General features: G+C 53.0%; 34 protein-coding genes (1 of these 34 only partly in view). 18 read left to right on the top strand and 16 right to left on the bottom strand.

Features of this window, described 5'->3' with window-relative positions; translation table 11 throughout:
* From BUB30_RS25715 to BUB30_RS25705, 3 genes are all read left to right on the top strand, one after another.
* Nucleotides 1-778: the end of an FG-GAP-like repeat-containing protein gene (locus tag BUB30_RS25715; protein ID WP_073140223.1), read on the top strand. 2,474 nt of this gene lie to the left of the window's left edge; only the last 778 of its 3,252 coding nucleotides appear in the window; the start codon falls outside the window, past its left edge; its stop codon occupies nucleotides 776-778.
* Between the two features lie 184 nt (nucleotides 779-962).
* Entirely contained in the window at nucleotides 963-7,460 is a 6,498-nt protein-coding gene (locus tag BUB30_RS25710; protein WP_073140220.1) for a T9SS type B sorting domain-containing protein, read from the top strand.
* 13 nt (nucleotides 7,461-7,473) lie between these two features.
* Complete coding sequence (locus tag BUB30_RS25705) at nucleotides 7,474-8,424, top strand: PorP/SprF family type IX secretion system membrane protein (protein WP_073140217.1); 951 nt, start codon at nucleotides 7,474-7,476, stop codon at nucleotides 8,422-8,424.
* 376 nt (nucleotides 8,425-8,800) lie between these two features.
* Here BUB30_RS25705 and ppk1 read toward each other — a convergent pair whose 3' ends face one another.
* The 3 genes from ppk1 to BUB30_RS25690 all read right to left on the bottom strand — a co-directional run bounded on the left by ppk1 (nucleotide 8,801) and on the right by BUB30_RS25690 (nucleotide 13,905).
* A complete protein-coding gene (gene ppk1 / locus BUB30_RS25700) occupies nucleotides 8,801-10,927 on the bottom strand; it encodes a polyphosphate kinase 1 (RefSeq protein ID WP_073140214.1) in 2,127 nt (708 codons plus the stop codon).
* A 27-nt stretch (nucleotides 10,928-10,954) separates the two neighbouring features.
* The gene (gene gyrB / locus BUB30_RS25695) at nucleotides 10,955-12,913 is read right to left on the bottom strand and encodes a DNA topoisomerase (ATP-hydrolyzing) subunit B (RefSeq protein ID WP_073140211.1); all 1,959 of its coding nucleotides are present in this window, start codon (nucleotides 12,911-12,913) and stop codon (nucleotides 10,955-10,957) included.
* A 113-nt stretch (nucleotides 12,914-13,026) separates the two neighbouring features.
* On the bottom strand, nucleotides 13,027-13,905 hold the full coding sequence (locus BUB30_RS25690; RefSeq protein ID WP_073140208.1) for a polyphosphate kinase 2 family protein: 879 nt from the start codon (nucleotides 13,903-13,905) through the stop codon (nucleotides 13,027-13,029).
* A gap of 126 nt (nucleotides 13,906-14,031) precedes the next feature.
* On the opposite strand from BUB30_RS25690, the gene BUB30_RS25685 reads away from it, so the two are divergent.
* On the top strand, nucleotides 14,032-18,123 hold the full coding sequence (locus tag BUB30_RS25685) for a hybrid sensor histidine kinase/response regulator transcription factor (protein WP_073140205.1): 4,092 nt from the start codon (nucleotides 14,032-14,034) through the stop codon (nucleotides 18,121-18,123).
* Between the two features lie 291 nt (nucleotides 18,124-18,414).
* On the opposite strand, the gene BUB30_RS25680 is transcribed toward BUB30_RS25685, so the two are convergent.
* The 3 genes from BUB30_RS25680 to BUB30_RS25670 all read right to left on the bottom strand — a co-directional run bounded on the left by BUB30_RS25680 (nucleotide 18,415) and on the right by BUB30_RS25670 (nucleotide 21,040).
* On the bottom strand, nucleotides 18,415-18,783 hold the full coding sequence (locus tag BUB30_RS25680) for a CoA-binding protein (protein WP_073140202.1): 369 nt from the start codon (nucleotides 18,781-18,783) through the stop codon (nucleotides 18,415-18,417).
* A 17-nt stretch (nucleotides 18,784-18,800) separates the two neighbouring features.
* The gene (locus BUB30_RS25675; protein ID WP_073140199.1) at nucleotides 18,801-20,375 is read right to left on the bottom strand and encodes an NAD(P)/FAD-dependent oxidoreductase; all 1,575 of its coding nucleotides are present in this window, start codon (nucleotides 20,373-20,375) and stop codon (nucleotides 18,801-18,803) included.
* 173 nt (nucleotides 20,376-20,548) lie between these two features.
* Nucleotides 20,549-21,040, bottom strand: coding sequence for an Lrp/AsnC family transcriptional regulator (locus BUB30_RS25670; RefSeq protein ID WP_073140196.1), 492 nt, complete (start codon nucleotides 21,038-21,040; stop codon nucleotides 20,549-20,551).
* 124 nt (nucleotides 21,041-21,164) lie between these two features.
* On the opposite strand from BUB30_RS25670, the gene BUB30_RS25665 reads away from it, so the two are divergent.
* On the top strand, nucleotides 21,165-22,532 hold the full coding sequence (locus BUB30_RS25665; protein ID WP_073140193.1) for an MFS transporter: 1,368 nt from the start codon (nucleotides 21,165-21,167) through the stop codon (nucleotides 22,530-22,532).
* Between the two features lie 139 nt (nucleotides 22,533-22,671).
* Here BUB30_RS25665 and BUB30_RS25660 read toward each other — a convergent pair whose 3' ends face one another.
* Both BUB30_RS25660 and BUB30_RS25655 read right to left on the bottom strand, forming a co-directional pair.
* Nucleotides 22,672-24,453, bottom strand: a complete 1,782-nt coding sequence (locus tag BUB30_RS25660) for a RagB/SusD family nutrient uptake outer membrane protein (RefSeq protein ID WP_073140190.1) — start codon at nucleotides 24,451-24,453, stop codon at nucleotides 22,672-22,674.
* Nucleotides 24,454-24,473: 20 nt separating this feature from the next.
* Nucleotides 24,474-27,572, bottom strand: coding sequence for a SusC/RagA family TonB-linked outer membrane protein (locus BUB30_RS25655; protein WP_073140187.1), 3,099 nt, complete (start codon nucleotides 27,570-27,572; stop codon nucleotides 24,474-24,476).
* A gap of 392 nt (nucleotides 27,573-27,964) precedes the next feature.
* On the opposite strand from BUB30_RS25655, the gene BUB30_RS25650 reads away from it, so the two are divergent.
* Nucleotides 27,965-28,990, top strand: coding sequence for a LacI family DNA-binding transcriptional regulator (locus BUB30_RS25650; protein ID WP_073140184.1), 1,026 nt, complete (start codon nucleotides 27,965-27,967; stop codon nucleotides 28,988-28,990).
* Between the two features lie 63 nt (nucleotides 28,991-29,053).
* The gene (locus BUB30_RS25645; protein ID WP_073140181.1) at nucleotides 29,054-31,195 is read left to right on the top strand and encodes an alpha-glucuronidase family glycosyl hydrolase; all 2,142 of its coding nucleotides are present in this window, start codon (nucleotides 29,054-29,056) and stop codon (nucleotides 31,193-31,195) included.
* Between the two features lie 206 nt (nucleotides 31,196-31,401).
* On the opposite strand, the gene BUB30_RS25640 is transcribed toward BUB30_RS25645, so the two are convergent.
* Both BUB30_RS25640 and BUB30_RS25635 read right to left on the bottom strand, forming a co-directional pair.
* Entirely contained in the window at nucleotides 31,402-33,222 is a 1,821-nt protein-coding gene (locus BUB30_RS25640; protein WP_143165086.1) for a toxin-antitoxin system YwqK family antitoxin, read from the bottom strand.
* A 14-nt stretch (nucleotides 33,223-33,236) separates the two neighbouring features.
* On the bottom strand, nucleotides 33,237-34,205 hold the full coding sequence (locus BUB30_RS25635) for a tryptophan 2,3-dioxygenase family protein (protein ID WP_073140176.1): 969 nt from the start codon (nucleotides 34,203-34,205) through the stop codon (nucleotides 33,237-33,239).
* Between the two features lie 372 nt (nucleotides 34,206-34,577).
* Between BUB30_RS25635 and BUB30_RS25630 the strand changes: the two genes are divergently transcribed.
* Nucleotides 34,578-35,798 (top strand): acyl-CoA dehydrogenase family protein, encoded by a 1,221-nt coding sequence (locus tag BUB30_RS25630; RefSeq protein ID WP_073140173.1) that lies wholly within the window; start codon nucleotides 34,578-34,580, stop codon nucleotides 35,796-35,798.
* Nucleotides 35,799-35,856: 58 nt separating this feature from the next.
* Here BUB30_RS25630 and BUB30_RS25625 read toward each other — a convergent pair whose 3' ends face one another.
* Nucleotides 35,857-36,936, bottom strand: coding sequence for a DUF1573 domain-containing protein (locus BUB30_RS25625; RefSeq protein ID WP_073140170.1), 1,080 nt, complete (start codon nucleotides 36,934-36,936; stop codon nucleotides 35,857-35,859).
* 72 nt (nucleotides 36,937-37,008) lie between these two features.
* Between BUB30_RS25625 and trpS the strand changes: the two genes are divergently transcribed.
* Entirely contained in the window at nucleotides 37,009-37,980 is a 972-nt protein-coding gene (trpS, locus tag BUB30_RS25620; protein ID WP_073140168.1) for a tryptophan--tRNA ligase, read from the top strand.
* A 55-nt stretch (nucleotides 37,981-38,035) separates the two neighbouring features.
* Here the strand turns inward: trpS and BUB30_RS25615 are convergent, their stop codons facing one another.
* A complete protein-coding gene (locus BUB30_RS25615; RefSeq protein ID WP_073140165.1) occupies nucleotides 38,036-38,401 on the bottom strand; it encodes a hypothetical protein in 366 nt (121 codons plus the stop codon).
* Between the two features lie 406 nt (nucleotides 38,402-38,807).
* Here BUB30_RS25615 and hppD point away from each other — a divergent pair, with 406 nt between their 5' ends.
* From hppD to mtaB, 4 genes are all read left to right on the top strand, one after another.
* Nucleotides 38,808-39,902: a 4-hydroxyphenylpyruvate dioxygenase gene (gene hppD / locus BUB30_RS25610; RefSeq protein ID WP_073140162.1), complete on the top strand. Its 1,095-nt coding sequence runs from the start codon at nucleotides 38,808-38,810 to the stop codon at nucleotides 39,900-39,902.
* A 101-nt stretch (nucleotides 39,903-40,003) separates the two neighbouring features.
* The gene (locus BUB30_RS25605) at nucleotides 40,004-41,734 is read left to right on the top strand and encodes a phospho-sugar mutase (RefSeq protein ID WP_073140159.1); all 1,731 of its coding nucleotides are present in this window, start codon (nucleotides 40,004-40,006) and stop codon (nucleotides 41,732-41,734) included.
* Nucleotides 41,735-41,813: 79 nt separating this feature from the next.
* On the top strand, nucleotides 41,814-42,272 hold the full coding sequence (locus BUB30_RS25600; RefSeq protein ID WP_073140156.1) for a DinB family protein: 459 nt from the start codon (nucleotides 41,814-41,816) through the stop codon (nucleotides 42,270-42,272).
* Between the two features lie 89 nt (nucleotides 42,273-42,361).
* Nucleotides 42,362-43,681, top strand: a complete 1,320-nt coding sequence (gene mtaB, locus BUB30_RS25595; RefSeq protein ID WP_073140153.1) for a tRNA (N(6)-L-threonylcarbamoyladenosine(37)-C(2))-methylthiotransferase MtaB — start codon at nucleotides 42,362-42,364, stop codon at nucleotides 43,679-43,681.
* Between the two features lie 467 nt (nucleotides 43,682-44,148).
* Here the strand turns inward: mtaB and BUB30_RS25590 are convergent, their stop codons facing one another.
* Nucleotides 44,149-44,802 carry an ABC transporter ATP-binding protein gene (locus BUB30_RS25590; protein WP_073140150.1) on the bottom strand — a complete coding sequence of 218 codons (654 nt, stop codon included), beginning with the start codon at nucleotides 44,800-44,802 and terminating at the stop codon, nucleotides 44,149-44,151.
* Between the two features lie 70 nt (nucleotides 44,803-44,872).
* On the opposite strand from BUB30_RS25590, the gene sucC reads away from it, so the two are divergent.
* The 3 genes from sucC (at nucleotide 44,873) to BUB30_RS25575 (ending at nucleotide 48,420) form a co-directional block, all read left to right on the top strand.
* Entirely contained in the window at nucleotides 44,873-46,084 is a 1,212-nt protein-coding gene (sucC, locus tag BUB30_RS25585; protein WP_073140148.1) for an ADP-forming succinate--CoA ligase subunit beta, read from the top strand.
* A 56-nt stretch (nucleotides 46,085-46,140) separates the two neighbouring features.
* Complete coding sequence (locus tag BUB30_RS25580) at nucleotides 46,141-47,016, top strand: DUF6089 family protein (protein WP_143165085.1); 876 nt, start codon at nucleotides 46,141-46,143, stop codon at nucleotides 47,014-47,016.
* Between the two features lie 132 nt (nucleotides 47,017-47,148).
* Entirely contained in the window at nucleotides 47,149-48,420 is a 1,272-nt protein-coding gene (locus tag BUB30_RS25575; RefSeq protein WP_073140142.1) for a chloride channel protein, read from the top strand.
* 106 nt (nucleotides 48,421-48,526) lie between these two features.
* On the opposite strand, the gene mreB is transcribed toward BUB30_RS25575, so the two are convergent.
* The gene (gene mreB / locus BUB30_RS25570) at nucleotides 48,527-49,552 is read right to left on the bottom strand and encodes a rod shape-determining protein (protein ID WP_073140139.1); all 1,026 of its coding nucleotides are present in this window, start codon (nucleotides 49,550-49,552) and stop codon (nucleotides 48,527-48,529) included.
* A 261-nt stretch (nucleotides 49,553-49,813) separates the two neighbouring features.
* Between mreB and BUB30_RS25565 the strand changes: the two genes are divergently transcribed.
* On the top strand, nucleotides 49,814-51,214 hold the full coding sequence (locus BUB30_RS25565; protein ID WP_073140136.1) for a Gfo/Idh/MocA family protein: 1,401 nt from the start codon (nucleotides 49,814-49,816) through the stop codon (nucleotides 51,212-51,214).
* A 34-nt stretch (nucleotides 51,215-51,248) separates the two neighbouring features.
* On the opposite strand, the gene BUB30_RS25560 is transcribed toward BUB30_RS25565, so the two are convergent.
* Both BUB30_RS25560 and BUB30_RS25555 read right to left on the bottom strand, forming a co-directional pair.
* A complete protein-coding gene (locus BUB30_RS25560; RefSeq protein WP_084138400.1) occupies nucleotides 51,249-53,951 on the bottom strand; it encodes a tetratricopeptide repeat protein in 2,703 nt (900 codons plus the stop codon).
* Nucleotides 53,952-54,005: 54 nt separating this feature from the next.
* Entirely contained in the window at nucleotides 54,006-56,603 is a 2,598-nt protein-coding gene (locus BUB30_RS25555) for a tetratricopeptide repeat protein (RefSeq protein WP_073140130.1), read from the bottom strand.
* A gap of 173 nt (nucleotides 56,604-56,776) precedes the next feature.
* Here BUB30_RS25555 and BUB30_RS25550 point away from each other — a divergent pair, with 173 nt between their 5' ends.
* Nucleotides 56,777-57,595, top strand: a complete 819-nt coding sequence (locus tag BUB30_RS25550) for a prohibitin family protein (RefSeq protein WP_073140127.1) — start codon at nucleotides 56,777-56,779, stop codon at nucleotides 57,593-57,595.
* Nucleotides 57,596-57,671 lie beyond the last annotated feature (76 nt).

The following is a 57,671-nucleotide window of genomic DNA, read 5'->3' as shown; positions in this document are numbered from 1 at the left end:
CAATGCGTGCCCCGTGTCAGCCTCCAAACCCATCACGATCACGGCTGCACCCGATGTCTTTATTACCAATGCCGAAAATACCTTCGATGTGTGTCCCGAGTCCAGCCTGGTGCTGGGGTTGAACGACACGTTCACCTCCTATCTATGGAGTACGGGGGAGACCAGCCCGACGATTACCGTCAAGGATCCAGGCGACTATAACGTGGCGGTCGTGGCCACCAACGGCTGTAAACTCAAGGCAGAGCAAACCATTGGTGGCTTGCCCTCCCCTACCGTTACGGCCACTGCCACGCCGGAAGAGATCGACGAAGGGGCAAGCGCCCAGTTGACCGCCGAAGGCCTGCTGGACTTTAGCTGGACGCCGACCGAGACACTTTCCGACCCTTCGATTTCCAACCCGATCGCTACGCCGCTTTCGTCTACTACCTACACCGTGACGGGCAAGGGTGGCAACGGGTGTGTTGGCTCCACCACCGTGCAGTTGAAGGTGAGAGGCGAGGCCATTGTGAACAAGCTCCTGCCGGGCAATTTCTTCTCCCCCAACGGTGATGCTGTCGGCGCCTTTTGGATGGTGGGAAAGATCGATGAGTACCCGCAGTGCGAGGTGACCATTTACGACGACAAGGGGGTGAAGGTGTATAATTCGAAACCGTATCAGAACAATTGGGATGGCACTTTTAACGGAAAGCGGCTGCCCGACGGTGTTTATTACTATATCATACGTTGCGAAGGGGAGGAAAGCATGCCCAGATCGGGAAGTATTACCCTGTTGAGATAGGCTGGGATGGGTTTAAATGCGGTTTTGAGGGATTGGTACTTTTTTTGTCAGGGGCTTGGGTTGCATGAACCGATTGTAAAATCTTACACGTAATGTTACGGTATCGATTGAATTGAAATTCACATAGTGTAAACCGCCACCTTAGCGGCAACAGTTATTTGGCTTGTTATAACTTTCTTAACCTATGAAAAGGTACGTCTATTTGTTTGCCTTGTGCTTAAGCTTATGCGCAACGGTTTCGCACGCCCAGGAGATCTGTGCCAACGGCCTGGATGATGACGGTGATGGTTTTATTGACTGCTTCGACAAAGATTGCGCCAACCAGGTGGTCTGCACCGGTGGTTATGTGGGCAATGACTTGCTTTGCGAAGCCAAACCGTCACAATTTCCCGCGTTTACATTGGCTCTCGAATCCGCCTCTCCTGACGGTACAGCCAACCACCTTGGACGCGCCGTTGTAGGCGATATCGACGGCGACGGTGTGCCGGAAATGATGACGGTGAACAAGTTTTCGAAAAAGATATTTATCCTCAATGGAAAGGCCACCGGTACGGTCAACACCATCAAGAAACAGTTAACGGTCAGTTTCACTCCGGCCTATGAAGACATCGCCATCGCCAACCTCAGTAACGGCAACGGCGGCTGCGGTGAGATCTTTATTCTCGGCACCGACTGGAGCCTTTACGCATTCGACTGTAACCTCAATCAACTTTGGGTGACTAAACTTCCGGGCGACCCCGGCACCATTGGAATAGCCGACTTTAACGCCGATGGCAAGGAAGAGATCTATGCCCGCAACGCCATCTTTAACGCCCAAACCGGTGCCACCATCGTCGCGCCCGGCGCAAGTTGGTCGAGCTTCAACGGTGGGCCTGTGGCCGTAGACGTGTTGAACGATGCCACCAAAGCCGCCCATAAGCCTACCGACGCCGTGAAAGACGATAACCTGGAGCTGGTGTGCGGTGGTGTGATCTACAGCGTCAACATCGCAGGGGGTACGATAAACCAGGAAATGAATATCGCCAACTATGGCAAAAAGGTTGACATCGACGCTACCAGTGTTGCCGACGTCAATGTCGACGGCTCGTTGGACGTGGTTGCTTCCGGAAAGGACACCAACAACGGAAACACCACCATCTTCTTTTGGGACCTGGTGACGAACAAGGTGAAGACCTACTCTGATCCCATGTCCGGCAACGTGACCATTCAGGCGTGTCCTCCGGCCACGTCCGACTATTACAAAAACGGTTGGCACCAGGGCACAGGCCGCGTGAACATTGCCGATCTTGACGGGGATGGAAAACCCAACCTCGCCTATGTTTCGGGAAAATACCTGTATGCGTTGAAAGATGATCCGGCCAATGCCACCAACCTGGTTCCGCTGTGGCCCAAGATCACCGTATTCGAAGAAACCTCGGGGAACACAGGGTGTACCCTCTTTGACTTTAATGGTGATGGAAAATCCGAAATCGTATACCGCGATGAAAAGTTTATCTATATCCTTGACGGTACCGACGGCTCTGTCTTTACGCAACAACCGTGCGTGTCACGTACCAATCGCGAATATCCTGTCGTGGCTGACGTCGATGCCGACGGTTCCACAGAATTGTGTGTAACCTGCCGCACGATCGACTTCGTTCAGAATGGTGCGATTATAGATCCTAACGATCCCAACTATTTGGTTGCAGACCGCGCCAACTTCTGCAATATCAACCAAGCCGAGTTCTCGCAAGTGCGCGTGTTCCGTTCCGGTGGCGAACCTTGGGTACCTGCACGTCGCGTATGGAATCAGCACGGCTATTTCAACGTGAACGTGAACGATAACCTCACGATCCCCAAGGTGCAGCAAAAACACCACCTCGCTTTTTCGGAGAATGTGTGTACCACCGGAAAGAACCGGCCGCTGAACAGCTTCCTCAACCAATCGCCTTTCCTCAACTCGCTGGGGTGTCCGAAATATGCTTCACCCGACTTGGCTTTTGTTGATAATTCCCTGACGGTGAATCAGCCCACTTGTCCTTCGCTGACGTTTACCGTATCGTTCAAGATCAAGAACAAAGGCGATAACGGTCTGAGCGGCGATGTGCCGATCTCTTTCTATGACAACGACCCGACCAAGGCCGGCGCCAACAAGTTAGGCACCACCAAGGTGACGTTGAACAACCTTAGCGTGGGCGCTGAACAAGCCCTGACGAACCTGAGCGTAAGCGGCCCCGGTTCCAATTTCACGCTATACATTGTTTTGAACGACGGTGGCACGACGGTGCCCACCCCCATAAAACTGCCCAACACCAACTTTATTGAGTGTGATTATGGGAACAACATCATCCAGGCGCCGATCACACCAAAGCCCGTAGCGCTTACGGCTCTCAAAGTACAAGACAACATTACGTGTTCCGGAGGCACCACACCAAACAACGGTGCAGCCCAGGCATACGTGATGACCGGTGCCGTGAAGAACACCACCGATTATAATTTCTATTGGTCTAAGGGTACCACAGCAAAGCCTATCGCCTCCGCTGATTTTACGGGAGCGAGTTACACCGGTATTCCGGGGGGCACCTACACCGTGTATGCCATTCACAAAACTGCCAAGTGTAGTTCCGATACGGTACAGGTTGTTGTGGGTGACATCCAAAGCCAATTCAGTATTCGCATCGACCTCATCAGCGGTCTGACCAATTGCAAGAGCAATCCAAACGGTCACCTCGACGCCGTGGTGTTGGATAGCAAGGGTAATGCTATCGACCCCAGCACCAACAAATACACTTTTGCCTGGTATCAAGGCACGGACGTGTTGACCGATCCGAAAATTGGAAACAGCCATAATATTGCCGGCCTGATCGCTATTACGTACTCGGTATTGGTGATCGAGAAAGCCACCGGATGTCAGCGGTTCGATTCGTATAACCTTCCCGACCAGAGTGTGAAGCCTGTGGTCGCGGCCACCAAGCAAGATGCGTTGTGTACGCTTTCCACCTCCGGAAAAGCCTCGGCGCTCGCCGATGGGGGTACGGCGGGGTATACATTCTCGTGGTACCTCGGCAGTGCGGTGAAGCCCTCGGCCGATTTCACGGGCGACACCTGGAATAACCTGGCACAAGGATCTTATACGGTAGTGGCTACGAAGAACTCCACCAAGTGCGCGTCGCTGCCTCAGACCGTGAGCATCATCCAGACCACGCCTCCGAGCATCAGTGCCAACGCTACAGCCGATCAAATCTCCTGCGACGTGACCGCACCTACCGGTGCAGCTTCCGTAACTCCCGTGGGTAACATTGCCGACTTTGATTATCAATGGTATACCGGCCAGAATACGGTGAACGCCATTGCCGGCGCAACACAGAACACGGTTGGCGGACTGTCTGGCAACACCTACTACACCATAAAAGTAGTAGACAAGAACACCCATTGCTCGGCCACCAAGGAAGTGCACATCACCGATGGTGTGGTGCCCGTATCGCTGTTGTCGATCGACCTGACCGCCAACTCGAAGTGCGTTCCCACGAATGGTGGCATCGAAGTGAAAACGGTTTCGCCCGACCTTCCTTCCGATTATGACTTCTTCTGGTATAACGGCTCGTCCGTAAAGGCCTCGTCCGACTACCTGACCAACAAGACCAACCTTCTTCCCGGCGTTCCTGACGGAACCTATACCGTGAGGGCGATTCACAAGGTCCGGAAATGTATGACGCCGGCCAAGACCATCACCGTGGCCAACGCCATCGTTCCTTTCGTGATCAGCCTGACCGACCAGAAGCAACCCACCGACTGTACGTCGCCGACAGGATACCTGGAAGCGGGTGTTGGCACAGCGAATACCAACGGCTATGACTTCGCGTGGTTTGCGGGCGGATCGCCCTCCGGCACGCCTCTGACGACGGATATTTTCAACACGCCAACGTCTTCTAAAAAGGATAACATCCAACAAGGCAACTACGCCGTGCAAGTGACCAATCGCGACAACGGCTGCAAGCAAGACGAACAGTTCATACTGGATTTTATCGACTCGCACAGGCTTAACTTCATTTCCCAAACCGATGTGACCAACTGCGACCCGGCCTACAACAATGGTGCGGCTGTTGTTGAGCTGACCAGGCTCGCGCCCACCCTGACAACCGCCGACTACGATGTATTCCTCTATGCAGGAAGTGTTGACCCCGGTAGCGGACCTGGCCTGGCCACCGTGCCCAATACAGGTCCCGGAAACGAGTATAACACAAACCCGACAACGATCCTCGCCCCTCAATCCTACACCTTCGTGGCCGTGGCCAACGCCGGTCCTGCTGCCGGTTGCCGCGCCGTGCGGACGGTGACCCTGAAACAGGTGACGGCCGATCCGGTGATTGACGACAATCTCTCGAACGCCAGCATGATCAACAACACGTTCTGCAAGACCAGCACCACCTTGACGGGTAATGGCGGCATCTCGGTCGTGGTCACGGGCAACCCTGCAGACTATGACTATCAATGGTCTACCGGTGCCACTACGCAAAACATCGCGAACGTTGTACCCGGTGACTATTCGGTTAAAGTGACTTACAACAATTCGGCTGCTGCCAATATCGGTTGCTTTACCAACCGGACCTTTACCGTCGGCAACAAGCCCATGGAGGTTGCTATCAACATGGCCAATGGCGACCTGACCACCACGGATGTGTTGCATTGTATTGTGAATTCAAACAATCAACCCAACCCGGAGGGGACGGTTACTTTCCAACGCCTTGAAGTGGACAACAGCCCGGTGACGTCGCCTTTTGCAGGCTATACGTTCAACTGGCACAAAGCCGATGGAACGGCTGTGCCCGATCTTGATGCCAGCGCTAACCCCGACGCGAACGGCTGGGACAACGCGAGCCTGGCTTCCGGCAGCTACTATGTCGTGGCCACCGACGGAGCCAGCAGTTGCGATGTGACGGCCAGCTTTGATATTCTCAATAAAGCCGTGAACACGGTGGACGTGACCCTGATTGCTTTCCAAAACGAAATCCACTGCGTAGGCCGCACCACGGGTTCACTGAAGGTATTGGCTTCAGGAACGAGCACCACAGGCTACACCTACAACTGGTTTGATGCTGGTGGCCCTGTTTCCAACACGGATGAAGTGACCGGCATCACGTCGGCTACGCTCAGCCCGATGGCCTATAATGTTGTGGCTACCAATAACAGCACGAATTGTGTGGCCAAGGATACGTACGTGGTACTGTCGGCGAAGAACCCGATCGATATCGATGCTTCTTCAACGCCGCTTGTAAACTGCGAGGTCATCGACCCGGTTGCGGACAATCCCAAAGCGCTGGCGGCTGTGACGTTTGGCGGCTATGATGATGCCAGCGGCCTTCCGCTTGCCATCAATCAGAATGACTTCACGTTCACCTGGACCGTCGATAACGTAGCGCTTCCTCCTCAAAAGGAAATTACGCTGACCGTTCTCGATCTGAACAAACCCATCTCGGTGGTGGCGACTTACAATCTCGACCCCACCATCGACCCCTCGACCGGACAACCGCTTTGTATCAGCTCCACCCTCGTGGTGCCGTTCAACGACGAGCGCGTATATCCTCCGGTTTCGGCTGAGGCATTAATGCCGGTAACGAATTGCGATCCGACGATTCCCAATGGCGTGGCCTCCGCGTCCGTGAATGGTGACTTCGTCAACTACGACTTCTATTGGTTCGAAGGCCTTCCTCCCGTGGCGCTGCCTGGTGGTTTCTATCAAGGCGTGCAAGTTGACGGCTTAAAAGCAAAGGTCGCTCCGGACAATACGGTCTACACGGTGTTGGCAAAAGACAGAGTGACCGGCTGTACAAACACGGCCACCATCGAGATCAATTACAGTCCTGTGGCGATCCCGATGCCGCAGATCGAGATCTTGTCGCAGGTGACCAGCTGTGTGAAGGGCGAGGAGAACGGTGCGCTGTCGGTTTCGGTAGACAAGAACATCAGTGACTATATCTTCGATTGGTACATCGGCCAGGCAGAGAAAGCATCACCCGATTTTGTGGGCGATGAGTACGACAGCCTTGCTGTAGGTATTTATTCGGCTACGGCTACGAGCCGCATCACAGGTTGTAAATCGCCGCTGGTGAGTGAAGAGATCATTTTCGTGCCTGTATATCCCGAATTTGATTTCAGCACGGTGGCCACGCATTGCACGGCTCCGGTAGACGGTCAACAACCCGTGCCCGACGGCAGCTTGTCGCTCTTCATTACCAATAGCGTGGAAATTGATAAGATCGACTGGTTCCATGGCACCGTAGTGCCTGACGACGACACCGCTCCTGGTTTCGTGACTGGACCGCTGGTCACGAACATCGACGCAGGTGACTATGCCGTTAGAGTGACTTCGCTACTGGGATGTAAAACCACCAAAACCGTGTCCGTAAAAACGGATATCCGTCCCTTCAATGGTGTGTCGCGAAACGGTGATGGCTCCAACGACATTTTCTACATCGGCTGTATCAACAACTTCGAGAACAACCTGGTGAAGATCTTCAACCGCGCCGGCACGCTGGTGTACGAAGCGGAAGGCTACGATAACTCAGAGATCTTCTTTGACGGCCAGTCCAACAAAGGCATTAGCCTGATGGGGACTAACCTTCCTGGAGGAACCTACTATTACATCATCGACAAACGCGACGGCTCGAAGCCTATGGCAGGATATTTAGAACTTATTAATTAACTTTTTTAAACTCATGAGCACCTCTCTCAAGAGAACTTTTTTAACTTTTATCATTGCGTTGTCCATGGTATCGTGGTCCTATGGACAACAGTACCCGGTATTCACGCAGTATTATTTCAACGAACTGGTGATCAACCCGGCCTATGCCGGCGCCCAGGTACAATTGAATCTTACGGCGATGTACCGCAACCAATGGATCAACTACCCCGGTGCCCCAAAGACCTATAGCATCAGCGGTCACACGGCGCTGATGAAAAACAAGGTGGGGGTCGGTCTGTTGGTGAACCATGACGAGATCGGCAGCTACAAGAACGAACACATCTATGCCAGCTATGCCTACAAGATCCATTTTCACGATGCCACGCTGTCGATGGGATTACAGGCCGGTATAAACCTCCTGGGCGCAAACTATGACAAACTCGACCTCCAGACCACGAATGACCCTTCGTTCTATAACATCCTGAACGTGGTGAAGCCTAACTTTGGCGCCGGACTCTACTACAGCAAGAAGAATTTTTTTGTTGGTTTTTCCGTGCCCTTCATCCTCAACAACAAGATCGCCAACTCCGTAGAGGGAATCCTGGGACAGATCAAAGAAGCGCGCTACTACTACATCCGAAGCGGCGTGGTGTTGCCACTCGATCGCTTCAACAAAGTAAAAATCAATCCGTCCATTCTCGTACGCGCACAAGAAAATCAGCCACTCAGCCTCGACATCAACAACGCCTTTATTTTCTATGATGTCTTCAGCGCGGGTGTTTCCTATCGCCTGGGTGACGCCCTCATCAGCTTTATCGATTTGAAGCTGAGTGAGAAGTTTCACTTCGGTTATTCTTACGACTGGACCCGTTCGGACCTGAACAATTTCTCCAATGGTACACACGAATTTATGATCACGTACCGGACGCGGATCCGGGGGGTGCATAAGAATCCGGAGTGTCCGCAGTATTATGAGTATCGGTAGTTAGGAGCCAGAATCCAGGAGCCAGGAGTCAGAAGCTTGTTCTCGGCATTCGAGTAGCCGGTATTCAGTAGCCAGAGTTTCTTTGTTCTCGGCATTCGAGTAGCCAGTATTCAGTAGTCAGAGTTTCTTTGTTCTCGGCATTCGAGTAGCCAGTATTCAGTAGCCAGAGTTTCTTTGTTCTCGGACTTCAGGAGCCAGAATCCAGAAGCTTGTATTAGCCAGTGGGCGAACGCCTATCGCCTTGTCAAACGTCTTCATCAACAGGATCTGTATCGGTGCACATCGCTTGGTTGGTGTTCCACCAAACACAACAAGCCCTGAGCCCTCTGTTTGGTCAGGGCGCTGGGCGTGCGGAATTTTCGTTGGTAGGGTTAATTTAAAACAGCTTCGCATCCATCACGATTTCCTTCGTGATGTGGTAGAACTCTTTGTGAATGTTGAAGGGCGTCTGGCCGTCCAGTTCTTTCTTCACGTAAGTTCCATCTTCCTGCATGACGTAGGCGTTGATGTTGTCCTTGAGGTTGAAGCGCAGGTTGTTGATGGCTTGTTTCTTGAGGATGTCTTCATCCAGTAAAAACAGCGATTCGATCCGGCGGTCAAAGCTGCGCACCATGGCGTCGGCGCTGCCGATGTAGACCTTGGGATTGTTGTCGTTGTGGAAATAGTAGATGCGGGAGTGCTCGAGGTATTCGCCCACGATCGAGACCACCTGGATATTTTCGCTGAGCCCTTTGCGGCCAGGACGAAGACAGCACATGCCACGCACGATCAGCTTGATCGGCACGCCCGCTTTGGAGGCTTCATACAGTTCGTCGATCAACTCTTTGTCCTGGAAGGAGTTCAGTTTTATGACGATCCCCGACTGAATACCGTTGCGCGCGTTCTCTGCCTCGCGCTTCACCAGGTTGCACAATTGAATGCGCATATCGCGGGGCGACGTGATGAGGTTGCGGTAGGTCGACGGCTGCGAGTGGCCGGTGATAACGTTGAAGAACTCCGACACGTCGTTGGCATATACCTCCTTGGTGGTGAGCAGGCCGATGTCTACATAAAAGCGCGACGTGGCTTCGTTGTAGTTGCCGCTGGAAAGATGGACGTAGCGATAGACTTTGTCCTCGCCTTCTTTGCGGACAATGAGCAGCAGCTTGGTGTGGGTTTTCAGGTTGCCTACGCCATAGATCACAAAGCAGCCCGCCTTTTGCAAGCGTTGGGCTTCACGCAAGTTGTTCTCCTCGTCGAAGCGGGCTTTCACTTCGAATAATACGGCCACGTGCTTGCCATTTTCGGCGGCACGCAACAGGGCCGATGTGATCCGCGAATCGCGGGCCACGCGATAGATCGTGATTTTGATAGAGAGCACATACGGATCGTCGGCGGCCTTCTCCAAAAGGTCCAACACTGGCTCCATGGAGTTGTAGGGGTGGTGCAACAGGATGTCGCGCTCTTTCAACACCTCGAACAGATCGCGCGAGCCATGCTCCGGAAAGTTCAAAGGCTTTATGGGATCCGGCGGATGGACGCGTTTGGCTTTGAATTCTTTGTGCCCAATGATCTGGAGCAATCCCGAGAACTCGACCATGCTTTCGTCAGGGGCATAGAAAATGTTATGCTCATCGAGGTCCCACTGGATCTTCAACATACGGATCATCCAAGGGTCGGCACCTGCCTCCACTTCCAGCCTCACGACACGGCCAGAGCGCCGGGTTTTCAATTTACGCTTTAGGTCCTCGAGGAAGTTGGACTCGATGTCTTCGCTTTCTTCCAGCGTGAAGTCGCCGTTTCGGTTGATGCGGAACAGGTTGGTGCTCACGATCTCCACGTTGCGGAAGAGGTGGTGAACATTGTTCCGGATGATCTCTTCGATGGGCACAAACTTGATGAGTCCAGGCTCTTCCAATTCGTAAAAACGTGGAAGGTTCTGGGGCACCTGCATGAACGATACCCGTTGCTGGGTCTGGTTCTCGTTGGGACTTTTGGTCACCACGCCAAACAACAGCCTGTTGTTCATCAGCAGCGGAAACGTGTGGTAGCTGTCGAAGACCATCGGCGTGAGCATGGGGAAGATGGTCTTGCTGAAATAGTCGTTCACCCGTTGCGTGTCTTCCACCGACAATTCGCGGTAGGGCGCAATCACAAAACCGTTTTGCGAGAAATACGGCTTCAGGTGCTCGACATAATATTCGTTCTGGTCTTTATAGAAGCGTTGGGTCTCCAACAACAACAGTCTGCGAAAAGGTTCTTCCCGCAGGCCGTTGTAGTCGAAGCGCTCTTTGCCATAATCAATGTAGTTGTAGAGGCTGCCCAGGCGAATGGTACAAAACTCATCGAGGTTCGAGGCCGTGATGGACAGGAATTTCAACCGGTCGAAAATGCTGCGGTCGGTGTGCATGGCCTGGTCAAGCACACGATAGTTGAACTTCAGCCAGCTCAGGTCGCGGCTGATGTAGTTGCTTTCCTCTATTTGCTGTACGATCCTTTCGGTCGTTGCGATCGAATCCTCCATAAAATCAATTCCGCTAAAAAGTGTTGCTTAAATATCAACGCGGGCGTACTTCGCATTTTTCTCGATGAACTCGCGGCGCGGTGCCACCTCGTCGCCCATCAGCATGGAGAACAAGTGGTCGGCTTCGGCAGCCGATTCAATGCTCACTTGCTTGAGCGACCGCTTGGAAGGATCCATGGTGGTGCTCCACAATTGTTCCGGGTTCATTTCACCGAGACCTTTGTAGCGTTGCACACCTACGGAATCTTCTTTGCCGCCGGCGGCCAGTTCCTTCACGATGGCTTCGCGTTCTTCCTCGGTCCAGCAATACCGCTCTTCGCGGCCTTTCTTGACGAGGTACAAGGGGGGTAATGCAATATACACGTAGCCGTTCTCGATCAGGTCTTTCATATACCGGAAGAAGAACGTCAGGATCAGTGTCCGGATGTGGCTGCCGTCCACGTCGGCATCGGTCATGATGATGATCTTGTGGTAGCGCAGCTTGTTCATGTTCAGGCCCTTTTCGTCTTCGGGGGTGCCGAAGGTGACGCCGAGGGCGGTGATCATGTTCTTGATTTCTTCGTTGTCGTAGATGCGGTGCTCTTGCGCCTTCTCCACGTTCAGGATCTTACCGCGCAGGGGCAGGATGGCCTGGAAGTTCCGGTTGCGGCCTTGCTTGGCCGAGCCACCGGCGGAGTCACCTTCCACGAGGTATAATTCGCAGATGCTGGGATCGGTGCTGGAACAGTCGGCCAGTTTGCCGGGGAGGCCCGTGCCGGACAAGACGTTCTTACGTTGCACCATTTCACGCGCTTTGCGTGCCGCATGACGCGCCTGTGCTGCGAGAATTACTTTGTTGACGATAAGTTTGGCTTCGCGGGGATGTTCTTCCAGGTAATACTGGAGCACCTCTCCCACTGCTGCGTCCACCGCGCCCATCACGTCGGAGTTACCGAGTTTGGTCTTGGTTTGGCCTTCGAACTGAGGTTCGGCCACTTTCACGGAGATCACAGACGTCAACCCCTCGCGGAAGTCGTCGCCGCTGATATCGAGCTTTACTTTCTCCAGCAAGCCCGACTTGTCGGCATAGGCCTTCAACGTGCGGGTAAGCGCACGGCGGAAGCCTGCCACGTGGGTGCCGCCCTCGTGCGTGTTGATGTTGTTCACATACGATACCAGGTTTTCGGTGTAGCTGGTGTTATAGCTCATGGCCACCTGGATGGGGATCTCGCCTTTATCGCTCTCGATATAGATGGGCTGTGCAATAAGCTTTTCGCGGGTGGAATCAATGTATTCCACAAACTCGCGCAGCCCCCCTTGGGAAAAGAACACTTCATGTTTCGCTTCGCCTTGTTCGTCTTTGTCGCGCAAGTCGGTCAGCGTGATGCGGATGCCCGGGTTGAGGAACGACAGCTCGCGCAAGCGGGTCGCAATGGTCTCGTAGTTGTATTCGGTGATGGGGAAGATCTGTTTATCGGGCAGGAAGCGCACGGTGGTGCCCTTGCGATCCGAATCACCCACTACCCGCACAGGGTATTTGGGGCCGCCACGCTCGTATTCCTGCTCAAACATCTTCCCGTCGCGGTATACCGTTACGTGCAGCATTTCTGACAATGCGTTCACGCAGGAAACACCCACGCCGTGCAAACCGCCGGAAACCTTATACGTATTCTTATCGAATTTACCACCGGCGTGAAGCACCGTCATGACCACTTCCAGGGCCGAACGCTTCTCTTTCTCGTGCATGTCGGTGGGAATGCCCCGGCCGTTGTCTATAACCTCAATGGAATTGTCTTCCAGAACGGACACCTTAATATCGTCGCAATAGCCGCCCAGGGCCTCATCGATCGAGTTGTCTACCACCTCCCAAACCAGGTGGTGTAGCCCTTTCACCCCCACATCTCCAATGTACATGGCGGGTCTTTTTCGAACCGCCTCCAAACCTTCTAAAACCTGAATATTATTGGCTGAGTAATCAGCGGGTACTTTGTCTTTTACTTCACTCATGATGTATTATTAGAACCTTCAAAAATAACGTTTTTACCCCAGATAACAATGCATTTTGCTCTCTGTAACATGAACAAAATCCACTTATATTTTGATCGTTCAGTCGGGGCTTTTCAAGCTTCGTTAACCAATTGGGCACGCGCCTTTTGGAGGTCTGCTTTTTCAGTGTCGGTCAAGGTCGGATAGTGAATGCTGAGGTCTTCGAAGTAGTCGTGGATGATCGTGGCAATGGCCAGTCGTGTATACCATTTGTCGTCGGCCGGAATGATGAACCAGGGTGCATATTTTTTGGACGTGGCGCCAATCGCTTCCTCGTAATAGCGCTGGTAGTCATCCCAATACCCCCGTTCGCGGATGTCGCCCATTTCAAACTTCCAGTTTTTGGAGGGATCGTCGATGCGCTCGAGGAAGCGTTTCTTTTGCTCCTTTTTGGAAAGATGCAGGAAGAACTTCAGGATCACCGTGCCGTTTTCGGCCAGCCCCTTTTCAAATGCTGTGATCTGCTCCAGGCGATCTTCCCAAAACGACTTCTTGATCTTGTCTACGCTGTCGATGCCGGGAATATTTTCGTTCAGGATGTATTCCGGGTGCACCCGCGTGACCAGCACGTTCTCATAATGTGAGCGGTTATGAATGGCAATCTCGCCGCGGGGGGGCAAGGCCAGGTTGTGGCGCCATAAATAGTTATGGTCCAGTTCCGTTTTCGTTGGCGTCTTAAAACTGTGCACCTGAACGCCCAGCGGATTGAAGCCCGACATGATGTGCTTCACCGCGCTGTCTTTGCCCGCAGCGTCCATGGCCTGCAGGATGATGAGCACACTGTATTGATTCTGGGCATATAATTTATCCTGCACCTCCGCCAGTTGTTTGCGGCTGTCTTCCAACAGGACAGCGGCACGCTCCTTGTTCAGTTCGTTGCCGTCATAGCCGGTAGGATAATTTTTAAGATTCACCTCGTTACCGGATTTTACTTTAAATTGTTTGATGTCCATGACGTAAGGTAACAAGGAATATCCCACCCTCCCAAACCTCCCTGAAACCTTCACCCCCATCGCCTTGTGCATTGGCCAATGTTCATTAACTTACGTGATCTGCCCGTACTAACTTTTTTTGGAGCCATGATGGATCGGATTGCCAGGTTGAAGCTCGTTGCACCGGGACAACGCACAGGCGTATGGACGCTGTTGTTGCTGCTCTGTTTTCCGTTTGTAACCCTCGCACAAAAACTGCGCTTTGACAACTACTCCCTTCCCCAAGGGCTCTCGCAAAGCACGGTAGTGAGCCTGCTGCAGGACCGCCAGGGATTTTTGTGGATCGGCACCGAAGACGGGCTCAACCGCTTTGATGGCTACACGTTCCGGATTTTCCGCAAAGACCCCCAGGACACACTCCACAGCATCGGCGGCAATTTTGTGTGGACCATCGTAGAAGCACCCGACGGACGCCTGTGGATCGGCCACGAAGGCGGCATCTCTTGCTACAATCCCACCCTCGATACCTTCGAGGCTTACCGGGTTGGCGATGGCTCGGCAACGGTGCGCACACTGGTGCTGGAACCCGATGGCAAAGGGCTATGGCTTGGGACTTCCGGCCAAGGAATCTTTCATTTCGATATGGCCACGCATGTGCTCACCCCCTACATCAACGGCACAAAACAAAACCTGGGGAACAACAACATCCTGCACATCATTCGGCATGGAGACGGTCTGCTGGTGGGTACGCGCGGTGGGGGCCTGTTCCTTTTTTCTGCGGATAAAAAATTCCGACGCCCGTCGTTCGCCCAAAAAGATTCCATGTTGCTCACGGCCAACGACGTTTGGAGAATTGTGCCCCGGAAAGATCACTATTGGCTGGGTACGCAGAAAGGCCTCGTGGAACTGGACGCCAACCTGAACCTGGTCCGCTACGTTCCCTTGGCGCGCGACGAACAGCCCACGCAGCGCGTGTCGTCGCTGCTGTTTGAGTCGGATGAGTCGGTTTGGGTTGCTTGTTATGGTGGAGGGCTTGTTCATTTCAATCCCCTGACGGGCAGTTATTCATTTTCCAATCACGCCGCCGTCAATGCTTCATCACTGGCCAACGACCTGGTGTTCTCCCTGCTACTGGATCGCTCCCAAAATCTCTGGGTGGGCACGTGGGTCGGGGGCATGAGCAAACTGCGCAAAGGCCACGACAACTTTGTCAACTATTCCAACGACGACATTGGCACGCCCTCCAATTTCATCACCGCCATCACCAGCCTTCCCTGCGGGGACCATGAAACGCTTTTTATTGGAGCCTATGGCGCGGGCATTCGCACCGCCACCCTGGACGACATCGGCAACCTGTCGTTCAAAAAGTATGATCCCTTCCCTCCCGCGCTAAGCAAATCGGTGGATCTCATCAATAGTTTCTACCAGGGCTCCACACGGTTGTGGATCGGCACCGACCACGATGGCCTGGTGGGCATTCCCCTGCGCGCAGCAGGGTGTCTGGAAAAAACAAACGACATTGTTCACTACGACTCCAAAGGCGACGCCCATACGCTTTCGAATGGCACGGTCAAGGCCGCCGTGGAAGATAAGAACGGCGACCTGTGGGTGGTCACGGTGGGTGGCGGCGCGAACAAGATCATCACCCGTGAAAAATTTGGTCAGCCTGGGTCGGTCATTCATTACCTGAACGATGAAAAAGACCCCGCTTCGCTCAGCCATAACCGCGTCAATACCATTTTCAAAGACCGCGATCAAAATCTGTGGCTGGCCACGGCCAACGGCCTCAACCTGGTGGAAGGCAACGGCTTCAAAAGATTTCTGCAGGGCAAGGTCATCACGCTCTTTCAAAGCCGCAACGGTAGACTGTACGCCGGCACAGAGCATGGCCTGTACGTGAACGAGGCGACCAACGGACCTTTTGTTTTCCGGGAAGAGAAACTCCTGGCCGCGCAGCTGATCAACGCTATCGGTGAAGACGCGCAAGGACGCTTGTGGATCACGACCAACCAAGGTCTATTCCGTTTTGATCCGACGGCGCAAGCCATCATTCAATTTCGCTCCAGCGACGGCCTGCAGAGCGACGAATACAATTTCAACGCCTCCACACCAACCCGCACCGGGCACCTGGCCTTTGGCGGCGTGAACGGACTGACGCTGCTCGACCCGCAACGCATCACCCTAAACCCGACCAAGCCCGCGGTCGTGATCACCTCCCTGAAACTCGATAACAAAGAAGTGCGCGTCGGTCCCGTGAAAAAAGACACGCTCACGTTGGCGAAGAGCCTGGGCGAAACCACCGCGTTGTCATTTCACTACGACCAAAACTACCTCACCTTCGAATTTGCCGCGCTCGATTTTACGAATCCCTCCAAAAATGTTTATGCCTATATGCTGGAAGGGCTGGACAACCAATGGATCACTACCGGTGCCACCAACCGGTCGGCTACCTACACCAACCTGGATCCGGGCACCTACACCCTGCGTGTGAAAGCTGCCAACAACGATGGCGTGTGGGACGAGACCGGCAAAGCGCTCACCCTCATCATTCACCCGCCCTGGTGGGAAACGTGGTATGCCTACACCTTCTATGTGCTGGTGGCTGCCTTGGTGCTGTGGCTGGCACGCAATTTTGTGATCCAGCGCGAACGTTGGAAGACCGAGCTGCAATTGGGCCATATCGAGGTACAGAAATTAAAAGAGCTGGACGACTTCAAGTCAAAATTCTTTGCCAACATCTCACACGAATTCCGCACGCCCCTCTCGCTCATCCTGGGGCCAACGGAAAGACTATTGTCCGAATCCGACGGTGCACCCACGCAAGACCTGGTGACCATTCGCAACAATGGAAAGTCGCTGCTCAACCTCGTGAACCAGATGCTGGATTTGTCACGCATCGAAGCCGGCAACCTGCCCCTGCAAGTAAGCGAGGTGGACCTGGCCTATTACCTGAAAATATTCGCGGAAGCGTTTCACTCCATGGCGCAACAACAGCACCTGGACCTGACCGTCAACATCCCTTCCGAACCCATTCGCGGCTATGCCGATGTGTCGTTCCTGGAAAAAATGGTGAACAACCTGCTGTCCAATGCCATCAAATACACTGCGCAGGGTGGAAAAATTATGGTGACCGTGACGTCAAAGGGCGGCTATATCGTTTTGTCGGTGACCGATACCGGCAAGGGCATCGCACCGGACCAACTCACCCGGATCTTCGAGCGCTTCTACCGCGTGCATGAAACCTCGTCGGTGGAGGGCACCGGTCTGGGGCTGGCGTTGACGCGGGAGCTGGTGAAAACGCATAAGGGCGAGATCACGGTGGAAAGCACACCCGGGAAGGGCTCGACGTTTACCATTCTATTGCCCGTGACCAAAGCGTTCTATTCGCCCGCCGAGATCACGACGGCTCCGGGTGAAACGGAATCCATGCAGAAAGAACACCACGAAATGCCGTCACCGGCCGGCAATGGCTCCGACCCAAACCAACTCCATCCGTTGCTGCTCATCATCGAAGACAACCTGGAACTACGCGCCTTCATCCGGTCGGCTTTCACAGACCGCTTTCGCATCCTGGATGCCGCGGATGGCGAGGCCGGCGTGAAGACGGCGATGAGCGAGATCCCCGACCTCATCATCAGCGACTGGATGATGCCCGGCATGGATGGCCTCGAGGTGTGCCGGGTCCTGAAAACTTCGGAACTGACCAACCACATCCCCATCATCCTGTTGACGGCCAAAGCCGGCAGCGACTCGCGGCTTCAAGGCCTGGAGACCGGTGCCGACGAATACCTCACCAAACCCTTCGACCTCAAGGAACTCACGATCCGCGCCAACAACCTCATCGAGCAACGGCGACTGCTACGCCAAAAATACAGCCAAAACGGACGGTCACTCTACAAGACCGTGAAGGCCACGTCGGCCGACGAGAAGTTCCTGGAACGGCTACGCACCACCGTGGAGCAGCATTTGCAGAATTCCAGGTTTGGGGTGGAGGACTTGTCGCGGGAGATGGGCCTGAGTCGTGTGCAGCTCTACCGAAAGATCACCGCCCTCACAAATCAATCGGCCAACGAGTTCCTGCGCACCTATCGCCTGGAGCGCGCGGCCGACCTGCTGCGGCAAGGTGTGGGAAATATCTCGGAGGTCGCCTTCCAGGTGGGGTTCGAAAATCCATCCTATTTCACCAAAACCTTCCGCGAACATTTTGGAAAACTGCCATCCGAGATCACCAAAGGATAAAATTCATCCCCGATTCCCGTTGGAGTGAAACATTATAGTCATTCATTGAAACATCCTTTATACCCCATCGGGTGTGAATGATGCGATCTTAGCAGGGTAAATGAGCGGCTTAATCTTGTCTATTGTCTATCTCATTTACATAGTTGGCTGAAAAGGCCCCCTCTATCCCTTCTGCCCACCTGAGCATGGGCGGAAGGGTATTTTTGAGGGCCTTAAAAAATTGAGTCATTCTTGTTTTAGGTTAGAAAGAACCCCGGGCGTTTGGGCCGGGGTTTCTTTTTTTATGCTGGGTCAAAATTGATGGGACCGGAGCAACACCAACGTGCAGGCCTGCAAGGCTTCCACACCCTCCGCCTCGGCCCGTAGCTCGAATTCTTCGTTCTCGGTGCCGGGATTAAAAATGATGCGCTTGGGCTTCAGACTCAGGATATAGTCGTACCACTCCGGCTGGTGACGCGGGCCGATGTAGAGCGTCACGGTGTCCACGCCTTCCACTTTTGGCTTTGCCCTGAGATCGAGGATGGGTTTGTTGAACAGCTCGCCTGTTTTGATGCCTATGGGGACGATCTCGTGGTCATATTCTGTCAGCATGCCGGCGGCGAGATAGGCATATCGTCCCTGGTTTGGGGTGGCGCCGATGATAACGGTTTTCTTGCTCATGATTTTCCTGAAGAGTTTTACGTTCGCTTCACCTTTCTAACAACGGCCTCGGCACATCGTTCCCCATCCATGGCCGCCGACACAATGCCACCGGCATAGCCTGCTCCTTCACCGCAGGGAAAAAGACCCTGCAACTGCGGATGTTCCAACGTTTCTTTGTCGCGGGGAATCTTTACCGGCGACGATGTCCGGCTCTCCACTCCCACCACCTGGGCGTCGTTGGTGAGATAACCCTTCATTTTACCACCAAAGTTCCGGAACCCCTCTTGCAGCGCTTTAAAAATAAAAGAAGGCAAAACTTCGCGCATGTCGGCCGGCGTGAGGCCCGGTTGATATGACGTTTCCAGTAACGATGCCGATATTTTTCCCTCCACAAAATCCACCAGCCGTTGTGCCGGCGCCTGTTGCGTGTTCCCTCCCACAGCGCATGCGCGGCGTTCTACGGAAGCTTGAAAATACATACCGGCCAACGGTCCGTGTTGCTGGAATTCACGAAAGTCGCTCTCCTCCACCGCCACCACGATGCCCGAGTTGGCAAATTTCGAGTCACGCCGCGAAGGACTCATGCCATTCACCACCACCTCTCCAGGCGCCGTCGCGGCCGGAACGATGAAACCCCCGGGGCACATGCAGAACGAGAACACACCGCGTTCGCGCCCCCCCACGGCTGCCTGGTGCACCAGGGCATAGGACGACGCCGGCAAATAGGGTCCGCGATCATCGACACAATGGTATTGAACGCGATCGATCAGATCCTGCTGATGCTCCACCCGCACTCCCAGGGCAAACGGCTTTGCTTCGACGAGAATATTTTTGCGATGAAGCAACTCAAAGATATCGCGTGCGGAATGACCCGTGGCCAGAATGACGGCCGCACCTTTCAGCGTATCGCCGGCTTGCGTGATCACACCGCGAAGGGTGCCGGCCTCGATGATCAAGTCAGTCACCCGCGTATTGAACAACACTTCGCCACCCGCCTCGCGAATGCTGTCGCGCAAAGCCGCTACCAACACCGGCAATTTGTTGGTGCCAATGTGGGGATGGGCATCATATAAAATTTCTTCCTTCGCGCCGTGCGCCACCAGGATCTCCAGTATCCTCCTAACGTCTCCCCGCTTCTTCGAGCGCGTATACAACTTGCCATCCGAGTAGGTTCCCGCACCACCTTCACCAAAACAATAGTTCGACTCCGGATTGACGGTTTGTTCCTTATTGATCGCCGCCAAATCGCGCCGACGGGCCTGCACATCTTTTCCGCGTTCCAACACCACGGGGCGCATACCCAGCTCAATGAGCCGCAAGGCAGCAAACAATCCCGCAGGACCGCTTCCCACGACAACGACGGTGTCTTTGCCGCGTACGTCCGGCAAATCTTTTACGTAGGACACCGGTGACTTAAATTCTGTGGGGGAAACAATATCGCATTGAAAGCGGACGACGACCTGTCGCGACCGGGCGTCGATGGAGCGCTTTGTGGGAATTACGAGTACGCTGCCGTCATTTTTTAAACCCAGCTTCTGGTAGAGGATACCGGGGAAGATATTTTCATCAAAGGCCTCTTCGGGGCGTAGGGAGAGTTCGACTGTTTTCATGGGGAAGGTATTTATCCTTCATTGATTTAGATGCAAAGATAGTAGAGGGAATTTAAAATTCAGAAATGCATTTTGGACCGCCTCGCTTTCGCTAAAGCTTCATCGCCTGTGTTGGTGTTCTTCACCAACACATTTCAGCTGGGGTCAAGCTCCGTGGGGACGAAAATCCGGATTCACAGAATCTGATGCGTTTCCTTGATCGTATCCATAACGAACACGCTCTTCGTTTGTCCGATCCCTTTGATCTCGCTGAGGGCGTTCACATAGAAGGTGTGATAGCTGGCCATGCTTTCGGCTACGATCTTGAGCTGGAAGTCGAACTCGCCTGAGACATTGTAGCATTCGATCACCTCTTTGAATTTCAAAATGGAATCGATAAAGATCTTTCCCGCTTTGCGCGTATGTTCCCGGAGGGATACATAGCAAATGACCTTGATGCCCTTGTTCACCAGGTGACTGTCTACCAACGTAACATACTGACGGATGACACCCTGGCTTTCCATGCGCTTGATCCGTTCGTGCACGGGCGTGGGGCTTAAATGCACGCGGGCGGCGATCTCGCGCACCGTGAGTTTGGCGTTGGTTTGGAGAAGGCGCAAGATCTCATAGTCTTTTTTGTCCAGGCGCACGGTTTCCGCTTGTTCTTTTGAAAGGTCTGTTGGCATGGGAAATAGCGTATTTGTTCTATAAAATAACAAATATTAAGTCACTTGTTCCAATTTTTATCGTTTACTATTATTTCATTTTAAAGCCTATTAATCTTGTCGGAACAAAATCGTTCTGAATACCATGTTCCTGCGAAAAACGCTCATCCTTACTTTGGCCTCCACGGCTGTATTTTTCGAAGCCCTGGATATTGCCATCGTCAACCTGGCCGCCCCGATCATCCAGCAAGCACTCGGGCTTTCGGTGCAAAGCGCGCAATGGCTGCAAACACTCTACCTCATCCCCTACGGAGGATTTCTGATCCTGGGGGGAAAACTAGCAGACAGCTACGGACGAAAACGCATGTTTCTTTGGGGCGCGGCGATTTTCCTGCTCACTTCACTGGGCGCCGGATGCGCAACAACCTTCACGACACTCATCGCTTTCCGAATGCTCCAAGGTATTGGTGCCGCATTCATCATGCCCTCGGCGCTGTCGATCATTTCATTTACGTTCCGCGAACCTTCGGAGCGTGGTCGAGCCATGGGCATCTTCAGTGCTTTTGCCGCCATCGGCTCGGGCTTTGGAATGTCTGTCGGAGGCATGGTCGCCACGTGGGCCGGTTGGCAGTGGGTGTTCTTTATTAATGTGCCGGTGATCGCTTCCACGCTGTGGCTGGCCTACCGCTTCATCGAGCCCGATTCTAAAGATGAGAGACAGCGCACTCCCGATATTCTCTCCGCATCGTTGCTCACGGGCGCGATCCTGCTGCTCTCCTACCTCATCCATGCTTTACCCACATTCATCGCCCATCCCATGTGGTTGGCTGGGGTAGTGATGTTGCTGGCGGCGGCTTCGTATGGATTTATCCGGCGTTCGGTCGCTTCTCAAAATCCCTTGCTTCAATTTGATATTTTGCTGAACCGCAGCACGGCATTGGCCGTGGGAGTGTTTGCATTGTTGGGGGCCTTCTTTAACAGTTATCTTTTTATCATTTCGCTGGTGTTACAAAACACGCTGCATTACAGTGCCGCGCATGCCGGCATGCTGCTCTTCCCCTTTGGGATCCTGTCGATGGTGGTGTCGAAATATGTGCTGGGTGTGTTATTAAACAAGCTAAGCCTTCAACACATCGGCATCCTGGGCATGATGAGCATGGTGGTGGGCGCGATGGCAATGTTCATTTTCTTCCGGTGGAACGGTGCGTTTCCCTTCTTGCTGCTGGCCATGCTTTGTATCTCGGGCATCGGCATGGCCATCTGCATCCCCAGCCTGATGGTGATGACGGTGCAAGAGGTTGCTGAAGAAAATCATGGCGTGGCCTCAAGCCTGGGGACTACGGCTTACTTTTTGGGCGGTGGTGTGGGATTGTCGCTGCTGGGATTGGTTGGCCCATCGGAGACCGGCACCATGCCCGTGAATTTTATCTTAATCACGGTGTGGGGAGCGTATGCACTCGCGGGTCTGATATGGATGCTCGTCAGGCTTAGTGCGCGGACAGTAGCCGTGTGAAAATGCATTAAACCGCAAAGGCGCAAAGGACGCAAAGAAATTCTTTGCGTTACCTTTGCGCCCTTTGTGTCTTTCTCTGCTCGCCGAAGCTTTAGCGACGGTGACGCGATTTAAAATGACGCAGCCGCGACGTCTCTAATCAATACCCACCGTTCTGCGGATACTTACTATCCGACGATGAAGGATCAACCGACCCATCGATCTGCGGCTGCGGAATGGGACGCAGCGTATGGAAGCTTTGTATGCCGGACCCGGCCTGGGCATTAAATGCTTTCACGCGATCCAACAGTTTCCCCGTGCGCGTCAAATCAAACCAGCGCATCTGCTCACCGCAGAGCTCACGTGCCCGTTCATCCAAAATGTAGTCGATGCCGCCAGCCGTGAGGTCGGCTTCCGTGTTGGCCGTCATGGCCGTGATGGCGCCGGCATTGGCTGCTGCGCGTGTACGCACGACGTTGATGAGGTTGGCCGCATCCGTGACCTGCCCCAATTTAAATGCGGCTTCCGCGGCAATGAGATAGGTCTCCGCGAAGCGGTACACCATGAATGGCCGCACCGACGCGATGTTCGGGTCGTTGTTGGCCCGGCCCTGGGTGGCGTCGAACTTCTTTAGCGTCGGAAAGAATTTATTCTGTCCATTCACTTCGGTGGGAAGAAAAACGCGGTAGCCTTTTTTATCCTTTAGTGGCGTGACCTGTGCTTCCAGGTGCTTCGGCACCATCCACGCGGCGGTGTCGCCCAGGTTGAACTTGGGCTTGTTCAGCTTGTCGGCCGAAACGTTGCCGGCATCTACATCGGCTTGGGTCCACACAGGAATGCTGGCCGCGGTGTTGGCAAGCCATACCGTCTGGAAAGATTTGTTGTAGCGCGAGTCGTTCACTTTGTCGGCAAACGCATTGTCCAATAACCAGGGCGTGGGCTTGTAGCGCACAAAGGGGCGGCCATTGGTGACGTCGCGGATCATGCCGGGCAGGTCGATGTAGCGGCAGCGGAACAAGAAGAGGCTCACGTTCTGGCGTACGCCATCGTCGCCAGTGACGCCAAAGGCATTGTTATTGTTGTATTGGGTGTTGTCGATCCAGTCGACTTGAAACAACGCCTCCTTGCTGTATTCGTTGCCCTGGCGATGAACGTCGGCATAGTCGGGCAAAAGATCCACGCCGTAGGTACTCTTGTTGTCGATCAATTGCTTTGCGGCATTGTAGGCATTCTGAAAATCGCTGGCTTGCGCGGCCGACGACCATCCGCGGGTGAGGTATGCTTTGGCCAGTAAATGCAAGGCGCTGGCTTTCCACACTCTGCCTTGCGCCGCCGGCCGGTCCGGTAAATTCTGTGCGGCTTCGCTGGCGTCTTTGATGATGGCATCATATACATCTGCGATCGGCGCGCGGCTGGCGACGTTGGATGGGCTCACATTAAACTTCAACGGGCCCGAGCCAAGATCGAGGGTGACAGCACCATAGGTCTGCACCAAAATAAAATACCACTGCGCGCGCAGGAATTTTGCTTCCGCCAGCAGCGTAGTTTTCTGTGCATCACTTAGTGCCGTGGATTTCTCACCGTATTCGATCACGCCGTTACATGTGTTGATCGCCGGATAAGCACGGTTCCAGGGCCCGGCCACATCGCCGTTGCTGGAGTTGATCCCCGTGTAGATGTTGAGGGGCGGATTGTTGAGTTCCGATCCATGGGTGAATTCATCCGTTCCAAACACGGAGAGGTTCATGCCGCCTTGCGTGGCATAATAAAACCGGAAGTAGGAATACGCGGCCGTTAACCCGGATGTCACGCCCTGCGGCGTCTGAAAATAGTCGGGCGTGAGGCGGTCTTTCGGATGTTCCTCCAGCACGTGCGTGCACGACGAAAAGAGCATCACCATCGCGGTGAAGCCTGTGATGTATAGTTTGACAGTTGATTTCATAGAATAAAATTTTACAGGACTTAATATTTTATGCTGAGGCCTACGATGAGCGAACGCGTGAGCGGCGTGTTGGGCTGCACCGTGAGGCGCTGACCCCAGCCGGGTTGTGCGGCAGATCCGCGGCCGGTGGCTTCCGGATCAAGTCCACCTGCATCCACATAGGGCGAGAAGAACGCTTTGAACGGGTTGTTCGCCGCCACATAAATTCTCACCGACGTTAGACCGGTGCGGCCCAGCCAACCTTCGGGAATTTTATAACCGAGGTTGATGCTGCGGATCTTCATGAATGTGGCATCAAAATAGCCGAGCGTGGATCCATATTTATTGTCGTTACCAAGGCTGGCTGGTTTGGGATACTCGTTGGTTGGATTGTCGGGCGTCCAGTAGTCCACCTTGGGACCGTTTCTTCTTCCTTCCAATGTGTTGATGGGAAAACTGGGATTGGATTGATACAGCGTGCTCACCAGCGAACCGCCCACACGGGCAAAGAGCACAATGGAAAGGTCGAACCCTTTATAGCTGAACCGGTTCGTCATGCCGCCCTGCCACTTCGGTTGGAGCGTGCCAATGATGGTGCGGTCGGCCGGATCGGCCACCCCGCTGCCATTCAGATCGGCCACTTTGATATAGCCGGCTTTCGATCCATCGAACGCTGTGGCGGCTGCGGCTTCTTCCGTTTGCCAGATGCCGATCTTTTTATAATCATAGATCACGTCCACCGGATGGCCCACAAACCAACCGTTGTTGATGTCTTGCGTAGCACCATCGGCGAGGTAGGTGATCTCTTCGCGGTTCAAAAAGTAGTTGAGATCCGTCGTCCAGGTGAATCCTCCGGTGGTCTTGCCCTCGATGTTCACCGTGCTCAAGGTCAGCTCCAGACCTTTGTTCTCGGTCTTGCCGATGTTTTGCGCATACGCGCCGGGTATGCCGGCGGTGACGGGCAGCGTTCTGTTCTGCAGAATGTCGGAAGTTTTTTGCTGATACAGTTCGATGGAACCGGTGACGCGGTTACGTAGCAAACCAAAGTCAAGACCGATGTTGGCGGTGGTGGTAAACTCCCAGCTCAGACCGGGATTCGGCACGTTTTGTACGAGCAATCCATACATGCCGGTCGTTCCAAAGTTGTAAGGCACCCGCGTCAGTTGCCCCAGAGAGGAATAGGGCGCGATGGCCTGGTTGGAGGTCTTGCCATAGCCCAGCCGTAGTTTCAGGTTGGAGATGGCACTCACATTTTCCAGGAACGTTTCGTTGTGGATGTTCCAGGCCAGCGCTGCCGCGGGATAATAGAACCATTTGTTGCCTTCTGCTAACCGCGACGAGCCGTCGGCCCGTGCCGTGAGCGTGAGCAGGTAGCGGTCGTTGTAGTTGTAGTTCACGCGCCCCATGTAGGAGAGCAATCCCCATCGCGAGTAGGTACCCACGGCGCTCGAGAAGGTGTTGGCCAGCGAAGGGTTGTAGTACTGCACGGGGTCGGCCAGCACGTCGGTCATGTTGAAGGTGCTGCTGGTGTTTTCCAGTTCCTGCACACTGAAAAGCCCGGTGAAGTTGAGTTTGTGTTTTTCGGCGAAGGTCTTATCATACGTCAGCAAATTCTCCAGGGTGTAACTCCAGTTGGTTTCGTCTTTGACCTGGGCGGTGTTCACCGAGCCGTTTTGAAAAGGTGTGTTGGAGCCACGATAGTCGCCGAAGGTGTCGCTGTAATAGTCGAGACCAACATTCAAACGGTATTTCAATCCTTCCGCCAGCTTCACTTCGCCGTAGAGACTGTTAAACGTGCGGAGGCGTTTGCGTTGTTGCTTCCACAGGTCGCTGTTGTAGATCAATAAGGGGTTGCGCGTGGTGTTGTCGATGGAGCCCGTGGCGGGAAGTTCGTTGATGGAACCATCGTCGTTGTGGGCGCGATACAGCGGGCTGAGGGTGATGACCTGGAACATCGGGTTTGCGTTTTCACCGTCGGTGATGTTCACCGAGTTCAGCGTATTCAACCCGATCTTGACACGCTCGCCTACTTTCTGATCCAGCGTGGCCCGCAGCGAATAGCGTGTGAAAGCTTGACCAGGCAGCACGGTGGTCTCTTTGAAATAGCCGGCGTTGATGCCGTATTGCGTGTTCTCCACCCCACCGGAAAGACCGATGTTGTGATTGGTGATGTACCCTTTCTTATAGACTTCATCCTGCCAATCGGTTTGCTTCCCGGCCGCGTAGGATGCCTGCTCGTCGGCGGTGAATCCTTTCAACGGGTCTGCCGGTGTTGCACCGTTATAACCGGAAGCTGTGCGGAAAGCAGCGTACTCCTGGCCATCGTACAGATCATATTTTGCGATCGCCGAGCTCACACCGTAGTAACCATCATAGGTGATGGTTGGCTTACCGACCTTACCGCGTTTGGTAGAGATGAGGACCACACCATTCGAACCGCGCGAGCCGTAGATAGCGGTGGCGGAGGCATCCTTGAGGATGTCGATGGCGGCGATCTCATCGGGGTTGATGTCGTTGATGGAGCCGCTGAACGGGATGCCATCCACCACGATCAACGGGTCGTTGTTACCGGCATCGGCTGCGCCGAGCGAGCGATTGCCGCGGATGCGGATTTGCATGGGGGCCCCGGGCCGCGACGAGGTACGGTCTAACGTGACGCCTGCTGCCCGTCCCTGCAAGGCCAGCGAGATGTTGGAGGTCGGCACTTCGCGCAGGGTTTGTTCATCCACGCGCACCAACGCCCCGGTGACATCGCTTTTCTTGGCAGTGCCGTAGCCGACGACGACGATCTCACTCAGCGATTGCAGGTTGGGATTCATTTTGAGATCGATGGTCGTACGATCGCCAACGGTTTCTTCCTGTGTGTCATACCCGATGAAGGAGAATACCAGTACGGCGCTGGTTTCGGATGCGGGGATGCTCAGCACATAATTTCCATCCGAATCCGACGTAGTGCCGGTGGTGGAGTTCTTGAGCAGGATGTTGACGCCGGGCATGCCTTGGCCCTCGGCGTCGGTGATCTTTCCTTTCACCGTGCTCTGCGCAAAGGCCGGTGCGCACAACAGCAGGATGAGTGGTAGCAGCAGTCGCGTCGGGCGCCAGGCACGGTCATAAAAAATGAGTAGACTTTTTTGTTTCATAGATATAGGGTTTAGCGAGTGTTCGAAATCGATTGCATTGTTTGGGCACAAAAAGGCCTCCTTCCCGGTTTCTCACGATGACGGTAGCAACTAATTCGGCAGCGAAAAGGACAATGAGATGACTAAGGTCAGCGAAAGGTTCAAATTATGCAACCGATTGCAAATATATTTTTATATATAGTCTTTATTACGTCAAAATTGCTCATTATTGTAATGCAACCGATTATATTAAAATGATGCTTTTTCGTGGCTTTGGAAGGTTTAAGGCCAGTGTTGGCGGGAGAAATTTGCTCCCCTGTTTCCGGACGTGAGGCCCGGTAAATCAGGCATCCTGTAAAAGGCGGTTGCATTGTATTTTGCATTCCATAACTTTCTTTTCGAAAGAATACCCTATGAGCCAAAAGGAGATCACCATATATGACATTGCTGAGGCCTTGAACCTATCGCCGGCCACCGTGAGCCGCGGGCTGAAAGATCACCCGGCTATCCGCAAGGATACCCGCAAGCGCATCTTCGACAAGGCCAAGGAAATGGGGTATCAGCAAAACCACTTCGCCAGCAACCTTCGCCGCAGCCGGAGCAACACCATCGGCGTGATCGTGCCGCGTCTCAACAGCTATTTTATGGCATCGGTCATCTCGGGGATGGAAAAAGTGGCCAACGCTGCCGGCTACAACCTCATCATCAGCCAGTCCATCGAGTCCAAGGACAAAGAAATGACCAACGTGAAGACCCTCTACAACAGCCGTGTAGATGGTCTGCTGGTTTCACTGGCCTACGACACGGAAACCATTTCACACTTCGATCTTTTTCTCAACAAAGGCATACCCCTCATTTTCTTCGATCGCGTTTTTGAACACCCGCAGTGCACCAGCATCATCATCGACAACTACAAGGCGGCCTATGAAGTGACGCAACACATGATCCAGCAAGGGTGCCGTCGCATTGCCCACATCACGGCCGACATCAAACGCAACGTCTATAGCGAGCGCCTCCGCGGCTTCAAACATGCACTCCTCGACGCCATGCTGCCGTACGACGAGGAACTGGTTTTCTTTTCAAACCTGTCCGAACAAGCCGGCGCGGAGGTCACGCAGCGCATACTGGCACTCCCCCAATTGCCCGACGGCATCTTTTGCGCCAACGACACCACGGCCGTGAGCTGCATCGCCACGTTGAAACAGGCCGGCATAAAGATCCCGGAACAGATTGCCGTGACGGGTTTTAACAACGACCCACTCTCCAAAGTGATCGAACCCAATCTCACCACGCTGAATTATCCCGGCCAGGAAATGGGCGAGTTGGCCGCGGCCACGTTGATCCGGAAACTTGATAGCAAAGAAGGTGGCAGCCTCAACACCATCGTGCTGCGCCACGACCTGATCGTGCGCGAGTCGTCGCTTCGAAAAAAAGTCTAACCCTTCCCTAAGCCCGCACCTATGACACGTTCCTTGTCTGCTTTTTTACGCCCTTGCTTTTTGATGATCGTATTCGCGGGCCTCACCGCATCCGTTGTAGCCGACGATGGCTACCGGTTGTGGTTGTCTTACCGATCGATCGAGGATGCCGCTGTCGCAAAAAAATATAAAGCGGCGCTGCAGACCTTGGTGATCGAAACGGAATCGCCCACGCTGACGATAGCACAAAAAGAACTGGAACAGGCTGTTGCCGGGCTGTTGGGAACAAAATTGATCACCGGAAAAAACATGGGTCCCGGAACTCTTCTTCTGGGAACGCCAAAGAGTTCACCGCTCATTGCCGCCTTACATCTCGATGCAACGCTCGGGACACTGGGAGACGAAGGATTCCTGATTACGAACACATCGGTGAAAGGAACGCCCTGCATCGTCATCGCGGCCAATACGGACGTTGGTATTCTGTATGGCACGTTCCACTTTATACGTCTGTTACAAACACAGCAAAGTCTTCAATCGCTTTCCGTGGCCAGCACGCCAAAGATCAAACGACGGATCTTAAATCATTGGGATAATCTCGATCGCACCGTGGAGCGTGGCTATGCCGGCTTTTCGCTCTGGGATTGGCACAAGCTTCCCGATTACATCGACCCGCGCTATGCCGATTACGCCCGCGCTAATGCGTCGATCGGCATCAACGGAACGGTGCTCACCAACGTCAATGCCAACGCTCAAATATTGACAGAACCTTACTTAAAGAAAGTTGCCGCGCTGGCCAATTTGTTCCGCCCCTACGGCATCAAGGTCTATCTCACAGCCCGCTTCAGCGCCCCAGTGGAGATCGGGGGATTACCCACAGCCGACCCGTTGGACGCCGATGTCCGAAACTGGTGGAAGAAAAAGATCGACGAGATCTACACCTACATCCCCGACTTTGGCGGCTTTTGTATCAAGGCCAACTCCGAAGGCCAACCCGGCCCCCAAAACTATAACCGCACCCACGCCGATGGCGCCAATCTCTTCGCCGACATGCTCGCACCACACAACGGCATTGTGATGTGGCGCGCCTTTGTCTACAGCAATGAAGTGACCGACGATCGCGCAAAGCAAGCCTATACCGAATTCAAACCGCTGGATGGAAAATTCAAAGGCAATGCCCTGGTCCAGGTGAAGAATGGTCCCATCGACTTTCAACCGCGTGAACCTTTTCACCCGCTCTTTGGCGCCATGCCCAACACGCCGTTGATGGTGGAATTTCAACTCACCCAAGAATACCTCGGCTTCGCCACACACCTGGTGTACATGGCACCGCTGTTCAAAGAATGCCTGGATGCCGATACCTATACGAAAGGAAAAGGCTCGCTTGTTTCAAAAGTGGTAGATGGCTCGCTGGATCACCACAGCCTCACCGCGATTGCCGGTGTGGCCAACATCGGCAATGATCGCAACTGGTGTGGTCACCCGTTTGCGCAGGCCAATTGGTATGCCTATGGACGCCTGGCCTGGGATCATGAACTATCGTCGGAAGCCCTGGCCGACGAATGGATCCGGATGACGTTCTCAAATCAACCCGCGGTAATCGCCCCGACAAAAGCGATGATGCTGGCCTCGCGCGAGATCACTGTTCAGTATATGACGCCGCTGGGGCTGCACCACATCATGGGCTACAACCACCACTATGGCCCGGGCCCCTGGATCAAAGACAAGCCGCGCGCCGATTGGACGTCCGTCTACTACCACCAAGCCGATAGCCTTGGCGTAGGATTTGACCGGACGGCGTCGGGTAGTAACGCGCTTTCCCAATACGCGAAAGAAGTGCAGGAATTGTATGGCCCGTTGGCCCATTGCCCGAATAAATATCTTTTGTGGTTTCATCATTTACCCTGGAAGTATAAAATGCCATCGGGTGAATCCTTATGGGATGCGTTATGTCATGCCTACTATAACGGTGCAGATTCTACTGCGTGGATGCAGCGCCAATGGAATAGCGTGGAGCATAAAGTTGACGAGGAGCAATTTCAGCATGTAAAAAGTTTGCTGACCATTCAGCACCAGGAGGCGGAGTGGTGGCGCAATGCTTGCGTGTTGTATTTTCAAAGTTTCTCGAAGATGCCGGTGCCTGCGGGACTGGAGAAGCCGGAGGGTACTTTGGAATATTATAAGAGTTTAGAATTTCCGTTTGCTCCGGGGATACGGCCGAAATGGTGAGGCTACCGCCCACCGCCCTTGATGGTGTTCTTCACCAACAAGATTTGATGGCGTGGTCACTAAATGATATAAGCGACTTTATAAATCACTTATGAATTACTGGGAGGGCATTGTTTGCTTCGGGAGCGTTGGGTGAAAGCTATTCTTGTTGGTGAAGAACACCATCAAGGGCGGGGCCCTCTGCAGTTCAAAATGTTTTCCCCTCCTTAACGAAACGAAAACACATTCCCCAAATTCAACCCCACATGCACGGTATGTGAAAATTTCGATTGATCAAGGTCCGCAAAGTATGACGCAAAATTAGGATCAACATCAAAACTCCGATAGCCAATGTCGACCGAAATGAAAGCATCAATCGTAAATCCCTTGGCATTATTCCGCTTCATCAGCCGATACCCCAGCAACGCCCCCCACTCGATCCGCTGCTCCACGGCATTGAACGTGAAGATGTCGTCCGGGTTTTGGCTGTTCATTTGTTTCTGGTTTACGAAGTGCCCCAGGTTGGTGAACCGGATCTCCTGCCCGAAGTACCACATGCCTGCTTTCAATGCGTTATAAAATTTCTGCTTGATCGCAATGCTATACCCCCGCTCGAACCGCTTGCCGGGGGTGATGTTCTGGTCCATCACAAAGAATGGACTGCGGATGCCAATGAACTCGAACTCGTGGCCGATGCGTTCCTGGATATAAAATTCGAGGCCCAGCGGTAGCCGTCCCGTGGCCAGCCACACGGGGTTGGTGCCAAAGATGACGCCCTGAAATTCGTTGAACCGTGAATCGAAATAGGTGAAGCGGCGCGGCGCATAGGCTTCCCGCTTTGTGTTGCTTCCCTTGTTGGCAAGCGTGGTGATTTCCTTGCTCAGATTGCGGTCGTCATAGAACGGGCGGTAATAGCCGGAGAGTTTGCCGTCGTTTTCGTAGATCTCCCAGGTGCCGGTTTTCAGGTCTTCTTCGAGGGTGCCTTTGGTTTGGAGATTGCCGTTGGGGTAGTAGCCGTAGTAGGTGCCTTTGCCTTTCTCGTATTGGCAGAGGCCTTCTTTCTTGCCGTCTTCATAGAAGAACTCCCACTTGCCCTGCCGCTTTTCTTCGACAATGTTGCCCTTGACTTTCAATTTGCCGCTGGGATAATATTCCCGGTATTCGCCGGTGCCGGCGTTGTAGGTGACTTCACTTTTGAGTTTGCCTGTGGAGCCGAGCGATTTCCAATAGCCCTCTTTCTTGCCGTTCTCGAATTCGCCCTGCGAACGCACGGTGCCGTCTTCGTAGAGGTACTCCCAGGCACCATCGGGTTCGTCGGCGTGGAAGGCGCCACGCGACATCACTTTGCCGGAGGGATAATAGGTGGTCCAGGTTCCGCTCTTTTTGCCGTTTTCGAATTCACCTTCATTTTGCAAGGTTCCGTCTTCGGCATAGTAGCGCCAGAGGCCCACATTTTTTGTACCCGTGCGGGGGCCTTCGCCATAGATCTTGCCAGAGTGGTAGTATTCGGTGTAGCGGCCAAAGTCTTCGGTGTAGTCGATCTCGCCTTTGAGGGAGCCGTCTTCAAAAAAAGTTTTCCAATGGCCAACGTGTTTGCCGTCTTTGTATTCGCCAACGTCTTTCACCTGGCCGGTCTCGTAGTAGGTACGCCACTCACCTTCACGGTTTTTGCCATAGATGATGCCCTCCATGCTCTTGTGGCCGCTCTCGAAAAAATATTCCCACAGGCCGTAGTTGGCACCTTTGAAGAGGATGCCGCGCATGCGCAGGCTGCCGGTTTCATAATAGAACTCCCAGACACCAGACGTTTCGTTGTTCGTGAACTGCCCCTTGGACTCGATCTTGCCGTTGAGATAATAGGAAATGTACAGGCCATGGTTGACGTTGCGGATCGTGTCCTTTACCTGGTAGACTTCCTTGAGATGCTGGCGCTCCTTATCGTGGTAGGTCTGACGGGTGACACCCTGGGCGCAAAGGAAGCTCGCGCTCGCAAAGAGGAGGATTATGGAAGTAAAAATTCTCAATGCCAGCACGTTAGTCCCTGACAAAGGTAGTAATAATTTCAGTGTTTATGGATAAGCTCCATAGGGTTGGCCATGAAGGCGGCCTTTCCCCATTCCTCTTTTTCGGTGGGTGACCATAATTCGGGGAAAAACATGATTTTTTGGAAGCGTGGGGGAAGGAATTTCTGCCAATTGGTGCCTCCCGTGGCCTTGATGTCTTCGGCGTTTTTGTTGAGGTAGTGGCCGGCAGCCTTGAGGTGGGCCAAGGGCCAGAGCACGTTGGCCAGGATGTCGAACTCGCGCAGGGCGGCGATGACCGGTGCGCTTTGGGGGAAGTATTTGAGGTAGCGTTTGCGGATGTTCTTGTCGCGGTAGCGCATGCCGGTGGCTTTGAACCAAGCCATATATTTTTCTTCGAACTGCTGGAGTGTGAGCGTTTTTTTGCCGGTGGCCAGTTCGGTGGCGCCGCTGCGCCAATAGAGTTTTTCCAACTGCACGTCGATGTCGCTGTACTCGTTCACGGCCTCGCGCTCGGCGATGTTGACGAGGTTGATCATGTCGGTGCTGCAAATTTCGATGAGCCGGTATTGGGCCGACTGGAACCCGCTGGCGGGCAGCAACGACATGCGGAATTTAAGGAACTGGTCTTTTTCCATACCCTCTACCATGATGGAAAACGAATCCCGGAGCTGGTGGAAATAGCGATTGACGCGCCCAAGGCGGGCCACAAAAAAGGCTTCGTCGGGGTTCTCATGGTTGGCCATTTGTTCCAGCTCCCACAACACCAGGTTGAAATAGAGTTCGGTGATCTGGTGATAGACAATGAATACTTTTTCGTCGGGGAAGTGCGTTTTGGGCGACTGCAGGCTTAGGAGGGTGTCGAGGTGGATATAGTCCCAATAGGTGAGGTAATCGGAATAGAGGAGGCCGTCGAGGTAGGACGAGAGGTCCTGGCCCATGACATTGTATTTGGCCTGTAGTTTCTTCAATTGTTCCAGGAGCGTAGGGTCCACCGCGTTGTCGGCCATTGGTCAAAGGATAAGAATGTAAATTACTTGTGTAAATTTGTCCGAAAGTTAAAACACAAAGTAATACGGAGCGAACCCTTTGCGGCTTTAAACCATTTTGTGGGGTGACGATCTGAGGAGTACGATGGGATGCTGAATGTGATTTGGTGGTGGGACACCAACAAATGGGCATTGGGGTCCTGGAATGGAGGGTGCAAGGGTAGATGGAATTTGAGCCATAGCCCCACCCTAACGTGTTGTGGGACGCTCAACAAAGAGCCCGCGTTCAGGACTGGCAGCCCCGGCCAGGAGGCCGTCAAAACCACGTGATCGTTCGCACCGTATCCATCGTTTGTGTCCGCGCACTCAGTCTTTCACTAAACGCAACTGTATATGTCCATTAGCGCCCTTGAAGCATCCCAAACCAAGAAGTCGTTGAAACAGGATTTGTATGAACACCCTGATTTTTACGGGGTTGACGATCTGTTGACCGAAGAGCACAAGCTGATCAGGAGTTCCATCCGCGATTTTGTGAAACGCGAGATCTCCCCCTATATCGAGGATTGGGCACAACGTGCTCATTTCCCTTACGAGATCGTTCGCAAGTTTGGTGAGATAGGCGCGTTTGGGCCGACCATTCCGCACGAATATGGCGGGGGTGGTCTTGACTATATTTCGTACGGCATCATTATGCAGGAGATCGAGCGCGGCGATTCGGGCATGCGGTCGACGGCATCCGTGCAGGGATCGCTGGTGATGTACCCCATCTATAAATTCGGATCAGAAGCGCAACGCAAAAAATATTTGCCGAAGCTGGCTTCGGGTGAGTGGCTGGGTTGCTTTGGGTTGACCGAGCCCGACCATGGCTCGAACCCTTCGGGCATGGTGACCAATTTTAAAGACATGGGCGACCACTATCTGCTGAACGGCGCCAAGATGTGGATCTCCAATTCGCCACGCGCCGATGTGGCCGTGGTGTGGGCCAAGAATGAAGAAGGAAGAATACACGGTCTGGTGGTGGAACGCGGCATGGAAGGATTTACCACACCGGAAACCCACGGCAAATGGTCGCTGCGGGCCAGCGCAACGGGCGAGCTGGTGTTCGACAACGTGAAGGTGCCCAAAGAAAACCTGCTGCCCGGCAAGAATGGGTTGGGCGCCCCGATGATGTGCCTCGACTCTGCCCGCTATGGCATAGCCTGGGGCGCGATCGGCGCAGCCATGGATTGCTATGAATCGGCGCGGCGCTATGCCGCCGAACGGATACAGTTTGGCAAGCCTATCGCTTCCTTCCAGTTGGTGCAAAAAAAGTTAGCGGAGATGTTGACCGAGATCACCAAGACCCAGTTGTTGAACTGGCGGTTAGGCGTGCTCATGAACGAAGGCAAAGCCACGACACCACAGATCTCGATGGCCAAGCGCAACAGCGTGCACACCGCTCTGGAAATTGCCCGCGAAGCTCGACAAATCCACGGCGGTATGGGCATTACGGGCGAGTACCCGATGATGCGACATATGATGAACCTTGAGTCGGTGGTGACGTATGAAGGTACGCACGACATTCACTTGCTGATTTTGGGCAATCAGATCACAGGCATTCCTGCTTTTTATTAGTAGTCAATAGCGAGTAGTTGATCATTCGTATTGACTACTGGCTACTTGCTACTGAATACTAATCTTCAACGTAGGCTGAAAAAAGAACGCGCTGCACAGGGTTCTGTGGATCATTGGAATAGATGGTCACAGACTTCTGCTGCGTCCCCTTGCGATCCATGGGGTTGAACGAAATGCGGATCGTGCTGCTCTCGCCAGGCTTGAGGGTTGTCTTTTTTGCCGATGCGGTGATGCACGTACAGTTGCCTTGCACGGATTTGATAGTCAACTCCTTTTTGCCTGCGTTGAACAATTGCACTTCGCGTTCGGTGGAGGCGTTGGGTTGCACACGACCGAAGTCCAGGTTGGTGGTTTGTAATCGAAGTTGGGGTGCCTTGGCCAGATCCTCGGGTTTAAGGTTGGCAAACTCATCTTCGAGTGTGGCGTAGATGGAGAATGATTTGGTGAAGTTCTGGTCGTCGTCGGTGAAGATCTCTACGTTGTCGGATTGAAAGCCGTATTGCCCCTTCATTTTGCCGTTATAGCTGATCTTTACGTTGCCTTTGCTGCCCGGGGCGACGGTCTTGGGTTGAACATCCACTTTGATAAAGGCTGGTCCCACGTACTTGCCGGAGTAGGTAATGTCTTTTGTCCCTCCATTTACGAAAGGGAAGTCGCGCACGGTGAATTCGTCTTTCACGAATACCTTGCCCATGTTGAACGAGCCCGATTTGAGTTTCCAGTTTCCGTTGGAGGCCTGGAATTCGGAGTTGGGGGCGCCCACTTCGGTGGCCACCTGGCCTTTGATCTGGAGGATAATGGGGTTGGAATCGGCATCTGTGGTGACGGTGAGCGACTTATTGAAATAGCCAGGGCGCCCTTTGGGGTTGAAGCTGGCCTGGATAAAACCGGTTTTGCCGGGTGCCACGGGCTCTTTGGACCACGCCGGCGTGGTGCATCCACACGAGGCCTGCACCGACAGGATCTTGATGGGCCGGCCGGTGGCGTTGGTGAACAAAAACTCGTGCGTGACGTCGCCGCCTTGCTCTTTTACGGAGCCGAAGTCGAAGATTTCCTCACGGAATTGGACCAGTTTGACCATTTGACCGGAAGCTGCCACGGCGAGGAACATGAAAAAAATGGCGAAGGATACCCGCATGTTTTCGATTTTTTAGAAGGGCAAAGTTAAAACTAATTCAGTTCAGCTTTATTTTATTTTCTTTGCAAAACTATGGCCAGAATTTTAACGGGTATTCAAAGCAGCGGGCGTCCTCATTTAGGCAATTTATTGGGGGCCATCATTCCCGCCATTGAACTTTCACGAAAGCCCGGCAACGACTCCTTTTTCTTTATAGCGGACCTGCATTCGCTCACCACCGTCAAAGACACCGAAACCCGCGTGGCCAATGTGCGCGCTGTGGCGGCGGCCTGGCTGGCGTTTGGTTTTGATACGGAGAAGAATTACCTGTATCGCCAGTCGCGCATTCCCGAAGTGTGTGAACTGACGTGGTACCTGAGCTGCCTCACGCCCTATCCGATGCTGGCCAATGCGACCTCGTTTAAAGACAAGGCCGAAAAGCTGTCGGACGTAAACGCCGGGATCTTCACCTACCCCGTGCTGATGGCAGCCGACATCATTTTGTATGATGCCAACTTTGTGCCGGTGGGCAAGGATCAACGCCAACACCTGGAAATCGCGCGCGACGTGGCCTCCGCCTTCAACAACACCTTTGGAGAAACGTTTGTGCTCCCCGAAGCCAAGATCGAAGAGAGCGTGATGACCATCCCCGGCACCGACGGCCAGAAGATGAGCAAGTCGTATGGCAACATCATCGACATTTTTCTGCCCGACAAAGAGTTGCTCAAAGTGATCAAGACCATCAAGACCGATAGCACGCCCATGGAAGCGCCCAAGAATCCCGACGGCGACAATGTGTTTGCCATCTACAAATTGCTGGGCACACCCGAACAAACCGAAGACTTACGGCAGAAATACCTGGGCGGAAATTTTGGCTATGGCCACGCCAAGCAGATGTTGTTTGACCTGATCGTGGAGAAATTCAAGAAAGAGCGTGAGGCTTTCAACTACTATATGAGCAACATCGATGCCCTGGAAGCCAAGCTGTCGGAGGGTGAGGCAAAGGCCCGTAAGATCGCCTTTGAAGTGCTGGATCGTGTACGCAAAAAATTAGGTTCCCGCTAAAAAGCCGGGAACCTCTCCTATTTTTCTTTGCCCGGCATGCCGGATCATTTCAAGTCTATTTTTTATCGACCGACCAAACCACCTGTTGCTTGTCCTTTCCAAGCGCCAGGATGATGCGCGTGGGCGCGGGCGAAAGCACGAGGCGAGTGTCTTTTCCGGGGAGTTTGTCCACTTCCACGGGCACGCCCTGGCCGAGGTAGGCGATGGGCATCAGCACATCGTTGTCGGGGCAGTATTCATCGTGAACGGTTTGGAGGGCGTCTTCCAGGAAGTCGCCGTACTCGTCCTGGAAGGCGTCTTCCAGGTCGTGGAGCTGTTCTTCGAGATCGTCGTATTTGGGATTGTTGTAGTCGATCTTTGCCAGCTCTTCTCTTTTCTTTACAATTTCCTGAAGGGCCTTATCAAGTGCCGTGGTGTTCATACCGGGTTATTTTTGGCAAAGATTACAGAATTCGGCGAATTAGAAAAATGGATTTTGACCTGACCCTCCAAAGCCATTTTGCGCTATCTCCACTTTTGTGGATCCTGGCGCGTTTGCGGCTTTGCCGGCGCAGGTCGTCCCAATCCACCCTCCCATCAACGCAGCTGCCTTTGGCAAAGGCCCGTAGACGCCTCGAGGGTTACGCATAAAATTTGGTCATCCTACCCTTTTCGGCGACCGTCGCCGAATAATCGTTCTCAAAACCACAGACCACAGAATGTCCTTTGCATATCCCAAACGATTGCACCCGAAGCGCTAACTTTAGGCTAAAATTGGCCGGCGATGAAGACTCCGCGCGAGCGAAGGCATCGGTCAACACAAAACTTAGGCGTTAAAAACGACAACCATGAACGAAGACTTTCTCCCCCTGCTGGGCACCGACCACATCGAGCTCTATGTTGGCAACGCCAAGCAAGCCACCTTATTCTACCAACACTGCATGGGCTTTCAACTGGTTGCCTATGCCGGCCCCGAGACCGGCGTTCGCGACCGCGCCTCCTACGTGCTGCAACAAAATAAGATCCGCCTTGTGCTCACCACCTCCCTGGTAAAAGATTCCTACATTTCCGACCACGTGCGCACGCACGGCGACGGCGTGAAAGTGCTCGCCCTCTGGGTGGACGACGCGCGCAAATCGTTTTACGAAACCACAAAACGCGGCGCACAACCCGACCGGGAGCCCACGGTGTTGAAAGACGAGTTCGGTGAAGTGGTCATCTCCTCCATCAAAACCTATGGCGAGACTGTGCATACGTTCGTGGAAAGAAAAAATTACAAAGGCCCGTTCCTCCCCGGCTACAAGCCCCGTAAAAATCTCGTACAGACCGAGCCCATCGGCCTGCTCCACATCGACCACTGTGTGGGCAACGTGGGGCTGGGCGAAATGAACAAGTGGGTAAAATTCTATGAGGACGTGATGGGATTCAAGCTGCTCATCACGTTTGACGACGAAGACATTTCCACCGAATACAGCGCCCTCATGTCGAAGGTGGTCTCCAACGGCAACGGGTATGTTAAGTTTCCCATCAACGAACCCGCCGAAGGCAAAAAGAAATCACAGATCGAAGAATACCTCGACTTCTACAACAGCGCCGGCGTGCAACACATCGCCATCGCCACCGACGACATCATCTACACCGTGGGTGAACTGCGACGCAGGGGCGTGGAATTTTTGTACGTTCCCGAGCAATACTACAGCGACGTGATGGCACGCGTGGGCACCATACAGGAAGACCTGGAGGAATTGAAAAAGCTCAACATTCTCATCGACCGCGACGACGAGGGCTACCTGTTACAGATCTTTACCAAGCCCTTACAAGACAGGCCCACGGTCTTCTTCGAGATCATTGAACGCAACGGGGCCAAGTCGTTTGGCAAAGGAAATTTCAAGGCCCTCTTCGAAGCCATTGAACGGGAGCAGGCACTGCGCGGCAACCTCTAGAGAACTTTGCCTGGTTTGTGGAATTCTTAAACCTTAAAGCGCTGGGAGGGTTTAAGAATTTACCTACTTTTGGGCGTATTACCCTTTAGAGAAACACAACCATGAACGACCTTCTTGAACGCGTGCGCGCGAAAGCCCAAACCTGGCTGGACAGCCCCGCCATCGACGACGCCACCAAGGCCGAAGTGAAAGCCCTCCTCGCCAAGCCCGACCCCAAAGAGCTGATCGACAATTTTTATAAGGACCTGGAATTTGGTACCGGCGGTCTGCGCGGCATTATGGGCGCCGGATCCAACTGCATGAACAAGTACACCGTGGGTGTCGCCACTCAGGGCCTGGCCAACTACCTGAACAAAAGCTTCACCGGCAAGAAGATCACCGTGGCCATCGCCCACGACAGCCGCAACAACAGCCGCTTCTTTGCCGAGACCGCGGCCGCCGTGCTCTCCGCCAACGGGGTGGATGTATACTTGTTTGCCGAACTGCGCCCCACGCCCCTGCTGTCGTTTGCCATCCGGTATTTGAACTGCCAGTCGGGCATCGTGATCACGGCTTCACACAACCCCAAGGAATATAACGGCTATAAAGCCTATTGGACCGGTGGCGCACAGGTTGTGCCGCCTCACGATAAGAACATCATCCAGGAAGTGAACGCCATCACGTCGTTCGAACAAGTGCGTTTTGTTGCCGATGCCGCGCGCATTCACACCATCGGGCCGGAGGTGGAGAAGGCCTACTACGCGGAAGTAAAAAAACTTATTCCCAACCCCGACGTCATCGCGCGCCATCGCGACATACCCCTGGTGTATACCAGCCTCCACGGTGCGGGCATTACCATGGTGCCAGAATGTTTGCGCCAGATCGGCTTCACCAACATTCAGTTGGTGGATGAACAGAAAGTGCCCGACGGCAATTTCCCCACCGTGCCCTCGCCCAACCCCGAAGAAAAATCGGCCATGGAAATGGTCATCAAAAAAGGGAAGACCGCCAACGCCACCATGGTGATGGCCACCGACCCCGACACCGACCGCGTGGGCATCGGCGTGCGCAAAAGCGACGGCGAGTTCATCTTGCTGAATGGCAACCAGGCCTTTTGCCTCATGATGTATTTCATCCTCAAAAATCAAAAAGACAAAAAGAACGCCTACATCGCCAAGACCATCGTGACCAGCGAACTGGTGGACACCATGGCCAAACAGTTGGGCATTGCCTGTTACAATACCCTGACCGGTTTCAAATACATCGCGGAACTTATGGGTAAGCTAGACGGCAAAGAACGTTTCATTGCCGCGGGTGAAGAAAGTTATGGCTATATGGTGGGCGATTTCGTGCGCGACAAAGATGCCGTATCGGCGTGCGCCTTCTTTGCAGCGATGGCCGCGAGCGCAACCGATGAAGGCAAGTCGATGTATGACTGGCTGATCGACATGTATGTGAGCTTTGGCTACTACAAGGAAGCCCTCGTGAATGTAACGAAAAAGGGCCAGCAAGGCGAACAAGAGATCAAGGCCATGATGGAGAAATTCAGAGGCAACCCTCCTGCCGAAATTGCCGGCAGCAAAGTAGAACGCCTGTTGGACTACAAGACGCTGAAAGAAAAAAATCTCCTCAACGGTCAAACCTCAACACTCGATTTCCCGGCGTCTGACGTACTTCAATTTTATCTGCAAGATGGCAGCAAGCTTTCGGTGCGACCTTCAGGAACAGAGCCGAAGATAAAATTCTATGTCAGCGTTCATGCACCGCTAAAATCGAAGGAAGACTTTGCGAAAGTGGATGCTGTGCTTGAGAATAAAATAAAGCAACTGGAAGCCTATTTGCTCTCCGTTTAAAAAAATTAAAACCGCCTCATCTCCGCTAAAGCTTCAGCGAGGGCGAGGCGGTTTAAAATGAATTTCAACCACCTCCTCTATGATTCCCTTCCTCCAATCCCTCCACAAAATCTTTGACCGCGACGTCGCTAAGATGGAAGCCGAGATCAACCAATATCCCACGGAAGAATCCATCTGGAACATCGATGGCACCATCAAAAACCCCGGCGGCAATCTCTGTCTCCACCTTTGTGGCAACCTGCAGCACTACATCGGCGCCGTGCTCGGAGGCTCCGACTACAAACGCAATCGCGACCTCGAATTCTCTGCTAAAAATGTCTCACGCCGCGATCTCCTTGCCGAGATCCAACGGACCCGCCAGGCCGTTGCCACAACCCTGGAAAAGCTGGATCCGAACCTGCTGGAAAAGGACTATCCCGCACCCGTTTTCGACTACGCCATGACTACCTCCTTTTTTCTTATCCACCTGTCGGCGCACCTGGGCTATCACCTCGGCCAAATCAACTATCACCGCCGGCTTTGTGCTCCGTCTCCGTGAGGGGTTGATTTTTCATTGGTTTAGGATGAGCCCCCAAGGCCAGAAACATTCGTCACAAAACGGATGGATTTGTTAAATTTGCGCCCACGATGAAAAAAGTGGCTTTTTATACGCTGGGATGCAAACTCAACTACTCCGAGACCTCCACGATCTCGCGCTTGTTTGAGGAAAAAGGCCATAAAAAGGTCGATTTTACCGACACGCCCGACATTTTCATCATCAACACCTGCTCGGTCACCGAGAACGCCGACAAAAAATGCCATAAGATCGTGCGTGAGGCCCGCAGCATCTCGCCGGATGCCTACGTGGCCATCATTGGCTGCTATGCCCAGTTGAAGCCAAAAGAAATTGCCGAAATACCCGGTGTGGATGCCGTGCTGGGAGCCGCAGAAAAATTCAGGCTGGTGGAATTGCTCGACGGCTTTGTCCGTCAACCCCAAGCCCAGGTTTTTGCTTCCGACATTGAGAAAGCAAATCATTTCAACACTTCCTATTCGCTACACGATCGCACCCGCACATTTTTAAAAGTGCAGGACGGATGCGACTATTCGTGCACCTTTTGCACCATCCCCCTGGCCCGTGGCAACAGCCGCAGCGACAGCATCGCCAACATCGTGAAAACCGCCGAAGAGATCGCCACCACGGAGGTGCGAGAGATCGTCCTCACGGGAGTGAACACAGGCGACTTCGGATTGCAAGAAGGAAAACGCGTGGAGCGGTTCGTGGACCTCATCAAAGCCTTGGACCAGGTGGAAGGCATCGACCGCTTTCGGATCTCCTCCATCGAACCGAATTTGCTCACCGACGAGATCATTGCTTTTGTGTCGCAGTCGCAGCGGTTTGTTCCACATTTCCATATTCCGTTGCAATCCGGTTCAAACAAAGTATTGAAGCTGATGAAGCGCCGCTACCTGCGCGAGCTTTACCACGACCGGGTGAACACCATCAAGTCGCACATGCCCCACTGCTGCATCGGTGTTGATGTGATCGTTGGATTTCCCGGCGAGACCGACGAAGACTTTTTAGAGACCTACCAGTTCCTCAACGAACTGAACATATCGTACCTCCACGTGTTCACCTACTCCGAAAGGGAAAACACAACGGCCGCGACCATGCCTGGAAAAGTGCCGGCCCACGTTCGCGCTGAGCGCTCGAAAATGCTGCACATTCTTTCGGATAAGAAACGCAGAAAGTTCTATGAAGAAAACCTGCAACGCGAAGCCACCGTGCTTTTCGAGAACGATGTGGAAGAGGGTATGATGCACGGCTTCACAGAAAACTATATCCGCGTTGTCGCCAAGTATGATCCCGTGTTGGTGAATGAGCTGAGAAAAGTAAAACTACTTCACATCCAGGCGAAAGGTCTGGTGGAAGTAGAGGATGCTGTGCCCGAAGTGCATTTGCATTGATGTTTGCCTTCCGGCAATTATCGCTCAATTCGCTACAAAAAAGTGCATTCCTCACGAAGTTCCCGGTTTCCAGGGCGTTGTAAGAATAACCGGCATAGCGCCCCTTCGCGATCCTGCGATCCCCTTGCTAATACATTGACTATCAACGATCAGACAACCCGACGAATGAGGTTCACTTGCGGTCTGTAAAGTCCTTTTTTCCGAAAGGGGTGCGTAAGATTAGGGTCTCACGAACGGCAAATTTCTAACACGAAGTCAATATCGATCGTAACCCCCTGCATTCTTACACGATTGCCAAAAGGGCCTACAATGCCGGGTGCGTGTAGCGGCATGCCCCTACATTTGTATTGTCATTGTGTTACACGGCTTGTAGAACGATTTTGAGGGGAGCCAGGAAGAAGACCAGGGATGGTGAAGAGAAAAGTGGGGTCTTCTTTCTTTCTATTTTTTTATTCTTATTTCTTTCACTAGGCCTTTATCCGGCCATCTTTCAATTCAATTTTCCGGTCTGCCATCGTCGCCAGCGACTCGTTGTGCGTGACGATAACAAACGTCTGCCCGATTTCTGTTCTTAGCTTGAAAAACAAATTATGCAATTCGATCGCGTTGTGCGAGTCGAGGTTTCCGCTGGGTTCGTCGGCCAGGATAAGGTCGGGTGCGTTGATCATGGCACGGGCCACGGCGACACGTTGCTGTTCGCCCCCCGAGAGCTCCGACGGTTTGTGATGCATGCGGTCGTGCAGGCCCAACCGCTCCAGGAGCGACAGCCCCCTTTCCTTTACCTCCCTATCGTTGCGTCCGCCAATCAGGCCGGGGATGATCACATTTTCGAGTGCTGTGAATTCGGGCAGCAGGTTGTGAAACTGAAAAACAAATCCGATGGACTTGTTCCGAAAGGCTGCGAGGTTCCGGCCCGACTGGTTGAACACGTCCTGATCCTGGATGAACACCTTGCCCTTGTCGGGGGTGTCTAACGTGCCCAGGATGTGAAGCAGGGTGCTTTTGCCGGCGCCGGAAGCGCCAACGATGGTGACCACCTCCCCCTTGTCAATCTGCAGGTCGATCCCTCTCAATACTGGGAGGGCGCCATATGACTTTTCAATATTCGTGGCCCGAAGCATCCGCTATTTGTATGTTTTTGTTTTGAAATACAGCTGTAAATAAGCTAGTTTCGCCCAAAACAAAAAATTCATGAACATCCACGAATATCAGGGCAAGGAGATTCTCAAGAAATACGGGGTAACCATTCAACGCGGCATCGTGGCCGACACACCGGATAGCGCCATTCAGGCAGCGAAGGAGCTGCAGGCCGAAACGGGTACGAAATGGTTTGTGGTGAAGTCCCAGATACATGCCGGTGGCCGTGGAAAAGGAAAAGTAAAGGAAACGGGTTCCCATGGCGTGGTGCTGGCCAAAAGCATCACGGAAGTGCCCGATAAAGTAAAAGCCATTTTGGGCGGCACATTGGTGACCCACCAAACCGGCCCCGAAGGCAAAAAAGTAAACAAAGTGCTCATCGCCGAAGACGTATACTACCCCGGCGAAAGCGAGCCCAAAGAATATTATATGAGCATCCTGCTGGATCGCTCCAAGGCTTGCCCCGTGATCATGGCCTCCACCGAAGGCGGTATGAACATCGAGGAAGTGGCCGAAACCCATCCGGAAAAGATCATCAAAGAATGGATTGACCCGGCCATTGGCTTACAGGCGTTCCAGGCCCGCAAGATCGCTTTTGCCCTGGGTTGGGAAGGCAATGCCTTCAAAGAGGGCGTGAAATTTATTGGCTCCCTCTACAATGCCTACCTTGGCCTTGACGCCTCCATGTTCGAGATCAACCCCGTGTTGAAGACCTCCGACAACCGCATCCTGGCGGTCGATGCCAAGGTGAACCTGGACGACAATGCCTTGTATCGTCACAAAGACCTGGCTGAATTAAGAGATATCACCGAAGAGGATCCGTTGGAAGTGGAAGCAGGCAAAGCCGGCCTCAACTATGTGAAGCTCGACGGCAACGTGGGCTGTATGGTGAACGGCGCCGGTCTGGCCATGGCCACCATGGACATCATCAAATTGTCGGGCGGTGAGCCCGCAAACTTCCTGGACGTGGGTGGTGGAGCAAATGCCGAAACGGTGGAAGCAGGCTTCCGGATCATCCTGAAAGATCCCAATGTGAAAGCCATCCTCATCAACATCTTTGGCGGTATCGTGCGTTGCGACCGGGTTGCCAACGGTGTGGTGGAAGCGTATAAAAAGATAGGCGATATTCACGTGCCTATCATTGTAAGATTGCAGGGTACGAACGCCGAAGAAGGAGCAAAGATCATTGAGCAATCGGGCCTGAAAGTATTTTCGGCCATTGTTCTGAAAGACGCAGCGCAACGGGTCAAGGAGGTTTTGGCTTAACGTCCCTCGCCCGTATAAACAAAATTGCTTATCTTACGTTTTGCTTTTATACCCCTATGAAAAGGTTAGCTACCCTCACCCTAATCAGTGTTATAGGAATGCCTTTACTGGGGCATTCCCAAAGTTTCAATTTACTCCGCCAAGACCGGAACTTCCTGGTCAGCATTGGATCGGGCACGGCTAACTACTATGGTGAAATGGTAAACCCCGGTGAGTTCGGCAAATTAAAGCCCAACATCGCCCTGGGTGCGGAGTATTACCTGAACAGCCGTATCAGTGCGCGGGCAGAGCTCACCTGGTTCCAATTGTCGGGTGATGACGCAAAGGCAAACGACGACCGGAAAGAACGCAATCTCTCTTTTAACGCGAATTGTATTGAATTCAGCGCCCTGGGAGCGTTTAATCTTAGTCCTATGGGGCTGCGTTTCTACCAACGATCCACGCTTAATTTGCATGTGTTCGCCGGTATTGGCGTTCTCTACTTCAACCCCAAGGCCACCTACCAGGGACATTCCTATGCACTCCAGCCTTTGCAAACCGAGGGCGTCAAATATAGTCGCGTTCAGCCGGTGATACCGATGGGGATAGGAGGTCGCATCAAGCTAAACCCTTTCTTCAATATCCTGGTTGAGGCCGGTTACCGCCTCACATTCACCGATTACCTGGACGATGTCAGCAGACGGAAATATCCAGATCCGGCCACGTTGAAGAGCGACCTGTCGCGGGCGTTGTCTGACCGCCGTGGCGAGATCGGCACCAAACCAACCAATGACACCGATGGCGTCCGGGGAAATCCAAATAAAAAAGACGGCTATTTTATCACAAACATCACTTTGCAGTACTATTTGCCGATAACCTTGTTCGAGAACTCCGACCGGAAGCTCTATACCCGCAAGCGCAAGGCATATTATCGCAGACCGAGAAGCCGGTAATACCCCGTTGGCCGGTTCCAAGGGTCATTTTATCCCCTTTTTTTTCTTTCTGAAGGTAAATCCTGACCGGAAGACCTCAGTTTTGTATTTTTGCTGTCCCTGCCTTTGTGCTGAAAGCATTTTTTACATTCCATGCAGAGAAAGTATTCCCTGAAATTCAAAAAATTGAAGCGTATCCCGGCCCTCGTGTTGGCGTCGGTGACGATCGGTGTGCTATCAGCATTGCTCACGGATACCCTGAAGCTGGTGACAGAACATTATGAAGGCCAATTGTATGACCGCTTCCAGGAACACAACGCCCTGATCATTGCCTTGCCTTTTGCCGGCTTTATTGCCATTCTGCTGTTGCGTCACTTTCTTTTCCGAAACACCGTCAATAAAGGGATGCGCGAGGCCATCGACTGTCTTTCGGCCCGGACAAAATATTTACCTGCGTACAAAATTCCTTCACATTACTTTAATGGCTTTCTGACCGTGATCTTTGGAGGCTCCACGGGCATCGAAGTGTCTACCGTGGTGGCTACGGCTACTGTAGGTTCTTTGTCCAGCCAAAAGACCACCTGGTTGAAACGGTATAAGAACGAGCTGATCTGTGCCGGCATCGCCGCAGGGATCACGGCCCTATTCAATGCGCCCGCGGCGGGTGTCGTGTTTGCCCTGGAAGTATTCGCACAGAAAATAAACAAGCGTCACCTGCTCAGCATCGGCGCGGCGGCCCTCACGGCCTATGCCGTGAACCTGGGGCTGGGCGATGAGCCTGTCTTCCACCTGACGGTGACACACTGGAATACCTTTGCCATGCCCTATTTTGTCCTGCTTGGTATATTTGGAGGTATCTTTTCGACGTGGCTGACGCGATCCATTGTGTGGGTAAAAGACGTTTCACAGGTCATCGAAAACACATTCGTAAAGATCCTGTTGGGATCGGTAGTCATTTCGGTCTTTATTTTCATCTTCCCCAATTTGTATGGCGAAGGATACGCATCCATCAACGCCATGGAGAACTCACCCATTACGACACAAGCGCTGCTCAGCCTCGCCATGGTGCTGATGATCAAACCCGTGGTGACGTCGCTCACGTTGACTGCCGGGGGCGATGGCGGTGTGTTTGCTCCCAGCCTGTTCATGGGCGCCTTCCTTGGCTTTTTGATGGCCTCGCTGTTGAATACCTATTTTCATGCCGGCGTTATCCCGGTCAATTTTATCGTCATCGGTATGGCCGCTTTGCTGAGCGGAAGCATCCATGCACCGCTCACGTCGATCTTCCTGCTGTGCGCCGTGACCGGAAATTATACGCTCTTTGTTCCTATCGTTGTCGCGTCGGTGGTGGCCAAGATCGTGGCCCGGCTTATCCTTCCGTATACCGTATACTCCTATTCGCCGGTGTTCCGGAATAAGAACTAAGCAAAGCCATCAGCATTGCCGTTCCGTGAAGGGCATGGCAAAAAAAAGCGCTCCTCTTCAGGAACGCTCATCTTAGGTTATCATCCGTCTTTCTTTACGGGAAATTTTATTGAAGTAAAATGCCCTGATACTTTTTGGTATCCTTCAGGGTCTGTGCAATGCCCTTGCTCACCGAGAGCAATGCCTGTGGGTCGACGTGGACCGGAAGTTTCAGTTTGGCTTCGAAGCGTTCTCTGAGGCCGCGCAGCATAGCACTGCCACCAGTGATGTGGATGCCGTTGTGATAGATGTCGGCAGCCAACTCCGGCGGACACGTTTCCAGCGTCTGCACGACACAGTGCTCGATGGAGCTCACGGATTTTTCAAGCACAAACGCCACTTCACTGTGATTGATGGCACGGGTTACGGGAAGGCCCTCGATGAGGTCTTTGCCACGCACCATCATGGGCTGGGGAACATCCGGAATTTTATCGATGGCTGCCCCCACGTTGATTTTGATTTGCTCGGCAGTTTTGAGGCCAATGGCCATGTTGTAGGCTCTGCGGAAGTGATCCTGGATCTGTTCATCAAAGGTATCGCCGGCTACTTTGAGGGATTGGAAAGCGGCCACACCCGACAAAGAGATCACGACGATCTCCGTGATGCCCCCGCCGATGTCGATCAGCATCTTGCCATCGGGTTCACGAATGTTCAGGCCGATGCCCAGGGCGGCGGCCAGGGGCTCGTATACCATGTAGGAATGTCTCGAATTGAATTGTCCCAAGGCATCGCGAAGGGCGCGGCGTTCTACTTCGGTGGTGTAATAGGGAATGCCGGCGATCATGTGGTCGTAGCCCCCCAGGAACGAAGACTGCATAGAGGCCTGGGCTAACATTTCGCGGATCATTTTGCTGGCCGAGTCGTAGTCGGCAATGACGCCGCCGCGCAAAGGTTTCACCGGGCGCAGTTCTTCGTGGCTCTTTTCGAACATGCTGTAGGCCTTGTTGCCAATGGCCTTGACGGCGTTGGTTTCGTTGTCGAAGACGATGTAAGATGGTTGCGCTAAAAGTACTTTCTGGGCATCGCTTACCACCGTGTTGCTATTGCCGAGATCTATCGCGACGCTTTTGTTTTTGAAAAAATTAAAATTCATGGTGTCTTTTATTATTTCTCTTTTACCCTGCCTGCCTTGCCCTTCAAGAAGCCGGACGATGTTCCGGCGCTGTTCAGTGCCACACAAAGTGTGCTTGTGTGTGCGGGCAAGATAGGGCTTATAATTTCGTTTTTCAATTGGGGAATGATGGGTTTAACGCGTTTAACAACCATTCACACCGCTCATCCGCCTACAGCAATTGGGGTTTCTTTTTTTATCAAAAAGTGTAACTTCCCAACCGTCTTACCAATCTTAAAATGTATGTCTACCCCCTCACAAAATTCGAGAAGAAATTTTATTAAAAAGGCTATCGGAGGAGCTATTGTCACGAGTGTACCTTCTGTGCTGAAAGCATCGCCAAACCAGGTCATCTCCCTGGTTGCCCCGGAGCGATACGATAAAAAATTCTCCCCCAATGACCAAGTCAACGTGGCGGTGATCGGCATGGGCATCATGGGTTTCAACAACTGGGAAACGTCGTCGCAGATACCGGGGGTGAAACTGATCGCAGCCTGCGATCTTTACACCGGCCGGCTGGACCGCGCCAAAGAGCTCTATGGCAAAGACATTTTCGCGACCAAGGATTACAGGGAAATACTGGAACGCAGCGATATCGACGCGGTGATCATCGCCACGTCCGACCATTGGCATGATCATATCTCTATCGACGCCATGAACAAAGGCAAACACGTGTATTGTGAGAAGCCGATGGTGCACAAACTTGAAGAGGGCGCGGAGGTGATCGCCACCCAAAAGAGAACCGGTAAGGTGATGCAAATTGGAAGCCAGCGCGTGAGTTCCATCGCCACACAAAAGACACGCGAGATCTTCGAGTCCGGGGTGATCGGTGATTTGATCCTGGTCGAGACCTGGATGGACCGCCAGGGTGGTGGCGGTGCGTGGCAGTATTCCATCCCAACAGACGCCAACGCGGGAACCGTAGATTGGGATCGCTTCCTCGGCGACGCGCCCAAAGTCCCCTACGACCCCACCCGCTTCTTCCGCTGGAGAAATTACCAGGACTACGGCACGGGCATCGCTGGCGATCTGTTTGTGCATTTGTTCTCCGGCCTTCATACCGTTACCAGTTCCAAGGGCCCCAACCGCATCTATGCCACGGGCGGCCTGCGCTACTGGAAAGACGGCCGCGACGTGCCCGATGTGATCCTGGGCCTGTGTGACTATCCCTCCAGCGACAAACATCCCGCATTCAACCTGCAGGTCCGCGTGAACTTTGCCGATGGCAGCCGCGACGGCGAACGCCTGCGCCTCATCGGCACCGACGGCGTGATCACCATGGGGTGGAGCGAAATAACCGTCACCCTGAACAAGACACCCAAAGCCCCGGGCTATGGCGGGTGGGATTCGTTCAACACCTTCACGGAGGCACAACAAAAAGAATATGAAAAGTGGTACAAGGCCAAGTACCCGGCCGGAACTCCCGAGATGATTAACCCGGGCACCACCTACAAGGCTCCCGAGCGTTATAGCGCCAACTATGACCATCATATGAATTTCTATAAAGGCATCCGCGAGAAAATGCCCATCAAGGAGGATGCGTTGTTCGGCATGCGCGCCGCCGGCCCGGCCCTGGCGTGCAACAAAAGTGTTTTTGAAAAGAAGATTGTTAACTGGGATCCCGAAACGGCGAAACTGGTGTAAAGTATTTTTAGTGCTCCCCCGTCCGGGCGGGGCACTAAAAATTATTGATCGCGCTGCGATTCATCGGAAGCGTAATGACAAAGCGACACCCTTTTCCTACTTGCGTCGTCAGGTCCAGGTGACCGTTCAGTTTGCCCACGGCCTTCTTTACGATATACAAGCCCAACCCATTGCCTTTCGACCGCTCGTTGGCGCGGAAGTACATGTCAAATACTTTTTCGGTATACGCCGCCGGTATGCCCTGGCCGTTGTCTTCCAGTTCCATGACCAATTGATCGCCTTCCTGGCGCGCTCTCAAACAAATGTAGGGCTCTTCGGTCAGGGAAAAATGAATGGCGTTTTCCACGAGGTTCTCAAGGATGATGCGCACCAGGATGGGGTACGATATGAACGGTGCCTTCAAGTCCACTTGTGCCTGCACTTTGATGCGATGTTTTTGAATATCCTCGCGGAAAGAATCGCAGACGCTGTCGAATATTTCCTTCACCCACACTTCGCGGAAGATCAATTGCTGCGCGCCCACGTCGCTGATGGATTGGAGTTTGATCAGCATTTTATCCAGGCTGAATGCCGTTTCATTCACCTTGGCAAACAACTCCAGCGCAGCGGGATCTTTCAGGGTGATCTTGGCTACTTCGGCCAGGCCCATGAATGTGGTGAGCGGACGCCGGAAGTCGTGCGACGAACGGTAGAAGAAGGTGTCCAGTTCTTTGAAGGCTTCCTGCAATTGCGAGGTACGCTTGGTCACGATGTCGTCGAGGTCGCGATTTATTTCGGTGATCATCTCGTTGGTCTCGCGCAACTCTTCGGCTTGTGCCTGCACTTCTTCCGTTTTTTCGATCAGCTCGTTGTTGAGCATCACCAGCGAATTGTTGGCCTCCGTCAGCTCCTCCGACTGGGCTTGTATTTCTTCCTTTTGCTCTTTGATCTCGGCATTGAGGCGCTTCAGATCCCGGTTGGCCTTACTCTTCAGTTGTGCGTTGAGGTAGAACATGTAAGCCATGAGCCCCAGCAACAACAGCCCGCCGATAGAAAACGTGAGGTAGGAACGTTGCAGGCTGATCTGCGTTTTTTGTAGTTGGATCTCGTTCTGGCTCAATTCATTTTTTTGATTCAGTTGGCGGATCTCGCCTTCCTTTTTTTCCAGTTCGTAGAACGCGCTCATCTCGGCAATCTTGGCCGCACCTTGCTGCGTGAAGATCGAATCGTTGAGCAACATGTAGCGGTCGTAATAAGAAAGGGCCTTCGGATAGTCGCCTATGGAACGGTAGTAGTCGGCGAAGAGTTTGTCATTGTTTCTCAACTCCAGGGCCGCCCCGAGTTCGATGGCCAGCGCGCGGCCTTCCTTCAGGTAATTCTCAGCGTCGGCGCGCTGGTTGGTTTTGATGGAGAGTTCGCCCAACGTATTATAGGTTCTGATCAGAGCATCGCGATCCCGGTTGGCTTTATCCAACGCCAGGGACTGTACAAGGTAGACTCGCGCCTTGGCAAAATTGCCCTGCTTTTGGTATACCCGGGCAATGTTAAAAGTGGTGGAGGAATAGAGCTGTGGCGATTTGATTTCCTTGCGCAATTGCAACGCGATCTCATAATGGCGAAGGGCTTCTTCGTAATGGGATCTCGTGAACTGTATATAGCCGAGAGCGTTGTGTGCATAGGAAATGCCGGCGCGGTCGTGAATATCCTCCATGATCTTCAACGATCGCTGGGCATAGTCGATTCCCAGGGAATCGTTTTTTTGGTTGGTATATGCCCAGGCCATGGAGCCGTACAAACGGCCCACTTCCTGTTTATTGTTCAATTTCTCTTGTATCCGCAGGGCATCGAGCAAGTGTTCGATGGCATGCTTGTAGTCACCCCGGGCGGTGTATACCTGGGCGATGCGACTTAACACCAACGCATAGTAGCGGCGAAAAGGATGCCGCTTCAGCATTTCCAGGGCTTGCGAAAAATGGCGTATAGCTGTATTGTAATCGCCCTGTGCATACAACAACTCGCCCGTGTTGATGTGATAGAACATCTGCTGTTCGGGGTTCTTATATTTCAGTGCCATGCTGTAGGCGCTGTCATAATACTGCCGGGCCGAATCGAGCAGGGATCTGCCTTTGTAGGCCTGACCGATCCCCTGCCATGACTCCATCAGATTTGAAATGTCCTTGTCTTTCCCCCGCAGCAGGGCCGATTGCCGGAAATACAGCAGCGCCGAGTCGAATTCGGAAAGGTTCAAGGCCATCAAGCCGCGGTTATAATACACCGAGGAGCGCGCCGGACCGGGCTGATCCTTCAACGCCACCGTCGACCGTTTGTAGTAATAGTCCGCTGAATCGAACATGGCCTGCACCCGGTAGAGGTTGGCCAGGCGCGTCATCGTGTAGCCCGGAAAATCGCCATAGCGGTGGTTGCCACAACGCCGCAGTGCATCTCTGTAGCGCGCCGTGGCCTGCGGATAGTTCCCCGTGAAGTAATGATACAGGCCGATGTCCGTGAGTGCCTGAACCTCTCCCTTGCCATATTGATTTTGACGAGCCAGTACCCATGCTTCCTGGGCGTAGCCATAGGCTTTCTCAAAGTCATAGTCCCAGCTTTCGGCAGCGAGGCCATGCAAGACATCGCAACGTTGCGCGGGGCTTTGTGTTTGTTCGAGAACTTTTTGGAGACTATCTATCCTTGGAGTTTGGGCATAGATCAACAAGGGGATGAACCAGCCTAAGGCAAGACAGACAGACACTCTACGCATGCTAAAAAAATGGGCTTCTTAAAGCTAAATAGAATTCCACTCTAATCCATGCAACTAAGAGAGAATATCGGCGTGTTGTTGATCGGCGGGAAACGTGACGCGGAAAACGGAGCCCTGCCCCCACCCGCTTCGGACTTCGATCTTGCCATTGAGTTTTTCCACAGCCTTTTTTACAATATACAGTCCAAGGCCATTACCTTTTGACCGGTCGTTGCCACGGAAGTACATCTCAAAGATGCGCTCCTCGTATTGTTTCTCAATGCCCTGGCCGTTGTCTTCTACCTCCAGCACAATTTCCCCTCCCTCGTCGAACGCCCGCACGTAGATGAACGGCTGATCCATGCCACTAAAGAATATGGCATTCTCTATAAGGTTTTCAATAATGATCTTCACCATGGCAGGATACGAAAAGAACGATTGCTTTAACCCGGCATCCATCTGCACGTGAATACCCCGGCCGCGAAGCTCTTCCGAAAAGCTATCGCAAACGTTGTTGACGATCTCTTTGATAAAGACTTCCTTGTACACCAATTGCTGTGCACCCACATCGCTAATGGACTGGAGTTTCACCAGCATTTTATCAAGGTTGCTGGCGGTCTCTTTCACTTTGGCAAAGAGTTCCAGGGCGTTGGCATCTTTCACGGTGATCTTGGCCACCTCCGCCAACCCCATGAACGTGGTCAGTGGCCGGCGAAAATCGTGCGACGAACGGTAGAAAAAAGTGTCCAGCTCTTTGTATGCCTGTCGCAGGGCCGACGTTCTCTCCTCGATTTTTCCTTCCAGGGTGCGGTTGATCTGCGCGATGGTTTGATTGGCCTCGATCAGCTCTTCCGATTGCGCCATGATCTCTTCTTTCTTCTCCACCATTTCGAAGTTTGCCTTGCGGATACGGGTGGCATACTGGTAAGATTTATACGCCAATATGGAAATCAGAATGACCCCGGCCAGGCCTGAAAAGATGATGATGTTCTGCTGCTCGATGTGCGCGCGCTGCAGCTCGATCTTACTGTTCTGATTTTCCTTATGTTGATTGAGAAAGGCAATCTCCTGGTTCTTTTGCTCGGTTTGATAAAGCGCCTGCATCTCGGCCAGCTTCAACGCGTTGTTTTCGCTATAGACAGAGTCGTGCATTTGCTGATAACGCTTTTGATAGTCAAGCGCTTTTTTATAATCTTTTCGGGACTCGAAGAGCACGGAGAAATACAAAAGATTGTTCATGAGCAGGATCTTTGACCCGGTACTGACCGCGAGCACCCGCGCCTTCTCCAGGTACTCCTCCGCTTCCTTGTAGCGGCCTGCTTTTCCATATAGCTGGCCCAACTGGTTGTAGGAAATGCTCAACCCTTGCTTATTGCCTGCCTTCTCGTCGATCACCAAGGCCCGCAACTGGTAGGCCAGGGCACGATCGTATTGCTCCCGGGCTTCGTAAACCAGAGCAATATTAAAGATGCAGGCCGACACTCCCTCTTCGTGGTGAATGCGCTCACGGATGGCCAGTGACTTTTGCAGCAGTTCCAGGGCCTTGTCATATTTCTTCTCCTGGTAATACAAAACCCCCATGACATTGTAACTATTGGAGATGCCATGGTCGTCATGGATCTCCTCGCGCAATTTTAACGATTTGTCCAGGTACGCATGGGCTTGTGCGTAGTTCAATTGATTTTTGTAGATCCAACCGATCTCGCTATAGAGCTTGGCCACTTCATATTTCACCCCGCTGGGTTCGGTGATGCGCAACGCCTCCAGGTAATACTTCAAGGCCACGTCGTGTTGACCCAATTCTTCATAGACCTCTCCCAACTGGTTGTATACCGATGCCAGCAAAGGCGGCTGTTCTTTTATCTTGAGGATCTCCAATGCCTTGAACAATACTTCCAACGACTTCAAGTATTCGCCCTTGCGATAAAAAGCATCGCCCTGGCTCTTGTAGCAGTTGAGCATCAGGTATTCGCTTTTTGCCTTGGTTGCCAGCGCACATCCCTTTTCAAGATTTTCGTTGGCAAGGTCATAGCGGTTCTCATTCTTATACACATCCGCGAAAGCGAACCAGACCTCGGCTCTTCCCCGTTCATCGTCTCTACGCTCGTAGATCTTCATCGCCTTCATGAAATACTCTTCCGCCTCGGTATTTTTCCACTGGATCACAAACAGCCGGGCCATGCTCTTGTAGGTATACGCCAGGTAAACTTCGTTTGGATCTTTCTCGAGCACCTGGAGCGCTCTTTGGTAAAAGAGAAGGGCCGAGTCGTATTGAGAGGTCGAGCGGTAAATGTTGCCCGTCATCACATAGCTATAGGCCAGTTGGCTATCCTCCTCCCCGTTAATGTTTTGCGCTTGCTTGTAAAGACGTAGCGCCGATTGAAATTGCCCGGACACGGTAAACTTATAGCCCATCAATGTAAGCGCCCGCTTTTGCCCGATGTCATAGTGTGCATTGCGTGCGAGGAGGTTGGCCTGGGAAGCATAGCGGAATCCTTCGTTCACATCGGTGTCGTAGATATAGGCCGAAAGGCTGTTCAGCACATCGGCGCGATCGCGGTCATTTTTAGCATCCTTTAACGCGCGCTGGAGGCTGTCCAAAGCAGGTTGGGAACGAAGCGTGGTGGCCTGGCCTAAAAAGCAAATCAGCAGGATGAAAAAAAACCTCACCATGTCCTCTAAATAACCAAAGTTAACTAGTTAATTTAATGCATTCCATTTACATTCTTCCAGATCGGGGTCAAAATAATTAGCGATGACGTTGTATGCAGTCATGGTACAATTTCTTTGTAGTTTTGAGGATCGCCATACCCCAACATCAGGACTTCAACCTTAACCTTTATCCTATGAATAATCGAAAAAACGTCATTTACATCGTCATCGGTGTCATTTTGTTGATCGTGCTGATGAGCCTTTCATCGAGCATGTTTTACACGATCGGCCCCTCCGAAAGGGCTATTATCTTCTATAAGTTCGGCAAAGGTCTTGACAAAGACAATGTGATCGAGCAGGGCTTTCACACGAAAGCGCCCTGGAACGATCTGTATGTGTACAGCGTCAACGAAATGTCATCCGACGAGAACATGGATGTGCTGGACAAGAGCGGTTTGTCTATCCACGTAGACGTCACCGTGCGCTACAGTCCCATGCCTGAGAAAATAGGCTATATCCAGGAGAAATTCACCAAAAACTATGTGAATGTATTGGTCATTCCGGAAGTGCGCTCCACGGTCCGCCAGGTCATGGGCCGCTATACGGCCGAAGAGATTTACTCCACCAAAAGAGCCGAAGTGGAGACCGCCATCCGCACCGAAACGGAAAAGATTCTGCAACTCAATTTTGTGCGTGCGCCAGCCGTACTGATCCGCTCCATCTTGCTGCCCGAACAGATCAAGGGTGCCATCGAAAATAAACTCCAGCAGGAACAAGAAGCACTGGCCTATCAGTTCCGCCTCGATAAAGAAAAAAGCGAAGCCGAACGGAAACGCATTGCCGCCGAGGGCGAATCGCGAGCCAACAACATCATTAACAATAGCTTGACCAACAATCTCCTAAAAATGAGAGGCATCGAGGCCACCTTGGAGTTGTCTAAATCGCCCAACGCCAAGGTCATCGTCATCGGTTCCGGTGGCGACGGGATGCCCCTGATCCTGGGCAATAATTGACAAATCGATATTTTTTAATGCATTCTTTTCCCAAACATGACCGAACCCTGTATATTTAAAACTTGTGTTAAAAATC

It is taken from the genome of Chryseolinea serpens (genome assembly GCF_900129725.1).
Classification (GTDB): Bacteria; Bacteroidota; Bacteroidia; order Cytophagales; family Cyclobacteriaceae; genus Chryseolinea; species Chryseolinea serpens.
This window is presented reverse-complemented; position numbering and strand designations above follow the sequence as displayed.

Coding starts and splice junctions, on each gene's coding strand:
- BUB30_RS25630 (WP_073140173.1), top strand. CDS start 34,578: ATGTCCATTAGCGCCCTTGAAGCATCCCAAACCAAGAAGTCGTTGAAA.
- mtaB (WP_073140153.1), top strand. CDS start 42,362: ATGAAAAAAGTGGCTTTTTATACGCTGGGATGCAAACTCAACTACTCC.
- BUB30_RS25565 (WP_073140136.1), top strand. CDS start 49,814: ATGTCTACCCCCTCACAAAATTCGAGAAGAAATTTTATTAAAAAGGCT.
- BUB30_RS25560 (WP_084138400.1), bottom strand. CDS start 53,951: ATGCGTAGAGTGTCTGTCTGTCTTGCCTTAGGCTGGTTCATCCCCTTG.
- sucC (WP_073140148.1), top strand. CDS start 44,873: ATGAACATCCACGAATATCAGGGCAAGGAGATTCTCAAGAAATACGGG.
- BUB30_RS25605 (WP_073140159.1), top strand. CDS start 40,004: ATGAACGACCTTCTTGAACGCGTGCGCGCGAAAGCCCAAACCTGGCTG.
- BUB30_RS25600 (WP_073140156.1), top strand. CDS start 41,814: ATGATTCCCTTCCTCCAATCCCTCCACAAAATCTTTGACCGCGACGTC.
- gyrB (WP_073140211.1), bottom strand. CDS start 12,913: ATGAGTGAAGTAAAAGACAAAGTACCCGCTGATTACTCAGCCAATAAT.
- BUB30_RS25690 (WP_073140208.1), bottom strand. CDS start 13,905: ATGGACATCAAACAATTTAAAGTAAAATCCGGTAACGAGGTGAATCTT.
- BUB30_RS25660 (WP_073140190.1), bottom strand. CDS start 24,453: ATGAAATCAACTGTCAAACTATACATCACAGGCTTCACCGCGATGGTG.
- ppk1 (WP_073140214.1), bottom strand. CDS start 10,927: ATGGAGGATTCGATCGCAACGACCGAAAGGATCGTACAGCAAATAGAG.
- BUB30_RS25590 (WP_073140150.1), bottom strand. CDS start 44,802: ATGCTTCGGGCCACGAATATTGAAAAGTCATATGGCGCCCTCCCAGTA.
- BUB30_RS25625 (WP_073140170.1), bottom strand. CDS start 36,936: ATGCGGGTATCCTTCGCCATTTTTTTCATGTTCCTCGCCGTGGCAGCT.
- BUB30_RS25615 (WP_073140165.1), bottom strand. CDS start 38,401: ATGAACACCACGGCACTTGATAAGGCCCTTCAGGAAATTGTAAAGAAA.
- BUB30_RS25670 (WP_073140196.1), bottom strand. CDS start 21,040: ATGCCAACAGACCTTTCAAAAGAACAAGCGGAAACCGTGCGCCTGGAC.
- mreB (WP_073140139.1), bottom strand. CDS start 49,552: ATGAATTTTAATTTTTTCAAAAACAAAAGCGTCGCGATAGATCTCGGC.
- BUB30_RS25665 (WP_073140193.1), top strand. CDS start 21,165: ATGTTCCTGCGAAAAACGCTCATCCTTACTTTGGCCTCCACGGCTGTA.
- BUB30_RS25555 (WP_073140130.1), bottom strand. CDS start 56,603: ATGGTGAGGTTTTTTTTCATCCTGCTGATTTGCTTTTTAGGCCAGGCC.
- BUB30_RS25710 (WP_073140220.1), top strand. CDS start 963: ATGAAAAGGTACGTCTATTTGTTTGCCTTGTGCTTAAGCTTATGCGCA.
- BUB30_RS25635 (WP_073140176.1), bottom strand. CDS start 34,205: ATGGCCGACAACGCGGTGGACCCTACGCTCCTGGAACAATTGAAGAAA.
- BUB30_RS25650 (WP_073140184.1), top strand. CDS start 27,965: ATGAGCCAAAAGGAGATCACCATATATGACATTGCTGAGGCCTTGAAC.
- BUB30_RS25675 (WP_073140199.1), bottom strand. CDS start 20,375: ATGAAAACAGTCGAACTCTCCCTACGCCCCGAAGAGGCCTTTGATGAA.
- BUB30_RS25575 (WP_073140142.1), top strand. CDS start 47,149: ATGCAGAGAAAGTATTCCCTGAAATTCAAAAAATTGAAGCGTATCCCG.
- trpS (WP_073140168.1), top strand. CDS start 37,009: ATGGCCAGAATTTTAACGGGTATTCAAAGCAGCGGGCGTCCTCATTTA.
- BUB30_RS25705 (WP_073140217.1), top strand. CDS start 7,474: ATGAGCACCTCTCTCAAGAGAACTTTTTTAACTTTTATCATTGCGTTG.
- BUB30_RS25685 (WP_073140205.1), top strand. CDS start 14,032: ATGATGGATCGGATTGCCAGGTTGAAGCTCGTTGCACCGGGACAACGC.
- BUB30_RS25580 (WP_143165085.1), top strand. CDS start 46,141: ATGAAAAGGTTAGCTACCCTCACCCTAATCAGTGTTATAGGAATGCCT.
- BUB30_RS25645 (WP_073140181.1), top strand. CDS start 29,054: ATGATCGTATTCGCGGGCCTCACCGCATCCGTTGTAGCCGACGATGGC.
- hppD (WP_073140162.1), top strand. CDS start 38,808: ATGAACGAAGACTTTCTCCCCCTGCTGGGCACCGACCACATCGAGCTC.
- BUB30_RS25680 (WP_073140202.1), bottom strand. CDS start 18,783: ATGAGCAAGAAAACCGTTATCATCGGCGCCACCCCAAACCAGGGACGA.
- BUB30_RS25550 (WP_073140127.1), top strand. CDS start 56,777: ATGAATAATCGAAAAAACGTCATTTACATCGTCATCGGTGTCATTTTG.
- BUB30_RS25655 (WP_073140187.1), bottom strand. CDS start 27,572: ATGAAACAAAAAAGTCTACTCATTTTTTATGACCGTGCCTGGCGCCCG.